The organism is Aminobacter aminovorans, from assembly GCF_900445235.1.
In the GTDB taxonomy this organism is placed as follows: Bacteria; Pseudomonadota; Alphaproteobacteria; order Rhizobiales; family Rhizobiaceae; genus Aminobacter; species Aminobacter aminovorans.
This window is the reverse complement of sequence record NZ_UFSM01000001.1, coordinates 3,150,920-3,206,971: the sequence shown is the minus strand read 5'-3', so window position 1 is coordinate 3,206,971 and position 56,052 is coordinate 3,150,920. Positions and strand designations below refer to the sequence as shown.

General features: G+C 63.9%; 55 protein-coding genes and 1 pseudogene (2 of these 56 only partly in view). 13 read left to right on the top strand and 43 right to left on the bottom strand.

Translation table 11 applies throughout. The features are described 5' to 3' along the window. The 3 genes from DY201_RS15775 to DY201_RS15765 form a co-directional block, all read left to right on the top strand. Positions 1-1,029 carry the 3' portion of a multidrug effflux MFS transporter gene (locus DY201_RS15775; RefSeq protein ID WP_115732015.1) on the top strand. Its footprint begins 222 nt before the window's first position, so the window shows 1,029 of its 1,251 coding nt (coding positions 223-1,251); its start codon lies off the left edge, out of view; the stop codon is at positions 1,027-1,029. 128 nt (positions 1,030-1,157) lie between these two features. Further along, positions 1,158-2,375: an ABC transporter substrate-binding protein gene (locus tag DY201_RS15770; RefSeq protein ID WP_245432014.1), complete on the top strand. Its 1,218-nt coding sequence runs from the start codon at positions 1,158-1,160 to the stop codon at positions 2,373-2,375. 410 nt (positions 2,376-2,785) lie between these two features. Then, positions 2,786-3,853 (top strand): helix-turn-helix transcriptional regulator, encoded by a 1,068-nt coding sequence (locus tag DY201_RS15765; RefSeq protein WP_115732013.1) that lies wholly within the window; start codon positions 2,786-2,788, stop codon positions 3,851-3,853. A 137-nt stretch (positions 3,854-3,990) separates the two neighbouring features. Here DY201_RS15765 and DY201_RS15760 read toward each other — a convergent pair whose 3' ends face one another. The 10 genes from DY201_RS15760 to DY201_RS15715 form a co-directional block, all read right to left on the bottom strand. After that, positions 3,991-5,130: an NADH:flavin oxidoreductase gene (locus DY201_RS15760; protein WP_115732012.1), complete on the bottom strand. Its 1,140-nt coding sequence runs from the start codon at positions 5,128-5,130 to the stop codon at positions 3,991-3,993. Next, positions 5,102-5,737 carry a nuclear transport factor 2 family protein gene (locus DY201_RS15755; protein ID WP_115732011.1) on the bottom strand — a complete coding sequence of 212 codons (636 nt, stop codon included), beginning with the start codon at positions 5,735-5,737 and terminating at the stop codon, positions 5,102-5,104. Before DY201_RS15755 ends, DY201_RS15760 begins: the two co-directional genes overlap by 29 nt. Before the next feature lie 32 nt (positions 5,738-5,769). Then, on the bottom strand, positions 5,770-6,228 hold the full coding sequence (locus DY201_RS15750) for a MaoC family dehydratase (protein WP_115732010.1): 459 nt from the start codon (positions 6,226-6,228) through the stop codon (positions 5,770-5,772). 2 nt (positions 6,229-6,230) lie between these two features. Next, positions 6,231-7,031 (bottom strand): SDR family oxidoreductase, encoded by an 801-nt coding sequence (locus DY201_RS15745; RefSeq protein ID WP_115732009.1) that lies wholly within the window; start codon positions 7,029-7,031, stop codon positions 6,231-6,233. A gap of 20 nt (positions 7,032-7,051) precedes the next feature. Further along, the gene (locus DY201_RS15740) at positions 7,052-7,810 is read right to left on the bottom strand and encodes an enoyl-CoA hydratase family protein (RefSeq protein ID WP_115732008.1); all 759 of its coding nucleotides are present in this window, start codon (positions 7,808-7,810) and stop codon (positions 7,052-7,054) included. Between the two features lie 14 nt (positions 7,811-7,824). Continuing rightward, a complete protein-coding gene (locus DY201_RS15735; RefSeq protein WP_207904329.1) occupies positions 7,825-8,844 on the bottom strand; it encodes an NAD(P)H-dependent flavin oxidoreductase in 1,020 nt (339 codons plus the stop codon). 178 nt (positions 8,845-9,022) lie between these two features. Beyond that, on the bottom strand, positions 9,023-9,787 hold the full coding sequence (locus DY201_RS15730; RefSeq protein WP_115732007.1) for an SDR family NAD(P)-dependent oxidoreductase: 765 nt from the start codon (positions 9,785-9,787) through the stop codon (positions 9,023-9,025). A gap of 45 nt (positions 9,788-9,832) precedes the next feature. Further along, a complete protein-coding gene (locus tag DY201_RS15725) occupies positions 9,833-10,366 on the bottom strand; it encodes a nuclear transport factor 2 family protein (protein ID WP_115732006.1) in 534 nt (177 codons plus the stop codon). Between the two features lie 35 nt (positions 10,367-10,401). Continuing rightward, positions 10,402-11,577, bottom strand: coding sequence for an acyl-CoA dehydrogenase family protein (locus DY201_RS15720; RefSeq protein WP_115732005.1), 1,176 nt, complete (start codon positions 11,575-11,577; stop codon positions 10,402-10,404). Beyond that, positions 11,574-12,710 carry an acyl-CoA dehydrogenase family protein gene (locus DY201_RS15715; protein ID WP_115732004.1) on the bottom strand — a complete coding sequence of 379 codons (1,137 nt, stop codon included), beginning with the start codon at positions 12,708-12,710 and terminating at the stop codon, positions 11,574-11,576. The genes DY201_RS15720 and DY201_RS15715 overlap by 4 nt, the downstream gene beginning before the upstream one ends. 189 nt (positions 12,711-12,899) lie before the next feature. On the opposite strand from DY201_RS15715, the gene DY201_RS15710 reads away from it, so the two are divergent. Next, positions 12,900-13,667 carry an SDR family NAD(P)-dependent oxidoreductase gene (locus DY201_RS15710; RefSeq protein ID WP_115733823.1) on the top strand — a complete coding sequence of 256 codons (768 nt, stop codon included), beginning with the start codon at positions 12,900-12,902 and terminating at the stop codon, positions 13,665-13,667. A 43-nt stretch (positions 13,668-13,710) separates the two neighbouring features. Here DY201_RS15710 and DY201_RS15705 read toward each other — a convergent pair whose 3' ends face one another. Then, the gene (locus tag DY201_RS15705) at positions 13,711-14,571 is read right to left on the bottom strand and encodes an SDR family NAD(P)-dependent oxidoreductase (protein ID WP_245432013.1); all 861 of its coding nucleotides are present in this window, start codon (positions 14,569-14,571) and stop codon (positions 13,711-13,713) included. Positions 14,572-14,607: 36 nt separating this feature from the next. After that, positions 14,608-15,021 (bottom strand): nuclear transport factor 2 family protein, encoded by a 414-nt coding sequence (locus DY201_RS15700; RefSeq protein WP_115732003.1) that lies wholly within the window; start codon positions 15,019-15,021, stop codon positions 14,608-14,610. Between the two features lie 123 nt (positions 15,022-15,144). Between DY201_RS15700 and DY201_RS15695 the strand changes: the two genes are divergently transcribed. The 4 genes from DY201_RS15695 (at position 15,145) to DY201_RS15680 (ending at position 18,420) form a co-directional block, all read left to right on the top strand. Continuing rightward, positions 15,145-15,633 carry a nuclear transport factor 2 family protein gene (locus DY201_RS15695; protein WP_115732002.1) on the top strand — a complete coding sequence of 163 codons (489 nt, stop codon included), beginning with the start codon at positions 15,145-15,147 and terminating at the stop codon, positions 15,631-15,633. Positions 15,634-15,745: 112 nt separating this feature from the next. Next, the gene (locus tag DY201_RS15690) at positions 15,746-16,624 is read left to right on the top strand and encodes an SDR family NAD(P)-dependent oxidoreductase (protein ID WP_115732001.1); all 879 of its coding nucleotides are present in this window, start codon (positions 15,746-15,748) and stop codon (positions 16,622-16,624) included. Between the two features lie 5 nt (positions 16,625-16,629). Then, positions 16,630-17,523 carry an SDR family NAD(P)-dependent oxidoreductase gene (locus DY201_RS15685; protein ID WP_115732000.1) on the top strand — a complete coding sequence of 298 codons (894 nt, stop codon included), beginning with the start codon at positions 16,630-16,632 and terminating at the stop codon, positions 17,521-17,523. A gap of 159 nt (positions 17,524-17,682) precedes the next feature. Continuing rightward, positions 17,683-18,420, top strand: a complete 738-nt coding sequence (locus DY201_RS15680) for a TetR/AcrR family transcriptional regulator (RefSeq protein ID WP_245432012.1) — start codon at positions 17,683-17,685, stop codon at positions 18,418-18,420. Positions 18,421-18,471: 51 nt separating this feature from the next. Here DY201_RS15680 and DY201_RS15675 read toward each other — a convergent pair whose 3' ends face one another. The 9 genes from DY201_RS15675 to DY201_RS15635 form a co-directional block, all read right to left on the bottom strand. Continuing rightward, the gene (locus DY201_RS15675; RefSeq protein ID WP_115731998.1) at positions 18,472-19,077 is read right to left on the bottom strand and encodes a VOC family protein; all 606 of its coding nucleotides are present in this window, start codon (positions 19,075-19,077) and stop codon (positions 18,472-18,474) included. Positions 19,078-19,150: 73 nt separating this feature from the next. Beyond that, on the bottom strand, positions 19,151-20,356 hold the full coding sequence (locus DY201_RS15670; RefSeq protein ID WP_115731997.1) for an acetyl-CoA C-acyltransferase: 1,206 nt from the start codon (positions 20,354-20,356) through the stop codon (positions 19,151-19,153). Positions 20,357-20,588: 232 nt separating this feature from the next. Further along, a complete protein-coding gene (locus tag DY201_RS15665) occupies positions 20,589-21,359 on the bottom strand; it encodes an SDR family NAD(P)-dependent oxidoreductase (protein ID WP_245432011.1) in 771 nt (256 codons plus the stop codon). A gap of 12 nt (positions 21,360-21,371) precedes the next feature. Beyond that, positions 21,372-22,442, bottom strand: coding sequence for a phosphotransferase (locus tag DY201_RS15660; RefSeq protein WP_115731995.1), 1,071 nt, complete (start codon positions 22,440-22,442; stop codon positions 21,372-21,374). Between the two features lie 16 nt (positions 22,443-22,458). After that, entirely contained in the window at positions 22,459-23,661 is a 1,203-nt protein-coding gene (locus DY201_RS15655; RefSeq protein ID WP_115731994.1) for an acyl-CoA dehydrogenase family protein, read from the bottom strand. A 64-nt stretch (positions 23,662-23,725) separates the two neighbouring features. Continuing rightward, complete coding sequence (locus DY201_RS15650; protein WP_115731993.1) at positions 23,726-24,526, bottom strand: CoA-transferase subunit beta; 801 nt, start codon at positions 24,524-24,526, stop codon at positions 23,726-23,728. A gap of 11 nt (positions 24,527-24,537) precedes the next feature. Then, the gene (locus DY201_RS15645) at positions 24,538-25,416 is read right to left on the bottom strand and encodes a CoA transferase subunit A (protein ID WP_115731992.1); all 879 of its coding nucleotides are present in this window, start codon (positions 25,414-25,416) and stop codon (positions 24,538-24,540) included. Between the two features lie 49 nt (positions 25,417-25,465). After that, on the bottom strand, positions 25,466-27,559 hold the full coding sequence (locus tag DY201_RS15640; RefSeq protein ID WP_115731991.1) for a 3-hydroxyacyl-CoA dehydrogenase NAD-binding domain-containing protein: 2,094 nt from the start codon (positions 27,557-27,559) through the stop codon (positions 25,466-25,468). Beyond that, positions 27,556-28,566, bottom strand: a complete 1,011-nt coding sequence (locus tag DY201_RS15635; RefSeq protein ID WP_115731990.1) for an NADPH:quinone oxidoreductase family protein — start codon at positions 28,564-28,566, stop codon at positions 27,556-27,558. Before DY201_RS15635 ends, DY201_RS15640 begins: the two co-directional genes overlap by 4 nt. 226 nt (positions 28,567-28,792) lie before the next feature. Here DY201_RS15635 and DY201_RS15630 point away from each other — a divergent pair, with 226 nt between their 5' ends. Together DY201_RS15630 and DY201_RS15625 are read left to right on the top strand one after the other, a co-directional pair. Continuing rightward, on the top strand, positions 28,793-29,548 hold the full coding sequence (locus tag DY201_RS15630; protein WP_115731989.1) for an SDR family NAD(P)-dependent oxidoreductase: 756 nt from the start codon (positions 28,793-28,795) through the stop codon (positions 29,546-29,548). A 104-nt stretch (positions 29,549-29,652) separates the two neighbouring features. Continuing rightward, positions 29,653-31,191 (top strand): class I adenylate-forming enzyme family protein, encoded by a 1,539-nt coding sequence (locus DY201_RS15625; protein ID WP_115731988.1) that lies wholly within the window; start codon positions 29,653-29,655, stop codon positions 31,189-31,191. 77 nt (positions 31,192-31,268) lie between these two features. Here DY201_RS15625 and DY201_RS15620 read toward each other — a convergent pair whose 3' ends face one another. The 8 genes and pseudogenes from DY201_RS15620 to DY201_RS15590 form a co-directional block, all read right to left on the bottom strand. Then, positions 31,269-32,054 (bottom strand): SDR family NAD(P)-dependent oxidoreductase, encoded by a 786-nt coding sequence (locus DY201_RS15620; RefSeq protein ID WP_115731987.1) that lies wholly within the window; start codon positions 32,052-32,054, stop codon positions 31,269-31,271. Then, positions 32,051-32,806: an SDR family NAD(P)-dependent oxidoreductase gene (locus DY201_RS15615; RefSeq protein WP_245432010.1), complete on the bottom strand. Its 756-nt coding sequence runs from the start codon at positions 32,804-32,806 to the stop codon at positions 32,051-32,053. Before DY201_RS15615 ends, DY201_RS15620 begins: the two co-directional genes overlap by 4 nt. Next, positions 32,803-33,705 carry a branched-chain amino acid ABC transporter permease gene (locus DY201_RS29750; RefSeq protein WP_342635215.1) on the bottom strand — a complete coding sequence of 301 codons (903 nt, stop codon included), beginning with the start codon at positions 33,703-33,705 and terminating at the stop codon, positions 32,803-32,805. The genes DY201_RS15615 and DY201_RS29750 overlap by 4 nt, the downstream gene beginning before the upstream one ends. Positions 33,706-33,837: 132 nt before the next feature. Further along, a pseudogene (locus DY201_RS29745) lies at positions 33,838-34,746 on the bottom strand (branched-chain amino acid ABC transporter permease); the annotation flags it as partial. Positions 34,747-34,751: 5 nt separating this feature from the next. Next, positions 34,752-35,465 (bottom strand): ABC transporter ATP-binding protein, encoded by a 714-nt coding sequence (locus DY201_RS15605; protein ID WP_115731985.1) that lies wholly within the window; start codon positions 35,463-35,465, stop codon positions 34,752-34,754. Beyond that, the gene (locus tag DY201_RS15600; protein WP_245432009.1) at positions 35,458-36,225 is read right to left on the bottom strand and encodes an ABC transporter ATP-binding protein; all 768 of its coding nucleotides are present in this window, start codon (positions 36,223-36,225) and stop codon (positions 35,458-35,460) included. Before DY201_RS15600 ends, DY201_RS15605 begins: the two co-directional genes overlap by 8 nt. 45 nt (positions 36,226-36,270) lie before the next feature. Then, positions 36,271-36,555: a DUF1330 domain-containing protein gene (locus DY201_RS15595; RefSeq protein ID WP_115731983.1), complete on the bottom strand. Its 285-nt coding sequence runs from the start codon at positions 36,553-36,555 to the stop codon at positions 36,271-36,273. Between the two features lie 59 nt (positions 36,556-36,614). Continuing rightward, a complete protein-coding gene (locus DY201_RS15590; protein WP_115731982.1) occupies positions 36,615-37,811 on the bottom strand; it encodes an ABC transporter substrate-binding protein in 1,197 nt (398 codons plus the stop codon). A 242-nt stretch (positions 37,812-38,053) separates the two neighbouring features. Here DY201_RS15590 and DY201_RS15585 point away from each other — a divergent pair, with 242 nt between their 5' ends. Next, complete coding sequence (locus tag DY201_RS15585; protein WP_115731981.1) at positions 38,054-39,658, top strand: GMC family oxidoreductase; 1,605 nt, start codon at positions 38,054-38,056, stop codon at positions 39,656-39,658. Positions 39,659-39,662: 4 nt separating this feature from the next. Here DY201_RS15585 and DY201_RS15580 read toward each other — a convergent pair whose 3' ends face one another. The 3 genes from DY201_RS15580 to DY201_RS15570 form a co-directional block, all read right to left on the bottom strand. Next, positions 39,663-40,118: a nuclear transport factor 2 family protein gene (locus DY201_RS15580; protein ID WP_165915864.1), complete on the bottom strand. Its 456-nt coding sequence runs from the start codon at positions 40,116-40,118 to the stop codon at positions 39,663-39,665. 1 nt (position 40,119) lies between these two features. Continuing rightward, the gene (locus tag DY201_RS15575; RefSeq protein WP_165915865.1) at positions 40,120-41,058 is read right to left on the bottom strand and encodes an alpha/beta hydrolase; all 939 of its coding nucleotides are present in this window, start codon (positions 41,056-41,058) and stop codon (positions 40,120-40,122) included. A gap of 139 nt (positions 41,059-41,197) precedes the next feature. Next, a complete protein-coding gene (locus DY201_RS15570) occupies positions 41,198-42,406 on the bottom strand; it encodes an ABC transporter substrate-binding protein (RefSeq protein ID WP_115731978.1) in 1,209 nt (402 codons plus the stop codon). Between the two features lie 222 nt (positions 42,407-42,628). Here DY201_RS15570 and DY201_RS15565 point away from each other — a divergent pair, with 222 nt between their 5' ends. Continuing rightward, positions 42,629-43,777, top strand: a complete 1,149-nt coding sequence (locus DY201_RS15565; protein WP_115731977.1) for an LLM class flavin-dependent oxidoreductase — start codon at positions 42,629-42,631, stop codon at positions 43,775-43,777. A gap of 111 nt (positions 43,778-43,888) precedes the next feature. Here the strand turns inward: DY201_RS15565 and DY201_RS15560 are convergent, their stop codons facing one another. From DY201_RS15560 to DY201_RS15550, 3 genes are all read right to left on the bottom strand, one after another. Next, positions 43,889-44,422: a flavin reductase family protein gene (locus DY201_RS15560; RefSeq protein ID WP_245432008.1), complete on the bottom strand. Its 534-nt coding sequence runs from the start codon at positions 44,420-44,422 to the stop codon at positions 43,889-43,891. 68 nt (positions 44,423-44,490) lie between these two features. Beyond that, positions 44,491-45,624: a helix-turn-helix transcriptional regulator gene (locus tag DY201_RS15555; RefSeq protein WP_131922284.1), complete on the bottom strand. Its 1,134-nt coding sequence runs from the start codon at positions 45,622-45,624 to the stop codon at positions 44,491-44,493. Between the two features lie 2 nt (positions 45,625-45,626). After that, positions 45,627-46,430, bottom strand: a complete 804-nt coding sequence (locus DY201_RS15550) for an SDR family oxidoreductase (protein WP_115731974.1) — start codon at positions 46,428-46,430, stop codon at positions 45,627-45,629. A gap of 194 nt (positions 46,431-46,624) precedes the next feature. Between DY201_RS15550 and DY201_RS15545 the strand changes: the two genes are divergently transcribed. Next, positions 46,625-48,211, top strand: coding sequence for a FadD3 family acyl-CoA ligase (locus DY201_RS15545; RefSeq protein ID WP_115731973.1), 1,587 nt, complete (start codon positions 46,625-46,627; stop codon positions 48,209-48,211). Between the two features lie 211 nt (positions 48,212-48,422). Here the strand turns inward: DY201_RS15545 and DY201_RS15540 are convergent, their stop codons facing one another. The 8 genes from DY201_RS15540 to DY201_RS15505 all read right to left on the bottom strand — a co-directional run. Continuing rightward, entirely contained in the window at positions 48,423-49,328 is a 906-nt protein-coding gene (locus DY201_RS15540) for an SDR family oxidoreductase (protein WP_115731972.1), read from the bottom strand. Between the two features lie 11 nt (positions 49,329-49,339). Beyond that, on the bottom strand, positions 49,340-49,942 hold the full coding sequence (locus tag DY201_RS15535) for a gamma carbonic anhydrase family protein (RefSeq protein WP_115731971.1): 603 nt from the start codon (positions 49,940-49,942) through the stop codon (positions 49,340-49,342). 2 nt (positions 49,943-49,944) lie between these two features. Further along, positions 49,945-51,096 carry an acetyl-CoA C-acetyltransferase gene (locus tag DY201_RS15530; RefSeq protein ID WP_115731970.1) on the bottom strand — a complete coding sequence of 384 codons (1,152 nt, stop codon included), beginning with the start codon at positions 51,094-51,096 and terminating at the stop codon, positions 49,945-49,947. 1 nt (position 51,097) lies between these two features. Continuing rightward, positions 51,098-52,153 (bottom strand): acyl-CoA dehydrogenase family protein, encoded by a 1,056-nt coding sequence (locus DY201_RS15525; RefSeq protein WP_115731969.1) that lies wholly within the window; start codon positions 52,151-52,153, stop codon positions 51,098-51,100. Between the two features lie 13 nt (positions 52,154-52,166). Next, positions 52,167-53,330: an acyl-CoA dehydrogenase family protein gene (locus tag DY201_RS15520; RefSeq protein WP_115731968.1), complete on the bottom strand. Its 1,164-nt coding sequence runs from the start codon at positions 53,328-53,330 to the stop codon at positions 52,167-52,169. A gap of 33 nt (positions 53,331-53,363) precedes the next feature. Then, positions 53,364-54,260: an enoyl-CoA hydratase gene (locus DY201_RS15515; protein WP_115731967.1), complete on the bottom strand. Its 897-nt coding sequence runs from the start codon at positions 54,258-54,260 to the stop codon at positions 53,364-53,366. A 115-nt stretch (positions 54,261-54,375) separates the two neighbouring features. Next, complete coding sequence (locus DY201_RS15510) at positions 54,376-55,320, bottom strand: aldo/keto reductase (RefSeq protein ID WP_115731966.1); 945 nt, start codon at positions 55,318-55,320, stop codon at positions 54,376-54,378. Positions 55,321-55,375: 55 nt separating this feature from the next. After that, positions 55,376-56,052, bottom strand: partial view of a GMC family oxidoreductase gene (locus tag DY201_RS15505; protein WP_115731965.1) — the end only. The gene runs 937 nt beyond the window's last position; 677 of the gene's 1,614 nt are visible here — the last part of the coding sequence; its start codon lies off the right edge, out of view; it ends in the stop codon at positions 55,376-55,378.

Here is a 56,052-nt window from a genome sequence, read left to right as displayed (position 1 = left end):
CTGTCCGACGGCTACGGCCGCAAACCGGTGACGCTGGCCTTCCTCGGCATCTACCTTGTCGGCAGCCTCGGCGCATTGCTTGCGCCCTCCATCGACGTGCTGATCCTGTCGCGCCTGCTGCAGGGTGCGGGGGCAGCGGTCGGCCTTTCGCTGTCGCGCGCAATCGTGCGTGACCTTTTTGCTCATGAACAGTCGGCGCGCATCCTCAACCTGATCACCCTGATGCTCGCGCTTGCGCCAGCCATTGCGCCGACCGTCGGCGGGCTGGTGATGGAAGTCGCCGGCTGGCATGCGATCTTCTCGATCATGTTCCTGATCGGCGTGGCTTCGCTGCTGACCGTCCATTTCGCGCTGGTCGAGACTGTCGAGCGCGATCCGAGTCGCGTGCGGCCGAAAGCGGTGATCCAGACCTATCGCAAACTGCTCGGCAGCGGCTATTTCCTGTTCTCCAGCCTGGTCATCGCCGGCACGCTGGGCGCCTATTACACCCAGGCCACCGTATTGCCCTTCATCCTGATGGACAGGCTGGGCCTGACACCCGCACAGTTCGGCCTCGCCATGCTGTTCCAGTCGGCCAGCTTCATCTCGGGTTCCCTGGCCATGCGCAGCCTCATTCCGCGCTATGGCGCCTATCGCATGGTGCCGATTGGGTTGGCGATCAGTGGGCTCGGCGCCGTCGCCATGGCGGTCTTGCTCGGGCTGTACGAGCCGACATTCCTCTCGGTGACACTGCCCATGGCGATGTTCGTCTTCGGCAACTCTTTCGTCATGCCGGCGATGTCGGCGGCAACGGTCGCTGCCTTCCCCGACAATGCAGGTGCCGCCGCCTCGTTGAGCGGGTTCCTGCAGATGGGCAGCGGCCTTCTGGGAACTGTCGTTGCCGGTGTTCTCGGCGACGCCATGCTGGGCATGTCAGTCGTCGTGCCGCTGATGGCGCTGGGCGCGATGTTTGCCTGGATGGCCTGGCGCAAGCTACCGGAACCTGCCCTGGCGCGTGCCGTCGTCACCAGGAAGGCCACACCGCACTGAACCTTGCGTCATTTGTTAGCTCACGCTAACGAATTCGTCTGCTCCGCACCCTCCATCGTCCAAGCGGACGATGTTCCGGACACATGGCCGTGACTGTTTGTCGGTCGAAGTAAGCGGAGGAGAAACGCATGAACTTCCAATGGAATAGTTCCATTACTCGTCGCATTGCCATGGGAATGGTTTCGGTAGCAGCCCTTGCCCTGTCGGCGGGCATTTCGCAGGCACAGGAGGTCGTCAAGATCGGCGGCATCATGTCGATGACCGGCGGTGGTGCTTCGATCGGCAAGACCGCTGAAGTGGGCTGGAAGCTGGCCATCGAAGACATCAATGCCGCCGGCGGCATTCTCGGCAAGAAGGCCGAGCTGGTGCTCGGCGACACCATGACCGACCCGACCCATGCGGTTGCCGAAGTGCGCCGCCTGATCGAGAACGAGAAGGTCGAGGCGCTCGTCGGCCCGGCCACCAGCCAGGAGACCATCCCGGTCGTTCCGGTTGCGAGCGAGAAGAAGATTGCCCAAGTCTCTTCGGCTGCCTCGACCCAGCTGACTCCCGAGGCTGGTCCGTTCCATTTCTCGGGTTCGGTCACCGGCCTCAACCAGATGAGGCCGAATATCGACTTCGCCATCGACGTGCTCAAGCTCAAGAAGCTGGCGCTGATTTCGGACAATGGCGGCATGTCGAAGGCTGCCGTGGTCGAAATCGTCGACTACCTGAAGTCGAAGGGCGTCGAGCCGACCGCAGTGCAGGAATTCGCATTCCGCACTGAGGACATGACCCCGCAGCTGTTCCAGATGCGCAGCTCGGGCGCCGAGGCGATCCTTTTGATCAACTCGATCGGTGACGACTCGCGCAAGTTGCTCGAAAATCGTGCCGACATCGGCTGGGACGTGCCGGTTCTGGCCAACCAGACGATGACCAACTACGCCGTTGGCAATGTCGCCGTGGTCGGTGAAGACGCCTTCAAGGACGTCTACAGCGTGCAGTTCGTCGGGATGACCTACTGCCCGAGCGATGCGGTCGGCGAAAATGCCTTCGCCAAATTTGCCAAGCGGGCCAAGGAACAGGTTCCTGATGTCGACCGCATGGGCGGTGCCTCGGCGCTGATCCCCTACTACATCCAGCCTATCGTGCTGGCGGCGGCCATCAACGGCTCGGGCAAGACCGACGGTGAGTCGATCGCTGCCTGGCTTTTGGCCAACGCCTCCAAGGTCGAAATGCTCACCGGCCCGATCCAGGCCAGCGGCAAGAGTCACTTCCTGCCCGCGCCTGAGTCGATCAAGGTGGTGAAGAACCCCTACAAGCCACGCGAAGACGGCCTGGTCGAGCGCGCTGACTGCGGCGCCTGATCTTACTTCAGTCGATTGCCGAACATGTGGGCCGGGTCGTAAGACCCGGCTCATTTCGTTTGCACCTTGCCCAAGACTTATCCACTGCTGACACGGTGTCAAAAATTCCACGCATCGCATTTCGAATTTGACGACGTGTCAATTTAATGACATAACTGTCGACATTATTCATTTCGCATTCGGGAGGAAGCGCGATGACCGGTTCGAGCCTACACAGCCTGACAACTGGATCGTCGTCCGTCCGGCATCTTGCCCGACGAGGTTTCCTCCCTCCGTCCTGATCCGCGGACATAAGGGCCGTCATCGGCCCTCGCCAACACAATCGAACTCATGACCTCCTGGCGTGCACGCTGCGCCGCCGGGCACTGGTTTCGCACGTCCGCGTGCAGCGGAAATAGGGAGCTCCTGCCATGACCTTTCACGCCAGATCGATCGTCGAATTCGGCCACTTTCTCAATCGTGTCTCCGATAGCCTGATGAACGGCAAGCCGCTGCGCACCCCGCTCGAGCTTATCCGCGAGCAATTCGACGCTTATGCCGCGGTGCTGGTGATCGAGGACCGCCTGCGCACCGGCGAGACCTACTACGCCTTTACTGAGATCAACGAGCAGATGAACGATACATCAGGTGCCGCCCTCACCCGCCCGGCACAACTCGCCTATCTCTCCGAGCGCTGCCAGCCGATGTCGGCCACCTATGTCCCCACCGACGACACCGCCCGCTACACGCTCTGGGTCTTCCGCGATCGCGCCGACGGCAAGTTCGACGACGATGCAGCGTCAGTCTGCGAGATCCTGGTTTCGCAGCTGGCGCGCGGTGTCGAGACGTCCTGGCGCATGGGCGCCACCGAGGTCGAGCGTCGGCTCTATTCCGACGTCATGGACAAGCTCTATGTCGGCGTGGTCATCCTCGACCATTCCGGCAAGATCGTCCGCTCTTCCGACGCTGCAGCGCGCCTGCTCGAAACCCGGGACGGCTTGCAGATTCAGGGCAACAAGTTGCGCGCCACCTCGGCCAAGGAGGACCGCGACTTCCAGATTGCTATCAAGGCCGCCATGCAGATGGCAGCCGACGACGCCGGCACCACTTCGCGGGGCCTGTCGCTGACCAAGCAGTCGGGCTCGCGCAATCTCGGCGTCATCGTGCGCCCGATCCGCGGCAGCAAGGACAACGCCGCCGCCGCCAACTCGGCCGTCGCCGTCTACATCCGCGACCCCGAGGCCAACCCCGAGGTTGAGGGCGAGCTCGTGCGTCAGCTGTTCGACCTGACGCCGGCCGAAGCCGCTGTCGCCCGCCGCCTGACGGCTGGCCTGTCGCTCGAGGACGCAGCAACCTCGCTCGACATCAGCCGCAACACTGCGCGTGCCCACCTGCGCTCGATCTTTTCCAAGAGCGGCATCACGCGCCAGACCGAACTCGTTCGCCTTGTGCTGAACAGTGCCGTCATCCTCGGTCACGGGCCGCGCCAGGCGGCCTGACAGACATCCTCCCAGCTCCCTGTCGACCCAAACTGAAAGCGCCGGCGGACAAAGTCCCCGGCGCTTCTTTCTTCTGCGGGAGTTGCAGGAGGGTTGGCGTTGCCGCGCAAAAAGGCGGAAAAGCAACGCCTTCTCGGTCAGAACAGCGACTTCAGCTGCTCCTTGGAGTAGCCCACTCCCTCTTGGACCCGCCCCTCCCTGACCTTCAGCGCCCATGCCGGGTCGGCCAGAAGTGCACGGCCAACGGCCAGGATGTCAAACTCGCCGCGTGCAAGCGGCTTTTCGATCACCTCGAGCGAAGCCGCTTCCGCAGCATTGAGACCCGGCCGGTCGAGGCCGACGCCACCGACGGCGATGACCGGAAGCCCGGTGAGCTTCTTGGTCCAACCGGCGAGCGTCATGTCGCCCTCTGCCGCGAATCCCGGCTCCCATATGCGACGCGTCGAGCAATGCAGGATGCTCACGCCGGCATCGACCAGCGGCTGCAGCACTTCGGCGAGCTCGTCGGGAGTTTCGCCAAGCACGGCCTTGTAGTCCTGCTGCTTCCATTGCGAGTAGCGGAAGGAGATCGGGAAGTCGGGACCGACCCTGTCGCGCATTGCCTCGATCACCTCGACGGCAAAGCGCGTGCGCTCGCGCCGGTTGCCGCCATACCGGTCGGTGCGGCGGTTGGAGGTCGCCCAGAAGAACTCGTCGATCAGGTAGCCATGCGCACCATGGATTTCGACGCCGTCGAAGCCAAGGTGCTGTGCGGCTTCCGCCGCTTGCGCATAGGACTCGATCACCTCGAAGATTTCCTTCTCGGTCATCGCCCGGGCGGGCTCAGGGTGGCCGGTGAAGGCGTTGAGGTTTTCCGACGGGCCGACGCCCGGTACGCCGGGCTGCGGGGCCATGGCGGAGTTGCGGAAGCTACCGGTGTGCCAGAGCTGCGGAAAGATCTTGCCGCCGCCCGCATGCACCGCCGAGCGTACCTTGGCCCAGCCGGCAAGGGCTGCCTCGCCGGCAAAGTAGGGCACGCCCTCGTAGCTCGGTGCCGTCGGGTGGCCGATATAGGTCGCCTCGGTGATGATGAGGCCCACCTGGTTCAGCGCCCGACGCGCGTAATAGGCTTGCACCTTCTCGTGCGGTACGCCGTCGGCGCAGAAATAGCGCGACATGGGCGCCATCGCGATGCGGTTGGACAGCTCAAGGCTGCCGAGCTTGATCGGTTGGAACAGCTTGTCGGTGATCAGCCCTTCGTTGGTGTTCTCAGCGCACACGGTTGCCACGGATTTCATTACCTCTGCGCATGGTTTCGATGAAGGCCTCGAGCGGTGCCGGTTCGGGCAACGCTTCATCCGGACCGGAACGCGCCCAGAACTCCTTCCAGGACGGGAAGAGGTCGTGGAACGAGCCCTCGTAAGGCTCGCGCCCCGGCCAGCGCATCTTGCGCGAGCCGACGGGCGGCTTGTTGAGATCGGAAGCGTACCAGTAGAGCGGCTGGCGGCGGCGGAAGAACCAACGGCCGTCGATGCGCTCGTAGCGGTCGTAATACATCATCTGCATGATGACCCACTCGGCGCCGCACTCATGCTCGTTCTTCGAGTAGACGACACCCACCGCATTGTCGGCGTCGACGAATTCGATGATGGTCGAACCGACATGATGCGACGTGCCGTCGAACTGCTTGCGCATGGTTTCGTCGAGCCAGTCTCGCAAGGCCGCCCTGCCCGACTTGCCACCGCCGACCTTGACGTCGGGCGCAAACAGCGAGGCCATCGCGTTCATGTCGCGCATGTCGAGTGCCAGCGAATATTTGGAAATCAGCTGGCGGATCTCGTCGCGCGACTCGAGCCTGTCCAGTCGCGCCAGGATTCCCGCCTGCGCGTCACCAGTCTTGTCCATTGTCACCTCCGGTGGCCGAAGCGCCGTGCGCCTCAGAAGTAGTAGCGGCCGACCATGTCGGCGACACAGCCGGGCTTGGCCGAGCCTTCGATCTCGACGGTCACGCGCACCGTCGTCTGCACGGCGTTCCCCGGCAGCAAACCGGCGTTGACCAGTTCACCCATGGCCCGAACCCTGGAGTTGACAGGCACGGGGGCAGGAAAACGCAGCCGGTCGCAGCCGTAATTGATCCCCAGCTTCATCCCCTCTGCCTTGAACAGGTCGGGCAGGAAGCCATTGATCAACGAGAACGTCAGGCAGCCATGCGCCACCGTCGAGCCGAACGGACCATCTTTGGCGCGCATGGGGTCGACGTGGATCCACTGGTGATCGCCGGTCGCCTCGGCGAACATGTCGATACGCGCCTGGTCGATGGTGAGCCAGTCGGTCGCGCCGAGGTTCTGGCCGATCGCTGCCACCGCCTCGTCGGGCGAGGAGAAAACCAGGCCCATCCTCAGGCCCTCTGGCTGGAGACGGAAACGATCTCGCCGACCATGTAGCCGGCATAATCGCTGGCGAGGAACATCATGACATTGGCGATTTCCCACACTTCCGCCGCGCGGCCGAAGGCTTCGAGGCTGGTCAGCGCGTCGAGCTGTTCCTGTGGCGCCGACTTCTTGAGGAAGTCGTGCATGGCGATCGACGGAGACACGGCATTGATACGGATGCCGTATTCGGCTGCTTCCACTGCCGAGCAGCGGGTGAAGGCCATTACTCCGGCCTTGGCCGCGGCATAGTGCGACTGGCCTTTCTGAGCGCGCCAGCCGAGCACGGAGGCGTTGTTGACGATGGCCCCCTTGCCGCGCGGCTGCATCTTCTTGAGCGCAGCACGCGTCATGCGCATCGTGCCGGTCAGCGTCACGTCGAGTACCAGGTTCCATTCCTGGTCGGTCATCTCCACGACGGGCTTGAGGCCGCCGAGGCCGGCATTGTTGATCAGAACGTCGATGCCACCGAGCTTGTCTTCAGCCGCATCGACGAGCGACTGCACCTGCTCCTCGTCGGTGACGTTGCAGAGCTGGCTGTAGATCTCGACGGTCGGCGAGAACGCACGCAGCTTGTCGGCCGCTTCCGCCAGGCGCCGCTCGTGGACGTCGGAGATCATGATGGCGCGGCAACCTTCCTCGATCGCCTTGCGGGCGGCGGCAAAGCCGATTCCGACACCGGCAGCCGCAGTGATGAGCACCGAGCGGCCCTTGAGCAGGCCGTGGCCTTCGACATAGGGCGGGGCGGGAAGGATCTTGGTAGCGGTCATGTCGGGGCGTCCTGGTCTGGTTACTTCTTGAAGTCGGCGTCGCGCTTGCCGACGAAGGCGTCGCGCGCCTCTTGCGATTCCTGGGTCAGGTAGGCTTGGGCCGTGAAACCCTGCTCCCAGCGGTACTTCTTCTCGAGGTCACCGTCCTCGATGCCGTTCAGCGCTTCCTTGGCGAGGCGGATCATGATCGCGCTCTTGGCGGCAATGGTCCTGGCAAGCTTGATGGCCGCCTCGCGCAGCTCCTCGCGCGGTACAACCTTCTCGACCGCGCCAAGGCGATAAGCCTCAGCCGCGTCGATCGGCTCGCCGGTGAAGTACATCTGGCGCACCTTCTGCACCGGAAACAGGCGCTGCAGATGCGCGCCGGCGCCGAGTGCGCCGCGATCGACCTCAGGCACGCCGAAGGTCGCGTCAGGCGAGCAGATGATGATGTCGGCCGAACCGCAGATACCGATGCCGCCGCCCAGAATGTAGCCATGGGCGGCCACGATCACCGGCTTCAGGCCGCGATGGATGGCGCGGAACGTCTCCCAGTTGCCGGCATTCACTTCGGGGATGCGCTCGGGATGCCTCTGCAGTTCCTTGATGTCGACGCCGGCGCAGAAACCCCTGCCCTCGGCGCGAATGACGACGACGCGCACGTCCGTGTTGGCGTTGAGCGCGTCGATCTCCTGCGAAAGCTTGCGCCAGCCGATGCTGTCGAGTGCATTCACAGGTGCGTTCTCGATCACCAGCTCGGCTATGCCGTCCTCGATCCTGGTCCAGAATTGGTCACTCATCGAATTCTCTCCAATCAGTTGGGGGCGACGAGCGCCGAGACGGCCTTCAGCCGTGCTTCCGCCTCGCTGACGATGCGGGCGATCAGCTCTTCGCAGCTTTCGAGGTTGTCGATCATGGCAGCGGCCTGGCCGGAAGGCAGCAGGCCGGTTTCGGTATTACCTTCGACCACGCCGCGCTGCACCAGCGTCGGCAGGTTCGGCGCCATCACGGTCTGGGCGAAGCTGTTCTCGCCGCTCGACAGCACCTTGAGGCCAAGCTTGGCCATGGCGATCGGGCCAAGCCCGCTCTCCTTGCCCCACTGGCGAGCGTATTTCATGCTCATGGCGAGGCGCGCCGGCAGGCTCATGTTCTCGAGGCGCCTGATCTCGGCGTTCTCGATGAAGCGCTGCGGCAGGCCGTCGACGGCCGTGGTGGTGCGGATGAGTGTCGGGTCCTTTGTGGCAAGGTAGCGGTCGAGCGCCGAGCGCGGCACGGGCGATTCCTTGGTCATCAGGAAGCGCGTGCCCATGGCGATACCGGCAGCACCATAGCCAAGGGCCGCGGCAAGGCCGCGCCCGTCAAAGAAGCCGCCGGCGGCAACCACCGGAACCTTCACGGCGTCGAGCACCTGCGGCAAAAGGATGGTCGTGGGAACAGCACCGGTATGGCCGCCGCCCTCGCCGCCCTGGACGGTGATGATGTCGGCACCGAGCTCGACAGCCTTGATCGCGTGCTTGACCGCACCGACGGTGGGCATGCACACCACGCCGGCATCCTTGAGCCGCTTGATCGTCTTGGCATCGGGGCCGCGGCCGTAGCTGACGGCCCGCACCTTGTGCTTGATGACCACCGAGATGACTTCCTCGGCATTGGGCTGGAACATGTGGAAATTGACGCCGAACGGACGGTCGGTCTTCGACTTGATCGCGAGGATCTGGTTCTCGACATCGCCCGGCTCGGTGGTCGCACCAGCGAAGAAACCGAAGCCACCGGCATTGCAGGTCGCGGCGGTTAGGTTTGCATCGGCCACCCAGCCCATGGCTGTCTGCACCACCGGATAGCGGCTGCCGAGGCGTTCGCACTAGACGGTATGCAGGCTCATGGGCATTCTCTCTCGCTGGAAGTTCCGGCGACCGCCCATCGGCCAATGGCAGAAGGGCGATCGCACTGTCTCGTTTCAAATGATGCGCCGCACAAAGCGGAACATCGTCTGAATGAACTAACGAAAACGATCAGTAGAAGACGCGTCCGCCGTTGACCATCAAGGTCTGGCCGGTGATGAAGCGCGACTTTTCGCTCGACAGGAAAATAACAGCATTTGCAATGTCTTCCGGCTCGCTGAGTTCACCGAGCGGGATCATGTTCCTGGCACGTTCATAGGCATCCTTGGGGATGCGCTGCATGGCGCGCGTATTGGTCGGGCCGGGGCAGACAGCATTGACGTTGACCTTGAACGGCCCGAGTTCGCGGGCGAGCGCGCGGGTGAAGCCGAGCACGCCGGCCTTGGCCGAGGCATAGTCGACAGTGCCGATATCGCCGTTCATCGCCGAGTCCGACGAGATCGAGACGATCTTGCCCGAGCGGCGCTCACGCATGTCCTCGACCACCTGGCGCGTGCAGGTCAGCGTGGTCATCAGCGACACGCCGACCACGAACTGCAGTGTTTCGGGCTTGGCCTGCCAGAACTCCGAGTAATTCTCACGTGCGGTCTGGCCGATGTTGTTGAGCAGGATGTCGACCGGGCCAAGTTCGCGCTTTATGCGGGCGAAGCTGTCGGTCACCACCTCCTGGTCCATCATATCACCGACCAGGGGCAGCGCCTTGACCTTGTGAGCGCGCACCAGTTCGGCGGTCTCGGCCAACGCTTCAGCCTCGCGGTCGAGGATAGCCACATCGGCGCCCTCCTGGGCGTAGGCGATCGCCGCGGCACGTCCGATGCCGTTGCCGGCGCCGGTCACCACGGCAATCTTGCCGGTGAATTGTCTCTGGTCAGTCATGTTTTCCCTTCCTGCGGAAATGCTGGTCTCGAACGGATGTGGGCCTCAGCCATGTCGGCCGAAAAGCGTCAGGACCTGGTAGGACAGGTCGTCGGATCCTGGCCGGCCGAGCGGACTGCCGGCTGCGAAATCCTTGTAGGCTTCTGCATCAACCGGACGCCTTGTCGACCAGTCGAGCGTGATCGCGCGTCCGAGGAAGCGCCATTCGCCGTCGTCGCGCCTGTAGCGGTCGAGGCTGCGGCTGCCGGTGATCACCTCATGGGCGTCGGGGCCGTGGGTGCGATGATAGTTGATCTTGTAGACCTCGCCCTCGGCGCGATCGCCATCGATCTCGAAGCTGGTGTTGACAACGTAGTGCGCGGTCGCGGCGTAGTTGGACAATGCCTTCTCGACGAAGGCCATGTATTCGTCCGGCCCGCCCACGAACATGTCGCCATGCTCCTCGAAGGCCTCATCGTCATAGAGGCTGCGCAAGAGCTTGAAGTCGCGCCGGTCGACGGCGCGTGAATAGGCTGTCACCAAGCGTCGCAGCGCCTCGCGTGCCGCAACTTCCGCAGGGTCTGCCTCCCGAATGCCCATGCCAAATTCCTCCCTGGCCCAGGCGCGTCCTTGCCTTACAGCTTGCCGCGCGGCTCCCTGGGCATGCCAAGTCCTTGCTCGGCAATGATGTTGAGTTGGATTTCGTTGGTGCCGCCGTAGATTGTGTCGGCGCGCGCAAACAGGAACATCTGCTGCAGGCGTTCGCAGCGCGGATCGTCTGACACGACATTGGCGTCCATCTTCAGCACGTCCATGGCCAGGCGGCCAAGGTCGCGGTGCCAGTTCGACCACTGGTACTTGTAGGTCAGCGCCTCGCGGCGCGTTTCCGGCGACTGGTCATCGCTCAGCACGCGCATGGCGAGATAGCGCATGGCGCGCAGGCCGGTCCAGGCATAGGCGACACGCTGGCGGATGGCGGGCGAGCGGCTGGAACCGTTCTCCCTGGCGATTTCGACGATCAGGTCGAGCTCCTGCTGGAAGCTCATCTGCTGGCCGAGTGTCGAGATGCCGCGCTCGAAGCCGAGCAGGGCCATCGCTATCTTCCAACCGTCGCCAGGCTGTCCGACAACGTCATCAGCCTTGGCGCGCGCGCCATCGAAGAACACCGAATTGAACTCGGCGCCGCCACCGATCTGCTTGATCGGATGAATTTCGACGCCCGGCTGGGAAAGCGGCATCAGCAGGAAGATCAAGCCATTGCGGCCGATCGAGCCCTCCTCGCACCGCGCCACGACGAAAATCCAGTCGGACAGGTGCGCGAGCGAGGTCCAGACCTTCTGCCCCGACACGATCCAGTCGCCTGTTACAGGGTCGAGCTTGGCACGGGTCTTGATGTTGCCGAAGTCGGAGCCGGCGCTCGGCTCGGAATAGCCCTGGCACCAGAATTCGGTGCCGCTGAGGATGCCGGGCAGGAAGCGTTTCTTCTGTTCTTCCGTGCCGAAGGCGATCAGCGTCGGCCCCATCAGGCCTTCGCCGATATGGCCCATCCGGCCGGGTCCGCCGGCGCGGCTGTACTCTTCCTGGAACGCAACCTGTTCGGCGACGGACAGTCCCCGGCCGCCGTATTCGGCAGGCCAGCCCGGGCAGGTCCAGCGGCCGGCGGCGAGTTCGCGCTCCCATTCCTTGCGCAGTTCAGGCAGCGCATCGCCCTCGCCCGAGCCGCCGCGATACTTCAGCTCGGTGAACTTACCGGTAAGATGGCTTGCCATCCACTCGCGCACCTCAGTGCGGAAGGCGTTCAGGTCACTCATTTCGCGCCTCCGTCGCCGAAGACTGATGCGGCGATGCTGTCGAGGTGAGCTTCCCGCGCTCCGAGCAGTGCAGCACTCGCCTGGGCGCGCTTGAAATAGAGATGCGGGTCGTATTCCCAGGTGAAGCCGACGCCGCCATGCAGTTGAATCGCCTCCTCGGCGGCACGAAACTGCAGGTCGGAGGCAAGCACACGTGCTCCCGCAATCTCCAGTGCGCTCTCAGCTGCGTCGGAGGAGCCCAGCCCCATGGCTGCTCCAAAGACCAGCGAGCGTGTCTCGGCAATGTCGACCACCAGCTCGGCGCAACGATGCTTGATCGCCTGGAACGAGGCGATGGTGCGACCGAACTGGACGCGTTCGGCGACATAGGCGAGCGTCGCGTCCAGCGCGCCCTGTGCCGCACCCAGCTGTTCCCCAGCAAGGCCGAGATTGGCGAAGGCCAGGGCCTGCCGGAATTGATCGGCGCTGACGCCGGCATCGTCGATACGGCTGTCGGCGGGAACCTCCAGCGCAAGTTCGAGCGCGGCAGTCGGACGCGTCCCGTCGAGCACCTTGAGCGGCGTGACGGCCTGGCCAGCGTTGCGCGACAGCGCAAACAGCGCCGTAGTGCCGTCTTCCAGTGCAGCCGGTACCAGCACGACATCGGCCACCTCAAGGTCGATGACCTGCGCAACCTTGCCGTCCAGCCTGTAGCCACCGTCGGTCCTGACAGCTTTGACCGCAACCGTCGCCGCCGGATCGGCCACTGAAAGATCGGCATAGGCGACGGTCACGGCCATTTCGCCCGCGGCTATGGCGCCAAGATATTTCGCCTTGGCCGCCACGCTTCCGGCCGACTGCAGGAGCGGTGCCGCCAGGCACACCGTCGACCAGAACGGCACGCAGGCAAGTCGCGCACCTGTGAGTTCCATCAGGATCACCACTTCGATGGCGCCGAGCCCCAACCCGCCCAACTCTTCCGAAATCGCCATCGCGCACCAGCCGAGCTCCCGCGAAATGCTGGCCCACAGCTCGGCGTCATGGCTCGCGCCGGCGTCGACGACCCGCCTGATCGCTTCGGAGGAAGACTTTTCACGCAAGAAGCGCTGGGCCTCCTCGCGGATCATCTGCTGGTCTGATGTGAATTCGAGCATGCGGACCTGTCGGACACGGATTGAGTGGCGCTGTTGCACCTGGGCGCTGACGAAAGCGCTTCATGCCGGATGCCACCGGCCAGCGCCAGCAACATCGTCCAAATGTGGGATGCTGGCGCTTGGCCCGCCCTAGTCTACTCGGCTGAGACGGCCGGCGCGAAGCGGTCGCGCATTGCACTGGAGGCGACTATGGGGCTCAAGCGTTTCGACAACAAGGTGGTGCTGGTCACCGGCGCGGCATCCGGCATCGGTCGCGCCACCGCACTCCGCCTGGGCTCCGAGGGGGCAACACTGATCCTCGCCGACCGCAATTTCGAAGGCGCAAGGCAGGTCTGTGCCACGGCTGTCGAGCAATACGGCGTCCAAGCCGACGCGCTTGCCTATGACGCCGCCGACAAGACCTCGGCGCGCCGGATGGTCGATGAAGCGCTGGCGATGCATGGCCGCCTCGACAGCCTGATCAACAATGCCGGCATCTACCGACGCGATCATTTCGCCAACCAGACCGGCGACGACTGGTCGCTGGTGTTCGGCATAAACCTCGAAAGTGTCTTCCATATCGTGCATCAGGCGCTGCCGGCGCTCATCGCCTCGCGTGGTAATGTCGTATCGACGGCCTCGACCGCCGGCCTGCAGGGCATCGCCTATGCCGCAGCCTATGCCGCCTCCAAGGCCGGCATCATCGCCATGACCAAATCGCTGGCGACGGAATATGCGCCCAAGGGCGTCCGCTTCAACGCCATCTGCCCCGGCCGCATCCGCACCGAAATCGGCACCGGCCTGCAACCGATCGAAGACCAGGACCCCGACATCATGGTCAAGCCGCCCAAGCTCGCCGGCAAGGAAAGCGGCGAGCCCGAGGATGTTGCCAGCGCCTTCGCCTATCTGACCTCCGACGAAGCCTGTTTCGTCACCGGCGCCGTGCTCGTGGTCGACGGCGCCCAGACAGTCGGCTGAACGTCGTGAAGAACGTGCCGGCCGCAATGCCGGCGCGCTGAGATCAACCCTTGTGGGCGTGTCCGGTGATGACGGGACGGTTCGTCCACGTGCCATCCGCTGTCTGTCGCCATCCGCCCGCGGCGAGCGCGCCACCGTCGAGATTGATGGTCGTGCCGGTAATCCAGCTCGACAGTGGCGAGGCCAGGAAGAGGGCGGCACCCGCCGCATCATCAGGCTGGCCGTAACGTCCAAGCGGCATCCAGCGCTTGACCATGTGCTGGTGCTCCTCGGGGATCCAATTCAGGATCTGGATCTGCTCGGTCTCCGTCGTCTCCGGTGCGATCGCGTTGACCCTGATGTTTTCAGGCGCGAGTTCGAGCGCCAGGCTCTTGGTGAAACCGGTGATGGCGGTCTTGAAGGCGCTGTAGACGGCGAAATTGGGAATGCCGCGGAAGGCTTCGATGGTTGAGATGTTGATAATGCTGGCGTTCTCACCCTGGCGCAGCAAAGGCAGCGCCGCATGCGTCACCAGGAAGATGTGTTCGAGGTTGACGCCGTAAAGCGCATTCCATTCGACCCGCGTCGTCTCGGCGAACGGCTTGTGGACGCCGAGGAAGTCGCCGACATTATTGACCAGCACGTCGAGCCGACCAAAACCGTCTCTGACCAGCGCGACCACTTGGTCGACGGCATCCGCATTGGTCACGTCGGCGCAGACGACGATGTTGCAGACACCTGCCGCATCAAGTTCGGCACGCACCTTGTCGGCACGGCCCTTGTCCTTCTCCGCCACCACGATAACGGCCCCGCAGCGCCCCAAGGCCAGCGCGATGGCACGTCCGATGCCGGCACCGCCGCCGCTGATCAGGGTGACCTTGCCGAGCAGGGAGTTGGCCATGCCGGCGAGCGAGGTGTCAGTCATGTCTGTCTCTTCATTTCAATTGAGTCGCGGTCTTTTTCAGCTGGCACGGAAGGTCATGTCGGTGCGCCTGTGGGCGAAGCGCCAGCCATCGGGGGTGCGGACGAAGCGGTCGAAATAGCGCCCGACGACGCGTGGCAACGTCGCTTTTGGATCGTCGCGACTCGTTCCATGATAGGTGAAAGTCGCTACCCCACGCGCATTGTCGGCATCGATCACGTCGATGACGATGTTGTGCGCCATGTGGATGGTGGTGTCGGTCTGCGCCTTGGCGTCGAGATAGGCGCGCATTTTTGCATGGCCCCTGAGTGGCCCCTTCCAGGTTTCCCACAAGCCGTCAGGCGCCCAAAGCGCGACCAGTTCCTCGTGCCTGTAGTCGTCGACAAGCACGCAATAGCGCTGCACCAGCTTGGCGCATTCGTGCTCGGCAGCGATCCGATCTGCAAGGTCCATCCTATCCTCCCCTGATGTCCGGCCACCGTCGCGTCAGATGAAAGCGTCTTCATCCTCCAAACGAACGATGGCGGATGCACTGCATGCGGCAGCTATGGCTTGCTATGACTGAGGAGGAAGGAAATGTCTGAAATCGAGGCGAGATTTGCCGCGCTCGAGGCGCGTATTGCAGGACTGGAGGACCAGCTTGCCATCTACCAGTTGATTGCCACCTACGGCCCATCGGTCGACAGCCGTACCGGCAGCGTCACCACGTCGCTCTGGGCCGAGGACGGCGTCTATGATTTCGGCAGAGACCCGCTCGTTGGCGCCGAAAAGGTCGGGTCGCTGGTCAACATCGAGCCGCACATCCATTACGTCGCCGACGGCTGCGCCCATGTGCTGAGCATGCCGTATGTCACGGTTGACGGAGACACCGCCGTGGCGACGGGCTACTCGCGTGTCTACCTCAACCAGGGCGATCACTGGCGCGTCGAACGCGCCAGCGCCAACCGTTGGGAACTGGTGCGCACGCCTGAGGGCTGGCGCGTCCGCAACCGCATCAACCGCCTGCTCAACGGTCAGCCTGAGGCACGCGAACTGTTGTCGAACGGGGTGAAAGGCAAGGCCTGACGAGGTTGCAGCCGGTCTCAGGCCCAAGAAAGCGCCCCGCGCTGGCATCGTCCGAACGTGGGATGCCAGCCTGTGCCGGTCCATCCATGGTGACCGGCCGGGAGGACACGAAATGAATATACTTCAGGGCAAGTCGGTGGTCATCACCGGCGCCGGATCAGGGCTGGGCTCGGCCTATGCGCGCCATGCAGCCGGCCTTGGCGCCGCGGTCGTCGTCAACGACATCGACGCCGAGGCCGCGCAATCGACGGCCGAATCGATCGTGGCATCTGGCGGCAAGGCTGTCGCGCATGCTGGTGACATCTCGTCCTGGAGCTATGCACAGCAGCTCATCGACGCCTGCATCGACGCTTTCGGTGCCATCACCGGCATCGTCAACAATGCCGGCATCCTCAGGATCGGCAAGATTCTCGATCTCACCGAGGCGGACATGCGCCGCATGGTCGAGATCAATCTCGTCGGCACCGCCGCCTGCGCCAGCCATGCGGCGCGACGCATGCTCGCCGCCGGCAGGGGTGGCTCGATCATCAATGTTGCCTCGGGCTCGCAAGCCGGTGACGTCGCTCTTGGTGGCTATGGCGCGACCAAGGGCGGCGTGGCTTCCCTTACCTATAGCTGGGCCATGGAGCTGCGCGGCACGGGCCTGCGCGTCAACGCGCTGTCGCCGCTGGCCGAAACCGCGATGGCTGCCCAGAACAAGGCGCTGATGGCCGAACAGGCGGCAAGCCGCGAGGTGCATTATGCTGCCCTGCCCGACACCGACGTCAATGCGCCTGTCGTCAGCTTCCTGCTCTCCGACGCTGCCGAAAAGATCAACGGCCAGGTCGTCCGCATTGCCGGCAAGCAACTGTCCTTCGTCACCCATCCGCTGATCGCCGACCCGGTGCTGGAAGGCGACTGGAGCTACGAGGCGGTTGCCGCTGCTTTCGCCGGTACTCTGGCCGCCAACCAGCAGCCGCTCGGCCTCGGCTATCAGAGGAAGCCACATTGAGCAGCATGAAAAACAGGCCGGTCGCCGTCGTCACTGGCGCCAGCCGGGGGCTTGGCCGCGGCATCGCCATAGCACTCGGTGAAGCGGGCTTCACCGTCTATTGCACCGGCCGCAGCGACCGGCAGGCCGTCGGCCCATGGGGCGGAACCGTACGCGACACCGCAGAACTGGTCGACCAGGCCGGGGGCAAGGGCATCGTTGCCATTTGCGATCACCTCGACGATTTCAAGACGGAAGCGCTGTTCAAACGCGTCGACGCCGAGCAAGGTCGTCTCGACCTGCTCGTCAACAACGCCTTCGCCATGCCCGACTGGGCCGTACCTGACGGCAATTTCTGGGAGCGTCCCCTGTCGCTCTGGCGCGACATGATCGATGTCGGCCTGCGCTCGAGTTATGCGGCGAGCCATTTTGCGGCTCCCATCATGGTCCGCCAGCGTTGCGGCCTGATCGCCAACACCTCCGGCCCCGGCGGCAAGATCTACCGCCACGCCTTGCCTTATGGCGTCGGCAAGGCCGGCCAGGACAAGCTGGCCCATGACATGGCGCATGAGTTGCGCCCCTTCGACGTCGCCGCGATTTCACTGTGGCCGGGCCTGATCGGCACTGAGCGCACGCTTGCCGGCATCGCCGCGGGTGGCGTCGTCGGCGACAATGCCGGCAACCTGCCGCATATCGAGACACCGTTCTTCATCGGTCGCGTGCTGGCGGCGATCCATGCTGCCGGTGATGCCATGACGCTCAGCGGCGGCACCTTCTATTCGACCGAACTCGCGAGCCGTTACGGCGTCACCGATGCCGATGGACGTCTGCCCGAATCGCGGCGGCCGCTGTTCGGCGCCCCGCTCTATCAGCCGATCTCCTGCGAGGTCGGCGAAGCAGTCCATGACAGCGGCGTGTGAACACAAAAAACCTGCATCGCGGCGGGCTTACAGAAACGCGAACCGTATTATATTCGATCCCGCCAGTAGCCTGGGCTTTGGGCGATTCGACCCCCGGTTGTCGAGCGCAGCGTCGACTATCCAAAGCGTGGAGTTGCTGACTTGAGCAGGATGGCGCGTATGGCACAGATGGATGGCGGCGCAGGCGCCGAGTATCTCGATCGCGACGGCTCGGCCCGCGCATCGACCAATCCGCGCAAGGAGTTGGTGCGCGAGCAACTGATCGACATTGCCGCCGAGCTGTTCGACAGCAAGGGTTATGTCCAGACCAGCATCAACGACATTGCCCAGGCGCTCGGCCTCGGCCGCTCGGCTGTCTACCACTACTTCCGCAACAAGGAAGAAATGCTTGCGGCACTCGTCGAGTCGGAAGCGCTGACCCCGTCGCACCGTCTGCAGGAGCTGATGGCCGAACCTGGCCTGTCGGCGTCCGAGCGGCTGCGCCGCGCCATCGTCGACGGCATCGTCCGCCGCCTGTCTTCCGGCTCGCGCTTCATCCTGCTGTCGCGGCTCGAAACCCAGATCCCCGAGGCGCTCGGTCCGCTCTACAACCAGGGCCGCCGTCACATCTATGATTTCTACGTGCGCTGCATCTCCGACGGCATCAAGTCAGGCGAGTTCCGCACCGTCGATCCGAAGGTTACCGCCTTTGCGGTGATCGGCATGGCCAACTGGACCTCACGCTGGTATTCGCCTGCGGGCGCCAAGACACCTCAGGAGATCGGCGAGATCATCGCCGACATGGCACTTGCCGGCCTGCGTGCTCATCACGACCAGCCGCGTGATGCCGAAGCCGTGCGCCAGACCATTTCGGGCCTGCGTCAGCAGATCGACGAGCTGGAAAAGCTGGTCAAATAGAAACGGCCGCCTGTCACCGGACAGTCGCGTCTTACAGCAGTTTCCTCGAAATCAGTCGAACTTGACGCCGGCGTGCTGAATGAAGGCGCTATAGGTGTCGAAACGAATGATCGGATCGGCACCGGTGTAGGCGCGGATGTGGTCGAGCACCGCCTTCCGCGAACGGCGCCACATCGGCGGCACGATCTCCAGCATCGGTCCGTAGAGATCAGGCGAGCGATAATAGAGGATCGACTGGTCCTGGCCGGCGACTCGGATCTCGTAGTCGCGCTCATAGCCGGCAGCCTCGACGCGAGAGGTCGCCTCGGCATGGTCGTGCACCCAGAAGCCCAGATGCTGCAGGCCTTCGCGACCGGCCGCCAGGAAATCCGTGTAGGGAGACGAGGCGTCGTTGGTCTGCTCGATCAGCTCGATCTGCACGTCGCCCATGTAGCCGAAGGCGAGCCGCAGCTCGACCTCGACAGGCTGGCCGCGATGCCAGGTTGTGCTGACCGGCTGGCTGACGCCGCGTTCCATGAAGATGAAGGGACCGACGCCGAAGACGTCGATCCAGTGTTGCATTGCCTTCTCGATATCGCGGACGACGAAACCAAGCTGTGTGGCTGGCCCCAGAATGGGCTTCAAGCCTTGTGCAAATCCGAGATGGTCTGCGGTCATCGTCCCCTCCCCAAGCAGCGCTGCGCGTCCATCAGGGCGCGCCAGAATGCTTCTATGCCTCGAAACTGTGCGATCAGTTGAAGATTTCGAAGAGGCCGGCAGCGCCCATGCCGCCGCCAACGCACATCGTGACGACGCCGTATTTCACGCCGCGGCGACGGCCTTCGATCAGCACATGGCCGGCCGTGCGCGCGCCGGTCATTCCGAACGGGTGGCCGACGGCAATGGCGCCACCGTTGACGTTGAGTTTTTCCGGATCGATGCCAAGCGTGTCGCGGCAGTAGACGGCCTGGCTGGCGAAGGCTTCGTTGAGTTCCCACAGACCGATGTCGTCGACCTTGAGGCCGTGCTTCTGAAGAAGTTTCGGTACGGCGAAGATCGGCCCGATGCCCATCTCTTCAGGCGCGCAACCGGCAACCGTCATGCCGCGATAGGCGCCAAGTGGCTTGAGGCCGAGCTGCTCGGCGCGCTTGGCTTCCATGACCACCAATGCGGCCGCGCCGTCCGACAGCTGCGACGAGTTGCCGGCGGTCACGTACTCGCCAGTCTTTATTACCTCGCCATCGGCGAAGACCGGCTTCAACTTGGCCAGACCTTCCAGATTGGTGTCGGCACGGAAACCTTCGTCCTGCTCCAGCGTCACATCCTGGAAGCTGGTCTCATTAGTGTCCTTGTTGACCACCATCTTGCGCGACGCCATCGGCACGATCTCGTCATCGAAGCGGCCGGCCTGGTGGGCAGCAGCGGTGCGCAACTGGCTGGCGAGCGAGAACTCGTCCTGGGCCTCGCGGCTGATGCCGTATTTCCTGGCGACGATCTCGGCGGTCTCGATCATCGTAAGGTACATGTGCGGCCACTGCGAGGTCACCGCCTGAGAACGCGAGCGGTAGCTGTTCTTGTGCTTGTTCTGGGTCAGGCTGATCGATTCGACGCCACCGGCAACGATCGTCTCCATACCGTCGACGATGATCTGCTTGGCCGCGATCGACACAGCCATCAGACCCGACGAGCACATGCGATCGATCGACATGCCCGGCACGCTGTCGGGCAGGCCTGCGGCAGCGGCGGTCAGGCGGCCGATATTGTAGCCTTGTGTGCCCTGCTGGGCCGAGCAACCCATGATGACGTCCTCGACGGCATCGGGGGCGATGCCGGCGCGAATGACCGCCTCGCGCACCGCATGGCCCGACAGCGCCGGCGCCTCGGTGTCGTTGAAGGCGCCACGAAAGGCTTTGCCGATTGGGGTGCGGGCAACGGAAACGATGACGGCTTCACGCAAAGGACTGCTCCAGAACAGTTGTTTTCGGCAGGGAACCAGACGGCCAACGCGCAGGACATTTTCTGCTGCGAAGTGCCTGGAACCGAAGTTTTCCAACTACTTGCTAGGAGCGACGGGGCGGCCGAACATCGTCTGAAAAGACTAACGGCGGGTCCGCGATACGCTTCGTTTGCCAAAGCCCGATGCGCAAGAGGCAACGGCGCAGGCAATGTAGCCCGCGCAGCAGAAGCGGTCAGACGTGATAACCGCCATCGACATTGATGACCTCGCCAGAGATGAAGCCGGCACGGCTGGAGGCCAGGAACGACACGGCCTCGGCAATGTCGATCGCCTTGCCGTTGCGGCGCAGCGGCGTGTTCATGGCCGCCGCCTGCATGTACTTGTCGTCGATGTAGCCGAGTTTGCTGAGCTCGGTGTGCTGGCCGGTCTCGATGATGCCGAGCGCCACGCCATTGGATCGGATGCCGTAGCGCCCCTCTTCCTTGGCGATGCCCTTCATCAGCGCATGCACCGCCGACTTCGGCACGACGGAAAGGCCGTCGGCCGCGGCAAAGCGGTACTGCGCCGAGCTCTGGCAGGCGACGACAGAGCCGCGCGCCTTGCGCAGATGCGGAATGGCGTAATGGACGACGTTGAAGAAGCCGAAGGCGTCCTGCATCAGGTGCTTGCGCATCTGTTCCGGTTCAATCTTGCTGAGGTGGATGAGCGGCACCAGCGGCCCGGCCGCATAGACGACGGTATGGATGCCGCCATTGGCTTCCGCCACGCCGTCGATGAAGGCGCGGGTTGCCTCGACGTCCTCGATGTTGAGCTTGTGGGTGGACGCCTTGCGCCCCTCGGCGCGGACCGATTCCGCAGCAGCTTCCGCCTTGGCCTGGTTGCTGTGATAAGTCAGCGCCACGTCACAGCCGTCGCGCGCCAGAACGCGGCAGATCTCGGCGCCGACGCCACCGCTGCCACCGATGACGATGGCTGCTCCCTCGGCCGGATACAGTCCGCTCATGTCCATCCTCCCTTATGATTTCATTGCCAGTTCGGCGTAGTGCCAGCCGAATTCGGCGACCGGTCGCGCCAGCGCCCCGGCTTCGCGGGCATGCGCGCTCACCGCATTGCCATCGACCACACGTTTCATGATGCCTTGGCGAATGCCTGCGACGCGGAACAGGCTATAGGCTAGATAGGCGTACCAATGGCGGTCCGGAACGCCTTCCTGCCCAGTCGCCTTGAGGTAGGTGTCGCGGTAGCTGCGCTCGTCGGGAATGCCAAGTTCCGTAATGTCGAGGTCGGCCAGGCCGCGATAGGGCTGGTTTGGCAGGCGCCATGTCAGCATGTGATAGGCAAAGTCGGCCATCGGTTCGCCCAGCGTCGACAGCTCCCAGTCGACGACAGCCAGCACGCATGGTTCGGTCGGATGGAAGATCATGTTGTCGATGCGGAAATCGCCATGGATCAGCGATGTCCGTGTTTCAGGCGGAATGTTGCCGGGCAGCCATTCGATAAGCCGGTCCATCGCCTCGATGGTTTCGGTCTCCGACGCCCGATACTGCTTGGACCACCGCGCCACCTGGCGCGCCACATAGTCTCCCGGCTTGCCGAAATCCTCGAGCCCGACAGCGTTGTAGTCCGTGGTGTGGAGAGCGGCTGCGACGCGGTTCATCTCGAGATAGATGGCCTTGCGTTCTGCAGGCGATTGCTCGGGCAAGGCAGGCGCCCAGAACGAACGACCCTCGACGAAATCCATGACGTAGAACATGGCGCCGACGATGCTCTCGTCGCCACAGATCAGCCGTGCCCCGGCGACCGGCACGTCGCTGTCGCGCAGCGCGCTGATGACACGGAACTCACGGTCGACGGCATGTGCCGACGGCAACAGCTTGCCGTCGGGCTTCTTTCGAAGCACTAGCTTGCGCTTGCCGTCGAAGGACAACAACATCGTTGGGTTGGACTGGCCGCCGCGGAAGCGCTCGACAGTCAGCGCACCCCCGCAGCCGTCGATGTTGGCCTTGAGGTAGGCATGCAGCCGCGCGACGTCGATCTTGCTGTCTGCGGCGAGCGGCTCGGTACCGACGAAGCGGCTGGCATCCATGGCGCGCCCTCCCCGGTCAGTCCAAGTATTTGGCGAGTTCGAAGCGCCCGATCTGGTTGCGGTGCACCTCGTCTGGACCGTCGGCGAAGCGCAGCTTGCGGGCATGCGCATAGTAGTTGGCGAGCACGAAGTCCTGCGAAACGCCGGCAGCCCCATGCGCCTGGATCGCCCAGTCGATGACCTTGCAGGCCATGTTCGGCGCCGCCACCTTGATCATGCCGATCTCGGCGCGCGCTGCCTTGTTGCCGACGGTGTCCATCATATAGGCAGCCTTCAGCGTCAGAAGCCTGGCCTGGTCGATCATGATGCGGGATTCGGCGATGCGCTCGAGCGTAACCGACTGTTCGCCGATCGGCCGACCGAAGGCGACGCGGCTCTTGACCCGCCGGCACATCAGTTCCAGGCAGCGCTCGGCCAGGCCGATCAGCCGCATGCAGTGGTGGATGCGGCCAGGCCCGAGGCGGCCTTGCGCGATCTCGAAGCCGCGGCCTTCGCCCAGAAGCATGTTGGTTGCCGGTACCCGAACGTTTTCGAACAGCATGTCCATGTGGCCGTGCGGCGCGTCGTCATAACCGAACACGGTCATCGGCCTCAGCACCTTGATGCCTGGCGTGTCCATCGGCACCAGGATCATCGACTGCTGCTGGTGCTTAGCAGCACCTGGATCGGTCTTACCCATGAAGATCAGCAATTCGCAGTGGCGGTCGCCGACGCCTGATATCCACCACTTGCGACCATTGATGACGTAGTCGTCGCCGTCGCGGACGATCGAACTCTGGATGTTGGTCGCGTCGCTCGATGCGACATCGGGCTCGGTCATGGCGAAAGCAGAGCGGATCGAACCGTCGAGCATAGCAGGCAGCCAGCGCGCCTTCTGCGCCTCGGTGCCGTAGCGCTCGATGGTCTCGATATTGCCGGTGTCGGGCGCCGAACAGTTGAATATCTGCGACGAGAAGTGCACCCGTCCCATGACCTCGCAGAGCGGGGCATATTCTGTGTTGGTCAGGCCTGCGCCGTGGGAGGAGTCCGGCAGAAACAGGTTCCACAGCCCGACTGCCTTGGCCTTGGCCTTCAATTCTTCGAGGACAGGCGGATGGCCCCAGCGGTCGGCTTCGACCTCTTCGTGATAGCGGCGTTCATTGGGATAGACATGCTCGTCCATGAAGGCATTGAGCCGCCCGAGCAGGCTTTTTGTCTTGTCGCTGTATTCGAAGTCCATCTTGCGTCCGCCACTGCCATTCCAGGAAGGAGCCGCCGGCAAACAACTGCCGGCGGCGATGTCGTCACGCCGCGCGGACGCCGGGAGGGTTGCCCTTCAGCACGGTGGCGCGGACATTGTGCGGGTCGAGCTTGGCGATGATCGCCATCTGTTCCTCTGTCGGCGCCGCGGTGGTGGTCATGCCTTCGGCGCGCAGCAGCGGGAAGCCGGTGGCGTCCTGCACCTGCTCGAAGGTGACGCCAGGATGCAGCGACAGCACCTGGGCCGCATGATCAGGACCGTTGAAGTCGAACACGCAGAGGTCGGTGATGACCACGCCGAGCTTGACGTCGGCGGGCTTGGCGCCTTCCGGCCAATTCTTGGCGTTGTAGCCGACGCTCGCCACCACATCGACCTCACCTTCGACGAAAGTGCGCTTGGAGTGGCTGGGCAGGAACATCGAGTTCTTGTGGCAGATCGAGTTGCCGGGGAAGCCGCGGACGCCAAGCATGGCAACCTTCGGCTTCTGGAACTCGCCGCCAAGTGCGGAGATGTTGCCCTGACCGTAGCGGTCGACCTGCACTGGAGTCACCATGGCATGCCGACGGCCGCTCCAGACGCTGTCGAACACACGGCTGTATGGCATCCATCCGGAAAGCTTCGGCTTGTAGTCGCCGCGCGGTCCGAGCGGAATCGGGTCTTCGACGAGGTAAGCCTCGCCGTCCGTCATCATGATGCCGGGCGCGCAGGTGAGCTTGGCAAGGCCGGCGGCGAGGCGCGGAAGCGGGCCGATGCCGGTAGCGAGAACCTCGCCATCGGCTGCCCAGGCCTGTGCACCGACAGCTACGATCAGTTCGGCAAGAGTGAATTCTTTTGCAGTCGTCATGTCGTGTCCGATCAGAAAATGGGGAGCGGCAGGGCGCGGATCTTGGTTTCGCCGCCAACGCTCTTGGCGTAGCTGGCCTCGTCGCCCTTCACATATTGGTCGAAATAGCGCTGCCAGCCGCCCTCTTCGCCCGCCGATGCGGCGTAGTCCTTGAGGTGACCCATATCCCAGCCATAGGCGTCATGCGCAGCCGTCGGATGCGCGCCCATCGGTGCCGGGACCACGCCGGTGACAAGGCAGCGTTCGAACAGCTGCTGCTTGGCCCTGTCCGAATATTCGGCGTCGATGCGGTCGACCAGCACTTCGGTGGTAACGAACACCTTGTCGGCTGCGCGGGCGAACAGGCTATCGAAGAACGGGTCCGGGCCATCGGTCTGGGTGTTGCCCAGTCGGTCGGCGCGGCTGGCATGGATAAGCGCCACGTCGAGCTTGATCGCGGGCATCGCCAGCAGCACTTCGCCATCGTCATAAGGCGACTTGATCGTCTTGAAGTGCGGGTTGTATTTCATGACGTCGGAACCGAGGCCGACGCGGGTCGCCGCAAAGGGCAGATTGTGGCCGGCAGCCTGCAGCCCGAGCAGCAGCAGGCCCTCGTCGAGCTCGGAGACTTCGACCGCACCTGCTTCGCGCGCCTTGCGGAAGTAGGGCTCGATCGGCATCGCATCGAGCGAGACGAAGCCGTAGATCAGTTTCTTGACCTTGCCCGCAGCACACAGCATGCCGATTTCCGGACCGCCATAGGCGACCAGCGTCAGATTCTTGAGGTCCGAGCGCAGAATCTCGCGCACCAGCGCCATCGGCTTACGCCTGGGCCCCCAACCGCCAAAGCCGATCGTCATGCCATCGCGTAGCTGGGCGACGACCGCTTTCAGGTCCATTTCCTTGTTCATAGCATCCTAGTCCGTCTGTTCTTAATTTTGTTTCGGCAGGGATACGGGCTCAGCCGTAGAAGCCCCTGCCCTCGGCAACCAGCCGCTCGATCAGCGCAGCCGGCTTGAAGTATTGGTCGCCCACGAGGCCCGCATATTTGTCGAGCGCCGCCTTGACCTTCGGCAGGCCGACCTGGTCGGCATAGAACATCGGGCCGCCCAGATAGGTCGGGAAGCCGAAGCCATTGGTCCAGATGACGTCGATGTCGCCAGGCCGTGCCGCCGCACCCTCGTCGAGGATCCTGGCCGCCTCGTTCACCATGGCAAACAGGCAGCGTTCGAGGATTTCGTCGTCGGTGATGGCGCGCGCGGTGAAACCACGTTCCTTGCGGTGCGCGTCGAGCAACTCGTCAACGGCGGGGTCGTTCGATGCCTTGCGGTTCTCGTCATAGACGTAGTAGCCCGCGCCCGACTTCTGGCCGAGCCGGCCGGCTGCGACCAGCCTGTCGACGATGTTGCACTGCTGCTCGCGCGGCGACATGCGGGCGACCCGCGCGGCCCGTGCTGCCGCCATGATGTCCATGCCGGCGAGATCGGCCAACGCGAACGGGCCAATTGGGAAGCCGAAGGCGGTTAGCACGCGGTCGACCTGTTGCGGCGTCGCACCGTCCTCGAGCAGAAACTGAGCCTCACGCGTGCGCTTGGAGAGCATGCGATTGGCGACGAAACCTTCGGAGCGCCCGACCATCACAGGCACCTTGCCGAGGCGCTTGCCCAATGCGGTAGTGGTCGCCAGGACATCGGCGGCGGTCCTGGCTGCCCGCACATTCTCAAGCAGCTTCATGACATTGGCCGGATTGAAGAAATGCATGCCGGCGACGCGCGCCGGGTTCACCGACGACCCGGCCAGCTCCTCGATGTCGAGGAAGGACGTGTTGGTGGCGATGATGGCGTCGTTGCGCAGCACGGCATCGAGCTTGGCGAGCACGTCCTTCTTGACCGCCATGTCTTCGGTCACCGCCTCAATCACCAGGTCGACGTCGCCAATGCCGTCATAGGACGTCGTCGGCGTCAGCAGCGCCATGCGGCGCTCCATCTCTTCGGTCGACAGGCTGCCGCGCTTGACGCTGCCTTCATAGATCTTGCCGATGGCCTTGACCGCGGAGGCCAGGCCTTCATCCGTGATGCCGATCAACGTCACCGGAATGCCAATATTGAGGAAGCAGGCGGCGATGCCCCGACCCATGGTACCCGGCCCGACGATAGCGACCTTGCTCACGTCACGCGGCTTCACTTCGGCGTCGACGCCGTCGATCTTCAGCGCCTCGCGCTCAGCGGCGAAGATGTGGCGCAGCGCCTTGGACTGCGGCGAGACCAGCAGCTCTTTGCAGGTCTTGTATTCGAGCGCGATGGCCTCGGCGACCGGCGTTTCGGTGACCATCTTGATCAGATCAACCGCAACAAGAGGTGCCTTGAAGCCTTTGTATTTCTTGGCCAATGCGGCGCGGCTGGTCTCCAGGACGGCAGCGTCGAATGCCGGCACAGGCAGGTCGCTGGTACGGCGCAGCCTGGCGCCGTCGGCAATCACCTTCCCCGTGAAGGCGATTGCTGCAGCCTTGAGGTCACCCGAAACGACTTCGTCGACGATGCCCTTTTCCAGGGCGTCGCGCGCCGAAATCTGGCCACCTTCGCTGATCATCGCCAGCGCCTGCTCGACACCGGCAAGGCGCGGCAGTCGAACCGTGCCGCCCGAACCCGGCAGGATGCCGAGCTTGACTTCCGGCAGGCCGACTTTCGAGCCTTCGAGGGCGATGCGGTAGCTGCAGGCAAGCCCAATTTCAAGGCCGCCGCCGAGTGCGGTGCCATGGATGGCGGCGACTATGGGCTTGGTTGCAGCGTCGAGCGTATCGATAACCTCTCCCAGCAACGGCGCCACCATCGGTTTCTTGAACTCGTGGATATCGGCGCCGGCGATAAAAGTGCGACCTTCGCAGACGATGACCATGGCGCGCGCCTCGGCATCGCTTTCCAGTGCCTTCACTGCCTCGATCAGCCCGGACCGGACCGAATGCGACAGCGCGTTGACGGGAGGGTTGTCGACCGACGCGACCAGAATGTTGCCTTGCTTTGCGACCGAAACGGTCCTTGCGAGCAGCTCGGTCATGCCGGCACTCCTTCCTTGCTATGTCCTGAATTGCCCGTCACCAGCACGACCTTGCCTTTGACGGCGCGGTCCATGACGACGTCGAGCGCTTCGGCGAAGCGATCGAGCGGATATTCGGCCGAGATATGCGGCCTGAGCTTGCCCTTGGCGAACCAGTCCATCAGCTCGGCGATATTCTCGGCATTCTTCTCCGGCGCCGAGCGTGCATAGGCGCCCCAGAACACGCCGATCAAAGCCGACTGCTTGAGCAGCAAAAGGTTGAGCGCAATCTTGGGGATGTCGCCGGCGGCAAAGCCGATCACCAGCAAACGACCGAAAAGTGCCAGACCGCGCACCGCCGTTTCCGTCATGGTGCCACCGACAGGATCATAGACCACGTCGACGCCCTGCCCGTCCGTCAGTTCCTTGAGCCGCTGGCGAAGATCCTCGGTCGAATAGTTGATCGTCTCGTCGGCCCCGTATTCGCGGCATAGCGCCAACTTCTCGTCGCTGGAGGCGGCAGCAATGACCCGCGCCCCCATCTGCTTGCCGAGCTCGACCGCTGTCAGCCCGACGCCGCCGGCAGCGCCGAGAACCAGCAGCGTTTCGCCCGGCTTGATCTGCGCACGATCCTTGAGCGCATGGTGCGATGTGGCATAGGTGATGAGGAAGCCGGCGGCTTCGACGAAGCTCATCTCGGCGGGGATCGGAAACACCTTCCAGGCATCGACCGCGACCTGCTCGCCATAGCCACCGATGCCGGCAAAGGCCAACACGCGCGCCCCAACCTTCAGGCGCTCGACACCATCGCCGACCGCGATGATGACGCCGGCGGCTTCGCTGCCAGGCGTGAAGGGTAGCTCGGGCTTGGTTTGATACTTGCCCTCGACCATCAGACCGTCGAAGAAGTTGATGCCGCATGCCTCGATGCGGATCACCACCTGGCCCGGTTTCACCACCGGTTCAGGGACCTCTTCGATCCTGAGCTGCGCCCTCGGGGCGAACTCCTTGCAGATCACTGCCTTCATTTCGATACGCCGCTTGTTGCTGCCATTTCGGCACTACCAATTTCTTCAATCGAAGCAAGGAATGGGACAGGGGCAGACCGCTAACATCGTCTGATGGGACTAGTCACAAGGCTGCAGGCATTTTGGCCGCCAAGCCGCTGAAATGTCCGGCAATCTTAGTCCCTTCGGACGATGTTGAAGGCGCCCGGGCGCGCAGGTTCGCGGGTACCGTTTCGAGGAGATCATCATGGCCCGTCTTGCAGGCAAAGTGGCATTCATTTCAGGCGCGACCGGCGGCATTGGCGAGGCTGCGGCGCGGCTCTTTGCACGTGAAGGTGCCAAGGTGGCGGTGGCCGGCCGCAGCCGCGACAAAGGCGAGGCCATTGCCTCCTCCATCAATGCATCCGGAGGCACAGCACTCTATGTCGAGACAGACGTCACCGAGCCTGACAGCGTCGAGGCTGCGTTCAGGCTCGTGATGGAAAGCTGGGGTCGGCTCGACGTGCTCTACAACAACGCCGGTGGCTCGAGTTCAGCCGACGGCCCGGTGACGGTTGCGCCGTTCGAGGAGTTCTGGCGCTGCATCAAGCTCGACCTGTTCGGCACCTGGGTCTGCTGCCGCAACGCGATTCCCCTGATGCAGCAGTCTGGCGGCGGCTCGATCATCAATTGCTCGTCGATCGTCGGCGCCATGGGCATCCCCAACCGCGACGCCTATTCGGCGGCCAAGGGTGGCGTCATCTCGCTCACCCGCTCGATGGCGGTGGAATTCGCCAAAGACAACATCCGCGTCAACGTGCTGGTGCCGGGCGCGGTCGCCACTGACCGTGTGCTGGGCTTCTTCGAGCGCGAGCCGCATCTCAAGGCGCAGTTCGACGCCTATCTGCTCGGTATCGCCGAACCCATCGATGTCGCCAACGCAGCGCTGTACCTGGCCTCGGACGAATCGCGGAAGATGACCGGTCACCAGTTGCCTATCGACGGCGGCATCCTGATTTCATGACCGGCGCGCCCGGACTGGCTTAGTCTGTGCAGACGATGCCCGCTTCCGCGGGCAAGTTCTCTAGTCGCCACGGAATCCCAATTTCGACTGCAGGAAATACGAGCATGGAAATCCTGAGCCAGGTGCTGGCGCGGAACGCACGGCTGATCGGCGAGCGAAATTTCATCGTCACCGACAAGGAGACGATCACCTATGCGCGCTTCGCCGAACTGACGGCACAGCTGGCAAATGTGCTCCAGGCGCGCGGCGTGGCCAAGGGTGACCGCGTCGGGCTCTATCTGCCGAGCACGCCGATGATGGCGATCGGCTTCTGGGCCTGTCAGCGCCTCGGCGCGATCCCGGCCCCGCTCAGCGCCATGTTCCGCCACGCCGAGCTGCGCAAGATCGTTGCCCAGACCGGCATGAAGGCGCTCGTCGCTGACAGTTCGACCTGGTCCTATTTTTCCGAGATCAGGGCCGAGTTTGCCGATCTCGCCCATTGCCTTGTCGTCTCGGGCGACGGCAGCACCGACGACCTCACCTCGCTGATGGCCACAGCGCCCGCGACGTTCGAAGACGTTGCCTGCCACATCGACGACATCTGTGCCCTGTTCTTCACCTCCGGCACGACCGGCGCGCCCAAGGGTGCCGCGCAATCGCAGTTCAACCAGTGCTCGACACTGCGCGACATGATGGTGTCGCACCGCACGCGCTTTGCCGAGGAAGTCTATCTCTGCGCCGTGCCGCTGTTCACCAATTTCGGCCTGACCGTGACGCTCAACCTCTGCCTGTACACCGGTGGCACCATCGTCCTGCACGAGCGCTGGGATACCCAGCGTGTGCTTTGCGAAATCGGCGAATACAAGGCGACCTATTTCGGCGGCACGCCGACCATGTATGTCTACATGGTCAACGAGGTCGATCCGGCCAAGCACGATCTGTCGTCGCTGCGCATCTGCACCACGGGCGGCTCGCCGGTGCCCCAGCCGGTCATCCGCCGTTTCGAGGAGTTGTCGGGCGCCCGCGTCACGCAAGTTTACGGCTCGACCGAAACCAGCGGCCAGAACGTCATGGAACCGACTGCGGGTATTCGCAAGCCTGGCTCGGCCGGCCTTCCGGTCGGCAGCTCGCGCATCTCTATCGTCGACGACCAAGGCAGTGTCGTGCCGCAGGGCGAAATCGGCGAGGTCATCATTTCAGGCGATTGCGTCGCCCAGGGCTACTGGATGGACGACAAGGCGTCTGCCGAGGCCTTCGGCAATGGCGGCTGGAAGTCGGGCGACCTCGGTTATGTCGACGAGGACGGCTACCTGTTCATCGTCGACCGCAAGAAGGACGTCATCATCGCCGGCGGCCACAATGTCTATCCGCTGGAGATCGAGGCATTGCTCTACAAACATCCTGCGGTTGCGATGTGCGCGGTGGTCGGCGCGCCAGACGAGAGCAAGGGCGAAATCCCTGTCGCGGTGGTCGTCAAGGCCGAGGGCCAGGATGTGACGGCGGAAGAATTGATCCGCTACTGCCGCGAGAGCCTTGCTGCCTACAAGGCCCCGCGCGCCGTCCACTTCATCGACACCATGCCGGTCGAGGCTGCTAAGATCCGCAAACGCGAGCTGGTGCTGGCGCTGCGCGAAAACCGACTGGACGATTTCAGGAACAAGTAAACGCGGGACACCAGAACGCAAAAGGCCGCGTCAAATGCGCGGCCTTTTGCATTGCAGCTTACACCTGGCCATTGTCCCTAAGCGGACACCACATCACCCGCGCCACCAAAAGCGCTCCAGCCGCCATCGACCGGCAGAACCGTGCCTGTGATGTAGGACGCCCAGTCCGACAACAGGAACACGGCGGCTCGCGCCATTTCTTCCGGCAGGGCCAGTCGGCCGAGCGGCGTACGCCGTTCCAGGATCGTCGGGTCGAATGCCTTGCGCTCGAGCAACGCCTGAACCATCGGCGTCAGCGTATAGGCCGGTGCGATCGCGTTGACCCGGATGCCCGAGGGACCCCATTCGCAGGCCAGCGTGTGCGTCAGATGGTTGATGCCGGCCTTGGCCGCAGCATAGGCCGAGCGGCGCGGGAAGCCGCCGAGCCCGACGATGGACGACACATTGACGATGGCGCCGCGCTTCTGCGCCAGCATCGGTCGTGATGCGGCGCGGCACATCAGGTAAGTGCCCTTGAGGTTGACGTCGATGACGCGCTGCCAGCGTTCCACCGACTGTTCGTGCACCGGCACGAGGTCGTCGCCGATGCCGGCCGAGTTGAAAACGAGATCGAGGCCGCCGAGAGCAGCGATCGCTTCCCTGACCATGCGCTCGGCATCGTCCTCGCTTGCGACGTCGCCCTGGGTGACATCGGCTGCTGCGGTGCGTTGTGCCGCCGGATCGAGTTGTTCGCGGTTCAGGTCGGCAATGACCACGCGTGCGCCTAGATCCGAGAGCAGCCTTGCCACCGTTTCGCCAATGCCGCTGGCGCCGCCGGTCACCAGCACCCGCTTGCCGTCGAACCTGATCGCCGGTACACTCATGCGTCGGGATCCCCGCCGTCTTCGGCGTCCTGCTTGAAGTGGAAGTCCGGCTGCCATTCTGCACGCGGCTGGACATGCAGCCTCCAGTAGGCTGCAGCGACCAGATCGTGGTCGTAAGGCGTTCCGGCCTGCATCGTGCCATGGATGGCGACAGTCGACACATGGATACCCGCAGGCGTGAGTTCCTTCTCCAGCGAGTGTCCGAGGCTGCGCAGCGCCGCCTTGCCGAGCGAGGTCACGCCCCATTCGATCCACGGTCCAAAGGCAAGCACACCACCGGTGAGCAGGATCGTACCGCGACCGCGGTCGATCATTCCTGGCGCAACGGCCTGGGCTGCATGCAGTGCACCGGCCACGTTGGTCCTGAAGGCGTCGACGACGTAATCGACGCTGGCCGCCTCGCCATGCGGCTTCCAGCCGTCGGCTGTGCCGTATCTTATCTCGCCCAGTCGCGACGGCGTGACGAACCGCGCCGGCTCGATGATGGCGGCATTGTAGATCAGCGCCTCGGCATCGCCATGCCGCTCGCGGATCGCCGCATGGACATGGTCCATCTCTTCGGGCTTGCCGGCGTCGCCGACAAATCCGGTAACATCGAGGCCCTCGGCCCTCAGCTCCTGCTCGTAGCGTGCAATCGCTTCTGCGCGGCGGCCGACAAAGGCAACACGATGTCCTTCGCGCGCGAACTTCTTCACCAAAGCCTGGCCAAGTCCGGGCCCCATGCCGATGACCAGAGTCGACGCCGTGCTCATTGCACCGCCGTGATTTTCGTCGTGGCCTCGGTGCGGTCGGCCGTCTGCTGAGCCTTGCGCTCGGCGCGGTTCGCCAGGAATTCCTCCAAAGTGCCGATGATGCCCTTGCGCAGGAACAGTACGCAGAGAACAAAGATGATGCCTTGCACCACCACGACCCAGGCACCGAGGGTGGCCAGCTCGCGTTGCAGCGTCACCAGCACCGCCGCACCGACCACCGGTCCAAGCAGCGTGCCGACGCCACCGATCAGCGTCATCAACAGCACGTCGGCGGAGGTCATGAAGAAGACGTCGGCCAGCGACGCCAGCTGGAAGATAATCGCCTTGAGGCCGCCTGCTACGCCCGACAGCATCGCCGAAAGCGTGAATGCGATCAGCTTGAAGCGGTCGGTCGAATAGCCGAGCGAAATGGCGCGCGGCTCGTTCTCGCGGATCGACTTCAGTGTCTGGCCGAAGGGCGAATGGATGATGCGGTAGACGAAGGCGAAGCCGGAGAGGAACACTGCGAGCGTCACGTAGTACATGTTCAGCGTGTTGGAGAGATCGATGACGCCAAACAGCATGCCGCGCGGCACCGACTGGATGCCGTCCTCGCCATGGGTCCATGGCGCCTGCACTGCGTAGAAATAGATGATCTGCGCCAGCGCAAGCGTGATCATGGCGAAGTAGAGCCCCTGTCGGCGGATCGCCAGCCAGCCGAACAGCGCGCCGATCGTCGTCGCCACCATGACGCCCAGAAGGATGCAGAGCTCGGTCGGCAGGCCCCAGGCGGCAGCGGCATGCGCCGTCACATAAGCCGACGCCCCGTAGAAGGCGGCATGCCCGAAGGCGAGGAGGCCGACGTAACCGAAGATCAGATTGTAGGCGAGTGCAAACAGCGCCAGCACCAGGATCTTCATGCCCATGACGGGATAGAGGAGGAACGGCAACGCCACGCCGCCGACCGTGAAGATCGCGAGCCAAAGGCGACCGTTCTCGAGGAAGCTGCCGGAGCGGCCCGACGAGACGTCGGCGACCGAGTGGCTCGTCGTTTCCTTGCCGAACAGGCCGGCCGGGCGGAAGATCAGCACCAGCGCCATGATGATGAAGATCACGGTTGCCGAGGCCTGCGGATAGAACACCTTGGTCAGGCCCTCGATCACGCCGAGCATCAGGCCGGAAACGATGGCGCCGAAGATCGAGCCCATGCCGCCGATGACCACGACGGCGAAGATGGTGATGATCATGCCCTGCCCCATCTGCGGGCTGACCTGGTAGATCGGGGCTGCCATGACGCCGGCGAAACCGGCAAGACCGACACCGAACGCGTAGGTCAGCATCAACAAGCGCGGCACGTTGATGCCGAAAGCGCGGACGAGATCGGGATTTTCGGTCGCGGCCCGGAGGTAAGAGCCGAGCTTGGTTCGCTCGACCATGTACCAGGTGCCGAAGCAGACGACGATTGCCGCAGCGATAACCCAGGCGCGGTAGATCGGCAGGAACATGAATCCGAGATTGATACCGCCTTTCAGAGACTCCGGCACGCCGTACATCTGGCCGGCGGCACCGTAATAGACGTTGAAGGCCCCCTCGATCGCCATGGCGAGGCCGACGGTCAAAAGCAGGCCGTAGGCATGGTCGAGATCGTAGACGCGGCGGATGAAGATGCGCTCCATCAGTGCGCCGATGACAGCCACCACCAGTGGAACGATGACCAGCGCCCACCAGTAGCCGATGGACGGCAGACCAAGACCCGGGAACAGTTCGGGCAAGCGCATGAGATACCAGGCGCCGAATGCACCCAGCATGTATTGCGCGCCATGGACGAAGTTGCCGATGCGCAACATGCCGAAGATGATCGCCACGCCCAGGCTCATCATGGCGTAGAACGAACCGTTGATGAGGCCGACGAGCAGCTGGCCGAAAAGAAGGGTTGGCGGAACGCCAATCAGGTCCATCATGGCCATCACACCCCGAGATAAGCTTGGATTTTGGCTTCGTTGCCGGCGAGTTCGTCGCGGCTGAAGCGCTCGACCACCTTGCCGTGGTCGACGACGAAATGCCGGTCGGCGAGCTTGGAAGCGAAGCGGAAGTTCTGCTCGACCAGAAGGATGGTGAAACCCCTCGCCTTCAGCTTCTCGAGCACGACGGCGATCTGCTTGACGATGACTGGCGCGAGGCCCTCGGTCGGCTCGTCGAAGATCAAAAGCTTGGCGCCCGTGCGCAGGATGCGACCGATGGCCAGCATCTGCTGCTCGCCACCCGACAGCTTGGTGCCGGGGCTCTGCCAGCGCGCCTTGAGATTGGGAAACAGCTCGAGAATCTCATCCACCGTCATGCCGCCCTTGGCAATGACCGGTGGCAGCTCCAGGTTCTCGGCAACCGACAGGCTCGAGAAGATGCCGCGTTCCTCCGGGCAATAGGCGATGCCGCGCCGGGCGATGAATTCAGGCGCCCGCGTTGCAACGTTCTCACCGCGATAGGTGATAACGCCGGTCTTCTTGCGCACCAGGCCCATGATACAGCGCAGCGCTGTCGTCTTGCCGGCGCCGTTGCGGCCCAGCAGCGTGACGAGTTCGCCTTCGCGGATGTCAAAATTCATGCCGTGGAGCGCCTTGCTCTCGCCGTACCAGGCATGCAGGTCGGCTATGTCGAGCACCACCTTGGAAGTCTCAGTCATCTGCGCCACCGATATAGGCTTCGACAACGCGCGGATCGCGCGACACGGTCTCGTAGTTGCCCTCGGCCAGCACCCGTCCCTGCGCCAGCACGGTGATGGTGTCGGAAAGGGCCGAAACCACCGACAGATTGTGCTCGACCATCAGGACAGTGCGCTCGCTTGCTACCTTACGGATCAGCTCGGCGATGCGGTCTACGTCCTCATGGCCCATGCCCGAGGTCGGCTCGTCGAGCAGCAGCATCTCGGGATCCAGCGCCAGCGTCGTGGCAATCTCCAGCGCCCGCTTGCGTCCATAAGGCAGATTGACCGCGACATGGTTGCGATAGGAAAGCATGCCGACAGCGTCGAGCAGCTCATCGATGCGATCGTTGAGCACGCCGAGCGTGCGTTCGCTTTGCCAGAAGCGATAGGAGGTCCCTGTCGGCCGCTGCAGTGCCATGCGCACGTTTTCACGCACGCTCATGCGCGGAAACACCGCCGAAATCTGGAACGATCGAACAATGCCCTTGCGCGCCACCTCTTCCGGCTTCAGCGCGGTGATGTCCTCGCCGTTGTATCGGATCGTACCTTCGCTCGGCTGCAGGAACTTGGTGATCAGGTTGAAGGTCGTCGTCTTGCCGGCGCCGTTGGGGCCGATCAGGGCGTGGATGGTATTGCGCCGGACCTTGAGGTCAACGTCCTTCACGGCGGCGAAGCCGTAGAAATACCGGCTCAGCCCGGACGCCTCGATGATGTAGTCGCCCGCAGTGCCTTGCTGCACCTTGTCCTCCACGTACTCTAGGAAATATGCGGCACAGGGCGCCCGTCATGCGTTGACGAGAATGCCCTTGCCGCGTGATGCCAGCTGCCTGAGCGCCACCACCTTCTGGTAGTCTTCCGAATGGTAGAATTGGCGCGCGGCGTCAGCGCTCGGGAACTCGACCACCGCGATCGATGCCGGCTGCCAGCCGCCCTCGAGGCTTTCGATGCGATCGCTCGACAAGACGAAACGCCCGCCGCCGGCCGCCATGATCGGCCCGGCGACTTCGCGATAGTGCTGCCAGGCGGCCTCGTCGGTGATTTCGATCTCGAAGATCAGATAGCCGGGCAAGTCGTCACTCCATCGGGTGAATGCGCCGGACGGCGAACGTGCCGCCCGGCGCTGTCAGATCAGCCATTGGCCAGCTTGCAGGCGCTCTTGTCGATCGAGCGGAAGGCGACGTCGGCCGGAACGGTGGTCACGACCTTGAACACGTCCTGTGCATCTGACGCCTCGCCGGGCGCACGCACCTCGAGCAACTGCATGTCATGCACGAGGCGGCCGTTGGGCAGTAGCGTCGCATTCTTTGCGAACAGGTCGTTGATCTTGCCTTCGCGCAGCTTGGCGAGCACTGCGGTCGGCTCGTCGGTACCGGCGGCCTTGACGGCGTTCAGGTAGTTGGTAGCTGCGGAATAGGCGCCGGCCGCAACCCAGCCCGGAGCATTGCCGGTCTTCTTCTGCATCTCTTCCTTGAAATGCTTGGAGGCGTCGTCGGTGTTCCAATACCAGGCGGCCGCAAACTGGATGCCCTTCAGCGCTTCAAGGCCGATGGCGCGCGCATCCGACTGGTGCAGCACGGTCAGCGCCACGCGCATACCCTGGTCGATCAGGCCGAATTCCTGGACCTGCTTGAGCGCATTGACCAGTTCAGGACCATTGACGGTCAACGCCAGAACCTTGGCGCCCGAGGCCTGGGCCTGCAGTATGTAGGACGAGAAGTCGGTGGTGCCGAGCGGCGCCCGCACCGAACCCAGTATCTTGCCGCCTTCTTCCTCGACGGCAGTCTTCACGCCGGCTTCCAGCACCTTGCCGGCTTCATAGTCCGGCGACAGGATGAACCAGGTCTCGCCACCGGCCTTGAGCTGGGCGCTGACCGACGAACGTACCTGTGAATAGGCGTCATATGCCCAGGCCATGCCGTAGCCGTTGCAGTCGGCTTCGGTCATCTTGTCGGTCATCGGCGAGACGAAGAAGCCGAGCTTCTTCTGTTCGCCCAAAAGGTTGTTGACCGAAAGCGCGATTGCCGAATTGGCGACATCGAACAGCGCGTCGACATTGTCGCGCTCCAGCCATTCGCGGGCAATGGACAGTGCGATCTCGGGCTTGTTCTGATGATCGGCCGAGACCAGTTCGATCGGCTTGCCCAGCACTTGACCGCCAAAGTCGGAGATTGCAAGCTTGACCGCCTCGGTCACCTCCGTGCCGCCGAGCGCGGAGAAGGACGAGCTCTGGTCGTTGAGCACGCCGAGCTTGACGCTTGCATCCTGTGCTGCGGCAGTCAGCGCGGTCGACAGCAGCAAAGCTGCCGCGAGAATGGATTTCTTCATGTCATTCCTCCCCAGGAACGTAGGCTTTGGTGCCGGTCTGGATGCGCGCCGGCATTGATGTGCGCGCAAGGCCGCCACGCTGCATGGCGTGACGACTCCTCAAGGAGAAATCACAGGATGCAGGCGAGCCGAACATCGTCCATGCGGACTACCGCATATGTCGGCCTGGACCCGAGCAACGCTTGCCCGGGCTAGTTCGTTTGCAGGATGCGAGCCGGCGCGCACGCGCAAGACATCGCGGCATGAGTGAATTCGATACGATCATCGTTGGCGCCGGCTCGGCCGGCTGCGTGCTGGCCAACCGGCTGAGCGAGGACCCGGGACACAGGGTGCTTGTCCTCGAGGCCGGACCATCGGACCTTCATCCCTTGGTCCGGATGCCCCGGGGATGGGTCAAGCTGACCAAGCATCCGAAACGCTCCTGGAACTTTCCTGTCGAGCATGAAGAGGGCCGGCCGGAGGCCGAGACATGGGCGCGCGGCCGCGGGCTTGGCGGATCTAGCTCGATAAACGGAATGCTCTATTGCCGGGGCGCCCCCGAGGACTACGACAGCTGGGCCGACTTCGGCGTCAAGGGCTGGAGCTGGACCGAGATGGCGCCAGTCTTCCGCAAGATAGAGAACCATCAGCTTGGTGGCGATGCCATCAAGGGCGGCAATGGTCCCTTGCAGGTCAGCGTTCGTCCTCTGGCCAATCCCCTCGGCCAGGCGATCCTCGACGCAGGCGCCTCGCTCGGCCTCGATCATCTCGACGATCTCAACGGCATCAGGCGAGATGGCGTCGGCACCTACACGCATACGATCGACCACAACGGGCGGCGCATGAGCGCGGCCCGCGCCTTCCTCCGGCCGGCGATGCGGCGCAAGAACCTCATCGTCCGCACCGGCGCCCAGGTCCTGCGCATCCTGTTCGAAGGCCGTCGGGCGGTAGGCGTCGAATATGTCGCGGGCGGTCGCAAACGCACCGCGCGGGCGGCAAGCGAGGTCATCGTCGCCTGCGGCGCGATCCAGTCACCACAACTGCTGCAGGTTTCGGGTATCGGCCGCCACGACGTGCTTTTGTCGGCCGGGGTCGACACGATCGCCGACCTGCCGGGCGTCGGCCGCAACTGCGCCGAGCATCTTGTCGTGGCACTGCCCTATCGCCTTGCCGGAATGCATGGCCACAACCCCAGGCTCAGCGGCCTGCGTCTGGTTGGCGAGGTTATGCGCTATTACCTCGCCGGCACGGGCCTGATGAGCTTCGGTGCGTCGGAAATGGGCGGCTTCGTCCGCTCTTCGCCTGAGGTCGCCTATCCCGACCTGCAGCTGTCGTTGTCGCCCTACACCTTTGCCCGCGGGCTGCTGCAGGGCCGGCTGAAGCTCGAAGGCCGGCCCGGCATCACCATCATCGGCTACGCCCTGCGGCCGGAAAGCCGCGGCGAGATAACGATACGATCGGCGGACATGCGCGACATGCCGTTAATACGGCCGAACTGGCTGGCGACAGAATGCGACCGGCGCACGGCGGTCGCGATGATGCGCATCATGCGCGACTTCGTCGGCCAGCCAGCGTTGCGACCCTTTGTGCAGGAAGAGCTGTGGCCGGGTCTGGCAGTGCAATCGGACGACGACATGCTTGCTGCCTTCCGCTCGACCTTCGTGTCGGGACTGCACGCGGTCGGCAGCTGCCGGATGGGCGACGATGCTGGCGCTGTCGTCGACGACCGGCTGCGCGTCCGTGGCGTCGACGGCCTTCGCGTGGTCGATGCGTCGGTCATCCCGGCCCCGATCTCCGGCAATACCAACGGCCCTGTGATGGCGTTGGCCTGGCGCGCAGCTGATATGATACTTGAGGAGCGTCGTTGAACCGTCAGAAATCGAAGAACTCACTGCGCGCGTTACTGAAGGCTTTTTCCAACCTATGGACCATGCGCCATCCCTCATCGGTCCTGCGGTAACGCACGTCATACTGGCCACAGGCCGTTCGGCTCATCGTGTGGTTGGCAGCGAGCCGGCCGACGGCAACGAACTGGAAATGCAGGTGCCCCATAGCTTCGTCGCCGTCGATTTCGAGCAGCGGCAGACCGGGCACATGCACACCCGTGAAATTCGAGGTGAAGTCTTTGCAGAAGGCTGACAGCTGATCTCGGCCCTCTACCTTGAGCGCCGGACGATCGCCAACGGCGGCCATCTCGAACACGCCGTCTGCGGTGAACACCTTCGCCCACTCGATGTGGTTGCCGTAATCCCAGGCACGGGCATAATTTGCCTCGAGCGCAATGATGTCGAGCATCGCCTCGGCACGCGCCAGCCTGACCTCGAGCATCTCACGCGCTCCGGATAAATGCGTCGCGCAGCCTGACGCCGCCATGGTCGATCGCCAGCCGCGCCTTGCCGATCAGCCCGACCATGCTGGCAAAGCCATGCGAGACGCCGTCGTAGCGTCGTGTCTCAAGGTCGACACCCGATTCGGTGAGCGCCAAGCAGAAAGCCTCGACCTCGCTGCGCAGCGGATCGAACTCGGCAATGGCGACGGTCGTCTGCGGCAATCGCGCAAGATCGTGCGACCGCAACAGCGCGACCCGCGGATCTGCCAGATCCGCATTGCTGACATATTGCCGCCAGTACCAGCGCATCATCTCGGAGCTGAGGAACGGAGTCTGCGGGAAGGTGTCGTAGCTCGTGCCGGAAGCCGTGGGATCCAAAGCAGGATAGAACAGCAAAAGGTGTCGCAGTTTCAGGCGGACCTCCGGTGAAGCATGGAGCGCGACCGCGGCCGCCAGATTGCCCCCGGCGCTGTCTCCGGCGAGCGCCAGCCTCCTGCCATCGCAGCCTAGTGCGGCAGCATTACCCGCTGCCCATTCCAGTGCAGCCGATGCATCCTCATAAGCCGCCGGAAACCGGTATTCCGGCGCCAGCCGGTAGTCGATCGACAGCACCGCGCAATCGCCCGCCTTGGCCAGCGCCCGGCAGAAATTGTCATGCGTATCCAGCGAGCACAGCACGAAGCCGCCGCCATGCAGGAAGACCAGCAGCGGCAATGCCTCGCCTTGACGGGGCTTGTAGAGCCGCGCCGGAATATCTCCGACGCCGCCGGCAACGGTCATGTCCTCGACCGCGGCCATCTCGACGCGCTCCGTCGGCCATCCCGCCGCATGCACCGCAGCGCGGAGCGCCGGGATTTCGACATGGTCGAGGTCGAGCGCCGGTCGCCTGGCGATGATCTCCGCCATCGCGGCAATATCCGCATCGAGCGCCAATTCCATAACCAATCTCCCCGGCATTTCGTCGGCTGACATGGAGGCAAACCCAGCGGTTTGCCGCATCGTTCGATCGGGTGAGCCAATGAAAAAAGGCGCCGCCGGAAACCGGCGACGCCTTTCGCACGTTGAATCGTTCTGGTGCTTACCGGGCGCAGTCGGCGCGCTCTACCAGACCGTCTTCGCGCAGCTGGTAGGGGTTCTTGACGACTTTGAGGCTCTCCACCGACGGCAGGAAGTGGTTGTCTGCGCTGGCCGCCAGCTTGCCCGTCAGCGTCTTGATCTCGCCTGCATTGGCCTCGATCCAGGCAGCGACCGACTTGCCGTCGGTCTTGCCCGAGCCGTTCATGGCAGCAGCCAGGATGAAGGGCTGGATGTAATAGGGCACCAATGCCGACGGCCCGCCCATGCGGTCGAGATCAGTAATGTCGGCCTTGGCCTTCTCCGCGAACTTGGCGAACGGCTTCTCGCCCAAGGCATCGCCGGGGCAGAAGGTCATGCCCTCGAACTGCACCGAATAGACGCCCTCAAACGGTTCCGTGCCGATGGTGGCGGCGTTGCCGACGGCGTAGTTGGTCATGGTCAGGCTTGCCAGCACCGGGACGTCCCAGCCGATATCATAGCGGTTTTCCAGCATCTTGCGGGCATCGTCGCCGATCGAGTTGATCAGCAGCACTGCTTCCGCCTCGGAGTTGCGAAGCGAAAACAGCTGCGGGGTCATGTCCTCGGTGCGGAAGGCGAATTCCTGGATGGCGACAGGCTCCACACCCTTGCCCTTCATGTAGTTGACGATGTCGGACACCGCGGCCTTCGACATACCGCCATTGTCGGAGATCAGCGCCAGCTTGGTCAGCTTCAGCATGTCGAGTGCGTAAGCGATGTTGGGGATCATCTGGTTCTCGCCGATCGGCGAGGTCGAGAAATGGTACGGTCCGACCTGAGGTGTCAGCTGCGTCGAAGCCGCGCTCGAAATCTGGGCGATGTTGGCTTCGGTGCCGATCGGCATAAGCGGCGTCGTTTCCTGGCTGGTCGCGGGACCGACCACAGCTGTGACCTTCTCGCTCTCGATCAGGCGGCGCATCTCGCTCACGCCATGCGTCGGGTCGGTCATCGTGTCGGCCAGCACCAGCTCGACCTTTTTGCCAAGGATGCCGCCGGCAGCGTTGATGTCGTCGACCGCGCGCTTCCAGGCCACCTCGGCATTCTTGCCGATCGAGGCGCCGGCGCCGGTCAGCGACATGATACCGCCAATCTTGATCGTCTCTTCGGCTCGGGCCGTGCTGGCACACGTAAGCGCGGTGAACGACACCAAGGCAGCGACAACGGCGCCCCGGCTGCAAATGCTGGAAGTCATATTCTGGTCTCCACGGAAATCGATGCCGCCGTTTCGGCCTAACGCGATTGGCCGGCATCGTCCATAAGGACCATTGAATTGAGCCAGCAGCTGCCTCGCCTGGCCCAATGCCATCGGCCGTGTAACAGCCCTCACCCGATCGAACGATGAATTTCGTGACCTCACACCGGAGACTCCAGCCCATGCCGAAGGGGCAATTGTCTAAAGTGGAGGAGCCTGCCAGTGAAATTTTCCATGATCTACGAGGCACAGATCGCCGAAACCCACCGGGAAGCCGAACAGCAGGTGTTCCGCGAGATGGCGGAGCAGTGCGTGCAGCTCGACAGGAGCGGCTTCGACGGGGTCTGGTGCGTCGAGCACCATGGCCTGACGCAGTATTCGCACATGTCGGCGCCGGAAACCTTCCTCGCCTTCGTCGCCGGCCAGACGAAGAAACTCGAGATCGGCCACGGCGTTGTCTGCCTGCCGCCGGCGATGAACCATCCCATCAAGGTTGCCGAGCGCGTCGCCATGCTCGACATCCTGTCCAATGGCCGCGTCAACTTCGGCGTCGGCAAGGGTGGCAGCCAGCAGGAAGCCGGTGCCTTCGGCTACCAGCTGTCCGAACTGCAGCCGTTGATCGACGAGAGCATGTATCTGATCCCGCGCCTCTTCAGCGAAGAAGTGGTCGAGCATGACGGCCAGTACATCAAGTTCCCTGCCCGCCCCGTCCATCCCAAGCCACTGCAGCAACCGCACCCGCGCATGTTCATGGCCTGCACGCGCTGGGAAGCGGTGGTGACAGCCGGCTCGCGTGGCCTCGGTGCGCTGGTCATGGGTTTCGGCGGCCCCGACGAGATCAAGACCAAGAGCGACGCCTACCGGAAGGCCTTTGCCGAGCGCAAACTGGAAGACCAGGTCGGTTTGCGTCCGACCGAGCATCTTTCCGCCCTGTGCCCGGCCATCGTCCTGCGTGACCGCGACAAGGCCCGCCGCATCGGCTTGCGCGGCCAGCGCTTCTTTGCCGAGGCGCTGTCGCACTGGTACCAGGGCGGCCCCAGGCCTGAGGTTGACGACATGAGCCCGGAGGAGCATCTCGCTGCCCTCGACAAGGTGCGCGAGCACAAGTTCGCCAAGCTCGGGGAAGACAAGATCGCCTACAATCCGCAGGCCTATGGTTATCTCGACGACATCAACGACGCCTATGGAACGCCGGAGGATTGTATCCGCTACGTCGAGCGCCTGTTCGAGGCCGGTGCCGACGAGATCATGTTCCTGTCGCAGATGGGCACCGTGCCGCATGAAGCGATCATGGAGACGATCGAGCTGATTGGCTGCGAGGTGATCCCGCATTTCCGAGGCAAGAAGCTGCGCGTCGCTGCCGCCGAATAGGTTACCAGCGGTCGGTACCACAGGTGCCGGCCGCCTTTTCCCGCACCGGAAATGACAAAGGCCGGCACCACCTTGCCGGCCTTTCCGCTGTCAGGTCGATAAGCGTTTGTATCACATCGCCAGATGCGCGCCGATGTAGCGGGCGTCGGCATAGATCAGCGGCTCGATGCTGCCGAACAGTGCGACGTCGGTAATCCGCCCCACGAACACGCCATGGGTACCATAATAGAATTCTCCGTCGTTGGCGCAGAAGATGTTGGCTTGTGCGTCGCCAAGATAAGGAATGCACTGGCGCTCGCGCCAGTCACCCTCGGCGAAGCGCGCCTCGCCCTTCACCTGGCCGCCACAACGTTGCGCCAATGCTTCATGATTTCGTGCCAATATGTTGACACAGAATGGCAATTTCGCCTGGAACGCGGCGAAGATCGAAGCGCTCCGGTTGACGCAGGCGAGCAGTGACGGCGGCTCCATGCTCAGGCTGTCGACAGCGGTCGCGGCCATGGCCAGCCGCTGGCCTTGATGGCTCGTGCTCAGGATCACCACCGACTTCGCCAGTCGGCGCATCGCCGCTCGCGTGTCCGCCACCAGCTCATTGACCTCAAGGGACATTCCGCGCTCCTCCACGTCCTGCAACGATCGCAGCATCGCGCAGAACAGGGCCCTGAAGCATCGTTCGAACGGGCGATCCCGAGCGATTGCGGAGCGTGAGAGGTCTAGCCCAGTTCGTCGACAGAACGCAGCAACAGGCGCACGAGTTCGCTTTGCCTGTTCACCCCGGTCTTGGAAAACACCATGCGCAAATGCGCCTTGGCGGTATTCTTGGTGATGCCGAGCGCGGCACTGGCATCGTCGAGGTCGAGGCCTTGCCCCATAAGTGTCGCAAGTTCGGCCTCGGCCGGCGTCAGGCCGAACAGCATGACCAGCACCGCCGGCTGCGGCGCTACGCTGTTGCCGGCGTCGGCGATGATGACGAGTGCCGCCCCGCGCAGCGGTGCCTGCAGCTTGGCCGAATGCGGCGCCGGCCTGACGACGAGCCCGAGCGCCTCGCCGCTGGAGCGATGTATCGAGAATGCGCGCGAGCCGACAAGGGAAGCATCACTGGCCTCGGCAAACTCGGCCACCGCCGCGTTGAACGCGCCGCTCGGCCCGGCCTCGTCGAGCAGTCGGAGCCTGCCGCGATCGTTCTTCAGCACGTCCTTTTCAGCCAGGATCGTCTCCGCCTGTCGCGTCGCCTGCAGGATACGGCAGTCGCGGTCGACGATGATGGCCCCCACCGCCAACCGCCCCAGCGCGCCGGCAAACAGCTCGCGCTCTGCCTCCAGCCCGTTCAGCCTGAGAAACAACCCCATCGCCTGCGTCAGATGCGGCAATAGCCGGCGGAATGTCTCGCGCTCGGCGATGCCGAAATTGTCCCGGCCCAACACGCGCGTCGCACGCATCCGTACCCTGGCGCCTGACGGTTCCAGGATGTCGGCGCCCACGACATGCATCCAGCCCGAGCAGGTCATGAAACTCGTCATGAATTCCGAGCGCGAGAACCCGTCCTCGCCGATAAGCTCGGCAAGCGTCGTCACCTTGCCAAGCGGCAGATCAATGAACGGGTCTTGCGTGTAAAGGTCGTTGTAGCGGGCAATGCGCTCTTCCGACGCAGCACCGGAATAGATCGCTCCTGGGCGATCGCGGCGCTGGCGCTCAATGATCAGCGTGCTGCTTTCGGCATCAACTGATGACCGCAACCCCTTGAGAAAACTGTCGAACGGCCTTGCTTGGCTGATTCCGGCATAGAGCAATTCGACCAACCGGTCGTGATCGGGCGTGGCACCTGGAGCTTCCGACCGACCGGCCACGGTCAGTTCGCGTCCGGCGCGTAGCGTTTGATCAGGTCAAGAAACAACGGCGTCTCGCCGCCGCCATGCACCTCCAGCTGCGCGCCTGTGACGAAGGTTGCCGTCGGGCTGGCAAGATAGAGGGCGGCACGGGCAATGTCGTCGCCACGTCCCATCCGCTTCATCGGCACCGAGGCGGCAATCGCCTGCTGGGCTTCGTGCGAGCCATAGGTCTCGTCCGCCTTCTCGGTCTCGATGAGACCGACGATGATGGCGTTGACCCGCACCTTGGGCGCCCACTCCTGTGCAAGGCTGGTGGTCAGGCTGAGCAGGCCGGCCTTGGCCGCGCCATAGACGGAAGTGCCCGGCGACGGACGACGGCCGGACACGCTGGCAATGTTGATGATGTTGCCGCCTTCCGGCAGCCGGGAAATCCAATGGTAGACCGCCTGCGACAGATAGACCGGCGCCATCAGGTTGAGATTGACGATGGCGTCGGAGAAACGCGGTGATACGGTCGCCGCATCGACATGGGGCGAGCCGCCGGCATTGTTGACCAGCACGTCGATGCGGCCATGTTCCTCGCCGACGCGATCGACAAGTTCCTTGCAAGCCTGGGCCGTGCGCACGTCGCATTGCATGAAGATCGCCCTGTTACCGTTCGAATGCGGCAGGCTGTCGGGCTCGGTGCGTGCGCAGACGACCACGGTTGCGCCCGCGCCGAGAAAACCCTCGGCGATTGCCCGACCGATGCCCTTGGTGCCGCCGGTCACGATGACGACCCTGCCATCGAAGGTAGAGGCAGCCGGTTGCGGGGCATTGCTCATGTCGTAACTCCAGGCGTGGTCCAGCGCGCGTCTGCACGCAGTCCTACAGCCTTTATGTCGGTCGCCGGAAGGTTTATTCGTCTCTTCGGACGATGCTGGCCGCTCGCCGACGCCTATGTTCCCGCCACACTAGCCCGGCCACCGCGCCCGCGGCCGCCAACCGTCGAACAGGCCCAGTGCCTCCAGGTAGACAGATGATCTCAGAAGACGCCGACTGGAAGTTCACCACCATTCCTGCCCTCTGCGCACGCGCGGCCGAGCTTTATGGCACACGCACTGCAGTTGAGGACAACGGCGTCGTCTTGAACTTCGTCGAGCTCGACGCGCTGCGCAAGCGGGTCGCCAAGGCGATGATCGCTGCCGGCGTCCAGAAGGGCGACCGCATCATGATCTGGGCGCCCAACACCTGGAAATGGTTTGCCACCGCACTCGGCCTCGTCACCGCTGGAGCCGTGCTCATTCCCGCCTCCACCCGCTTCAAGGGCGCCGAGATCGCCGAACTGGTCAAGCGCAGCGGCACCTCGCTGCTGTTTTCTGTCGGCGACTTCCTCAACTCCTATTATCCCGACCAGTTGCGGGCGGAAACGCGCGAACTGCTGCGCGAAGTGGTCGTCATAGGCGAAGGCAGCAAAGGCGATCGCGACTGGGACAGCTTCGTTGCATCAGGCGCCAGCATCAGCGATGCCGAGCTCGCCGCACGCGAGGCCAATGTGGGCCCCGATGATCTCTGCGACATGCTCTTCACTTCAGGCACCACGGGTTATCCCAAGGGTGTCATGTACGGTCACCAGCAGTGCCTCCAGGCCATCGATGCCTGGGCAACGCGGGTCGGCATCCGAGAGCATGACCGTATCCTGGTCATCCCGCCTTTCTTCCACGCCTTCGGTTATCGCTCCGGCGCCATCGTTTCGCTGATGCGCGGCGCAGTGCTCATGCCGCATCTCACCTACGATGCCGGCGAAATCCTCAAGCGTGTTGCCGAGGAGAAGATCAGCGTCATCCCCGGCCCGCCCGCCATCTTCCAGGGCATGCTCCAGCATCCGGAACTGGCGAGATTCGACACCTCCAGCCTGCGCCTCGGCGTCACCGGCGGCGCGGTCGTGCCGTCGATCCTTATCCGGCGCATGCGCGAGGAGCTCGGTTTCGCCGGCGTGGTCAACGGTTATGGCCTGACCGAATGCGGCGGCTACGGCACCATGTGCCTGGCGACAGATCCGGATGACGTGATCGCCAACACCGCCGGCAAGGCAGCCCCCGGCGTCGAAGTCCGCATCATGGGCGACGACGGCCATTTCCTGCCCGACGGCAAGCCCGGCGAAGTGGTGATCCGCGGCTACATCGTCATGAAGGGCTACTTCAACGATCCCAAGTCGACGGCCAAGACCATCGACCCCGAGGGCTGGCTGCACACCGGCGATATCGGTTACTTCGACAGCGACGGCAACCTGCGCATCGAGGACCGTCTCAAGGACATGTACATCACCGGTGGGTTCAACTGCTATCCGGCCGAGATCGAGCGCATCCTGAGCCAGCACCCGGCCATCGGCATCGTTGCCGTGATCGGTGTGGCAGACGAGCGTCTTGGCGAGGTCGGCAAGGCCTATGTGGTGCTGCGCCCAGGCACCAGCGCCACCGAGAAGGACATCATCGACTGGTCGCGCGCCAACATGGCCAACTACAAATGCCCGCGCAGCGTCGAGATCCGTCCGTCCCTGCCCACCAGCCCGCAAGGCAAGGTGCTCAAGAACATTCTGCGCGAAGAGGTCCCCCAAGACGCCTGATCGCGAGCGCCTGCCCTCCGATGCGGGCTCCGGAGCGGCAGGTGCAGACTTTTCCCCAAGGGCTGGTGCGCAAGCGCCGCCCTTTTTTCTTGGCCGCGTTGGCCAGACTGCGCGTCCCCCGGGATGCGGCATCCCCGGGGATACTGCATTGACCAAAGAAAAGGCGCCGGTAGCCCGACGCCCTTCAGTTCTTCCTGAGGCAGTGGCTCGCCTACGCCCCGTAGACCGCCTTCGGTGCCGGACGCGTGGCCACCAGTTCCTTGATCCGGTCGCCGAGTTCGGCTGCGTCCCATCTGCCACCCTTGTCGAATTCGGGGCCGTCGTTCCAGCCGAGGCAGATGCGGATCTTGCCGCCGATCAGCTCGAAGATCTGGCCGGTGACATCAGCCGACGCCGAACTGCAAAGCCAGGCAACCAGGGGTGCGGTGTTCTCAGGCGCGAAGATATCGAACTCGCCGTCCTTGGCCTGCATGGCCTCGGCAAAGGCGGTCTCTGTCATGCGCGTGCGGGCATTCGGCGCAAGGCCATTGGCGGTGATGCCGTAGCGGCGGAGCTCGGCTGCCTGCACCAAGGTCAGCGAGGCGATGCCGCCCTTGGCCGCCGAGTAGGCGCTCTGGCCGACGCTACCCTGCAGGCCGGCGCCCGAAGAGGTGTTGATGATGCGGGCGTCGACCGTCTTGCCGGCCTTCTGCTGGGCGCGCCAGTAGTCGACGGCATGGCGGCTGACGCAGAAATGGCCGCGCAGATGCACGCGCAGCACCGCGTCCCATTCGTCCGGCGTGCATGACACGAACATGCGGTCGCGCACGAAGCCGGCATTGTTGACGACGGCATGCAGGTCGCCGAAGGCGTCAAGCGCCGCCTTGACGATGCGGCCGCCGGCCTCGAAATCGGTGACGTCGTCATAGTTGGCGACGGCTTGGCCGCCCATGGCCTTGATTTCGTCAACCACCTGCTGCGCCGGCGTCTCCGCCGTCGCGTCGCCATGAGTGCCGACGCCGAGATCGTTGACCACGACCTTCGCGCCTTCCGCCGCGAGGCCCAGCGCGTAGGCACGGCCGAGGCCGCGGCCGGCGCCGGTGACGATCACAACCCTGTCTTCGCAGATCCCTGCCATGTCAGTCCTTCTCACCTTGTCTTGGTCGACAGGCGCACGGCGCGCGCCTTGCCGGCATTACGTTTGCGGTCGGGTTCCGCGACGGGGAGCGGTTCGCATTCCACGAGATCGGCAAGCGACCGGTCGGCCAGCCGCTGGTACTCGCCGTCGCCATTGTTGCGCCAGATGATGGCAGCTTCCGGCATCTCCTTGATCACCTTGGCTGGATTGCCGGCGATCAGGCTACGTCGAGGCGTCACCACCTCGTTCTTCACCAGGCTGAGTGCTGCCACCAGGCTGTCATCGCCAATGACGGCGCCGTCGAGCACCACGGCATTCATGCCGATCAGCGCATTCTCCCCCACCGTGCAGCCATGCAGGATTGCGCCGTGGCCCACGGTCGCCCCGCGGCCGACGATGCAGTCGGAGCCCGAGCCGGTGTGCAGCGTGCAGTTGTCCTGCACACTGGCATCGCCGACAACAGTGATGCGGCCGAAATCGCCCCGCAGCGACGCCCCGGGGCCGATGTAGCAGCGCGGCCCGATCGTCACGTCTCCGATCAGCACCGCCGTCGGGTGCAGGTAAGCGGTGGGGTCGACCACCGGCACGATGCCCTCAAAGGCATAGCACGGCATGGTCAGAGCCTCTCGATGATGGTCACGTTGGCCTGGCCGCCGCCTTCGCACATGGTCTGCAGCGCATAGCGGCCGTTGCGGCGCTCGAGTTCGTTCAGCATCGTCGTCATGATGCGCGCGCCGGTAGCGCCGAGCGGATGGCCGAGTGCGATCGCCCCGCCATTGACGTTGACCTTGTCGCGCGGGATGCCAAGGTCCTTGATCCAGGCGAGCGGGACTGACGCAAAGGCCTCGTTGCACTCGAACAGGTCGATGTCCTCGATCTTCAGGCCGGTCTTCTTAAGCGCATGGCGCGTCGCCGGGATCGGCGCTGTCAACATCCAGACCGGGTCGTCGCCACGTACGCTGATGTGGTGGATGCGGGCGCGCGGCTTGAGATTGTGGTCCTTTACAGCCTGCTCCGAGGCGATCAACAGCGCCGCCGACGCATCCGCGTTCTGGCTGGCGACGCCGGCATGCACGCGACCGCCTTCGACCAAAGTCTTCAACGTCGCCATCTTGTCGAGCGAGGTGTCGCGACGTGGCGTCTCGTCCACGGCAAAGTCGCCGACGGGCACGATCTCGCCGTTGAAGCGGCCGGCATCGATGGCGGCAATCGCGCGCTGGTGGCTCTCAAGCGCGAACTGCTCCATCTCGTCGCGACTGCACTGCCATTTCTCGGCGATCATCTCCGCCGAGCGGAACTGGCTGACCTCCTGGTCGCCATAGCGGGCGCGCCAACCCGGCGAGGTGCTGAACGGATCGGGGAAGCCGAACTGCGGCCCGACCAGCATGGCCGACGCCATCGGGATCATGTTCATGTTCTGCACGCCGCCGGCAATCACGAGGTCCTGAGTACCGCTCATCACTGCCTGGGCGGCGAAATGCACTGCCTGCTGGGCCGAACCGCACTGGCGGTCGACGGTCACGCCAGGGACATGATCGGGCAGACCAGCCACCAGCCAGCAGGTGCGGGCAATATCGCCGGCCTGCGAGCCGATCGTGTCGGTGCAGCCATAGATGACATCGTCGATCGCGCTCGGGTCGATGCCAGTACGGGCGATCAGGCCCTTGATCGGCGCAGCGCCAAGATCGGCGGAATGGAGGCCGGCAAGCGAACCCTTCTTGCGACCGACCGGCGTGCGGATGGCGTCGACGATATAGGCTTCCGGCATATCAGGCCTCTCTGGCAAAGGTGTGTTCGGGTCCAAGCGGGCGCCCAAAGACGCGGCGCGCGACGCGCTCGCGATGAAATGCGGTGCCGCCCCACCAATTGGTCAGCGCGATGCCGCGCTTAAGGAAGAAGTGGACATCCACCTCCCAGGAATAACCCATGGCTCCATGCACCTGGATCGCGGTGCGGGCAGCGACGTCGGCGGCGTCAGCGCAGGCAAGCTTGGCCTGCGAGATGCGGGCGCGACTGTAGAGATCGCCCTGCTCGAGCTGCGCAGCTGCCGCATGCAGCACCGGACGGGCGAACTCGATCTTCACCTGGGCGGTAGCTAGATGGTGCTTGACCGCCTGGTAAGAGCCGATCGGCTTGCCGAACTGCTGGCGTTCCTTGGCATAGGCGACACCAAGGTCGACGCAGCGCTGGGCGAGGCCCTGCATCTGCGCGGCTGCAAACAGCGCGCCACGGTCGAGAGCGGCGGCAAGGGCTGCCTCGGCATCCTTGGCGTCGGCCACCAGCGTCTCGGCGCCCGGCTCGAACTCGACGGTGAACAGCCGGCGGAATGGATCGACGCTTGGCTGGGCCACGATCCTTGCCTTGGAGGTCTCGACCAGATGCACAGCACCATCGCGTACGACGAGCACCGCCTCGGCCGTGTCGGCGTCTGCGACGAACGGATTGGCCGGATGGGCAACTGTGATCGTCACCTCGCCGGCAAGCGCGCGTTCAAGCAGCGCCGCAGCGCGGGGATTGTCGGAGAAGGCAGCAAGCAGCGGCAACGCCACACCGGCATTCTCGACCAGCGGCTCCGGTAGGCCGGCATAACCACAGGCCTCGGCGATCTGCACGAAGTCGATTGCCGACAGGCCGAGCCCGCCCTTGCCTTCGGCCACCAGCGCGCCGGCAAGTCCCATCTCCCCGATCTTGGCCCAGCGGGCCTCGTCGCGGGCCGCGCCCTCGCCCATCAGCCGGCGCAGGTCGGCCGGCTGGCACACGTCGGTAAGCAGTTCACGGACGACGTCAGCCGTCATCGTTTGTTCTTCAGAGAAACGGAAATCCATCTTCTCGCTTCCCTTACGCACGCGGCAGCCCGAGCATGCGCTCGGCGATGATGTTGCGCTGGATCTCGTTCGAGCCGGCGTAGATCGGCCCGGCCAATGAGAAGAAGTAACCGTCCAGCCAGCGGCCGATGTCGCCCGCCTCGGGTGCCGTGCGCAACAGTTCCGCGCGCGCACCCAGGATCGACAATGCCGCCTTGTGCATGGCGATGTCCATTTCCGACCAGAAGATCTTGTTGGTACTGGCCTCGGCGCCGATATGGCCGCCTGCGGCAAGCCGCGATGCGGTGGCGTAGATCGATAGCGCGTAGGCCTCGGCATCCATCCAGGACTGCAGCACCGCAGCGCGCACGGTCGGCTCGACTTCCGCCTCATGCAGCTTGAACAGCTCGACAAGCTTGCGCGCTGCCACCTGGAAACGCGCCGGGCTGCGCAGCATCAGGCCACGCTCGAAGCCGGCTGTCGCCATGCAGATGTTCCAGCCCTCGCCCTCGCCGCCGAGGCGGTTGAAGGCGGGCACGCGTACGTCGTCGAGGAAGATTTCGGCAAAGCCGGTCTCGCCGTCGATCTGCGGGATCGCCTGCACCCGCACGCCGGGGGCGTTGAGCGGAAAGAAGATCAGCGACAGGCCCTTGTGGCGCTGCGAAGCAGGATCGGTGCGAAATAGGCCGAAGGCCCAGTCGGCGAAGACGGCGCGCGACGACCAGATCTTGTGGCCCTTGAGCACATACTCGTCGCCTGCCAGCACCCCTGTCGCGCGCACCGAGGCGAGGTCTGAACCGGCCTGCGGCTCGGACCAGGCCTGTGCCCAGATCTCGTCGCCTGAGGCCATCGAGGTCAGGAAGCGGGCCTTCTGCTCCTGCGTGCCATACTCCATCAGCGTCGGCCCAAGCAGGAAGATGCCGTTCTGGTTGACGCGTAGCGGCGCGCCGGAACGATAGTATTCTTCCTCGAAGATCAGCCACTGGATCAGGTCGAGCCCGCGTCCGCCATAGCTTTCCGGCCAGGTCACCATGCCCCAGCGGCCCTCTGCCAGCACGCGCTCCCAAGCGCGATGCGCCTCAAAGCCCTCGCGGCTGGCGTCGAAAGACGGCAGCGGCTTGCCGGGCACGTGCTTTTCGAGCCAGGAGCGCACTTCCTGGCGGAAGGCCTTCTGCTCGTCGGTGTAATCAAGATCCACGCTTGGAAATTCCCGTTGGTCTAGGCGGCGGGCTCAAGCCTCGCCGGCCTGCTTCTTGTTGGCCGCGGCCATGCTCCTGGCGTCCTGTCCGCCCAGTGTGTTGCCGGTGGTCAGGTCGTTCTGGGCATGGGCGAAATGATGCATGTGGTAATGCGCATCCATGGCGGTGCGCTTGCCGCGCAGGTCCTCGACATGGTTGATCGCCTGCTTCGACAGCCAGAGACCGAGGCGCGGATATTGCGCCAGCTTTTCCGCCATTGTCCGGCCTGCACCGTCGAGTTCGGCGCGGGTCACCACCTTGTTGACCATGCCGAACTGCTCGGCGCGTGACGCCGGCATGCGTTCGCCCATCATCAGGAATTCCTTGGCGATGCGCGGCGGCAGCTCGAAGGCATGCGCGAAATATTCGACGCCGGGAATGCCCATGCGCACCACCGGATCCTGGAAGAAGGCATCGTCGGTGGCGACGATGAAGTCACAGACCCAGGCAAGCATCAACCCGCCGGCGACGCAGGCGCCCTGCACCAGCGCGATCGTCGGTTTGGGGATATCGCGCCAGCGTCGGCACATGCCGAGATAGACCTCGTGCTCCCGGGTGTAGAGCATTTCGGCGGCCGGCTTGTTGGTGTGGTCGGACCACATCAGGCGACGGTCGAAGGTCTTGTTGACGTCGCGGCCCGGCGTGCCGATGTCATGGCCGGCCGAGAAATGCTTGCCCGCGCCGCGCAGGATGATGACCTTAACCGCATCGTCGTCGACGGCACGCTTGAAGGCGTCGTCGAGCGCATAGGTCATCTGCGAGTTCTGGGCGTTGTTGAACGTCGGGCGGTTCATCGTTACCCAGGCGATCGGCCCTTCGGTTTCGTAAAGAACCGGCTCGGCCGTCTCATAGGTTATGTCTGCCGTACGCGGCTCAACCAGATCGCTCATATCAAGGGTTTCCGCTGACAATTCAACTTGGTAGCTCTAAGGAAACTACGTTTCCCGCCATGGGGTGCAATCGTCCAAAGGGACTAAAGCGCCGGCAACTTTGTGCGCCGCACAATCACTTGCAGATCGTGTCGATCTCGGCGAGTTCCGCTGCCGTCAGCTTCCACGAGGCAGCCGCGGCATTGGCCACCACCTGCTCGGGACGGGTGGCACCCGCAATTACGCTGGAAACGATCGGCTGGCAGGCCAGCCAGGAGAACGCCAGCTCGAGGATGGTGCGTCCGCGCGCTTCACTGAAGCCAATCAGCTTCTCGACCTTGTCGAGATTGGCGTCGGTCAGGCCGGATTTGAAATAGGCCATGTTCATGCGCGTGTCCTCGGGCAGCGCCTGACCCTTGCGGTATTTGCCGGTCAGGAGGCCGCTCGCCAGCGGGAAATAGGGCAAAAGCGTCATGCCGGTGCGGCGCATCGCCGGGAACAGCTCTGTCTCGGCCGTGCGCGATATCAGATTGTACTCGGCCTGGGTGGATTGCAGGCTGTGCAGATTGTGATGGCGCGAAGTCCAGCTGGCATCGACCAGCATCCATGCCGGCAGGTTCGAGCAGCCGAGATAGCGGATCTTGCCCTGCTTCACGAGATCGTCGAGCGCCCGCAGCGTCTCCTCGACCGGCGTTTGCGGGTCGGGGAAATGGTACTGGTAGAGATCGATATAGTCGGTCTTGAGCCGGCGCAGACTGTCTTCGACGGCATTCATGATATAGCCACGCGAACCGTTGTAGCGGTTGCTCTTTTCCCGGTTGAGCGGCGACGCAAACTTGGTCGCCAGCACAACATCCTTGCGGCGATCACCAAGCACCTCGCCCAGTGTGGCTTCCGACCCGCCATTGACGCCATAGGAATCCGAGGTGTCGAGCAGCGTTATGCCGGCATCGAGCGCCGCATGCACCACCTTGCGGGCGCCATTGGTGTCGAGACTCTTGATCATGCCGCCGAAGTTATTGCAGCCGAGACCGACCACCGAAACCTCGAGGCCCGTGCGGCCGAGAACGCGCTTTTCCATCTCGTCTACTCCATCACTTTCATTCGCTAACTATCGTATTTCGTTGGTAAACGGCCTAGGCGGCTGCCTTGATCATGTCCGCAGCCTTCTCCGCGATCATCACAGTCGCAGCATAGGTGTTGCCGTTGACCAGCACCGGCATGATCGACGCGTCGGCGACACGCAGCCTTTCGACACCACGCACGCGCAACTGAGGATCGACCACTGAATCTGCGTCCGCGCCCATCCGGCAGGTGCCGGCGGCATGATAGTGGGTCACGGCCGTCGCCAATATGTCCTCGGCGATATCGACAAGCGAACGGATCGGCCGCGCCGGCAGCAGTTCCCTGTCGAGCACGCCGCGAAGCGCTGGCTGGTTGACGATCGCGCGGGCCCGGTCTGCACCTTCCACCAGGATGTGAAGATCACGCGGATCGGAAAAATAGTTGGGCGATATCGCCGCATGTGTCATCGGATCGGCCGACTTCAGCGTCACCTGGCCTCGGCTGTAAGGCGAGCCGTGGTTGAGCAGCAGCGTGAAGCCATGTTCCCGCGGCAGGATGCCGAGCACGCCCAGTCCACGGCGGATGACCGTCGCCGGCGCCATGCAGACCTGGATTTCGCTGCCGGGATCGCCCTCGATGGCGCGGAAATAGCCCGACGTGGGGAACAGCCCGCGGCTCAGCACCCCACGACGCTGGAACACATATTGCGCTCCAGCCTTCAACGCGCCCCATGGTTTGACGTGATTGT

Bases quoted from the DNA above. Each gene is read 5' to 3' on its own strand.
- DY201_RS15770 (WP_245432014.1), top strand. From the start codon at position 1,158: ATGAACTTCCAATGGAATAGTTCCATTACTCGTCGCATTGCCATGGGA.
- DY201_RS15765 (WP_115732013.1), top strand. From the start codon at position 2,786: ATGACCTTTCACGCCAGATCGATCGTCGAATTCGGCCACTTTCTCAAT.
- DY201_RS15760 (WP_115732012.1), bottom strand. From the start codon at position 5,130: ATGAAATCCGTGGCAACCGTGTGCGCTGAGAACACCAACGAAGGGCTG.
- DY201_RS15755 (WP_115732011.1), bottom strand. From the start codon at position 5,737: ATGGACAAGACTGGTGACGCGCAGGCGGGAATCCTGGCGCGACTGGAC.
- DY201_RS15750 (WP_115732010.1), bottom strand. From the start codon at position 6,228: ATGGGCCTGGTTTTCTCCTCGCCCGACGAGGCGGTGGCAGCGATCGGC.
- DY201_RS15745 (WP_115732009.1), bottom strand. From the start codon at position 7,031: ATGACCGCTACCAAGATCCTTCCCGCCCCGCCCTATGTCGAAGGCCAC.
- DY201_RS15740 (WP_115732008.1), bottom strand. From the start codon at position 7,810: ATGAGTGACCAATTCTGGACCAGGATCGAGGACGGCATAGCCGAGCTG.
- DY201_RS15730 (WP_115732007.1), bottom strand. From the start codon at position 9,787: ATGACTGACCAGAGACAATTCACCGGCAAGATTGCCGTGGTGACCGGC.
- DY201_RS15725 (WP_115732006.1), bottom strand. From the start codon at position 10,366: ATGGGCATTCGGGAGGCAGACCCTGCGGAAGTTGCGGCACGCGAGGCG.
- DY201_RS15720 (WP_115732005.1), bottom strand. From the start codon at position 11,577: ATGAGTGACCTGAACGCCTTCCGCACTGAGGTGCGCGAGTGGATGGCA.
- DY201_RS15715 (WP_115732004.1), bottom strand. From the start codon at position 12,710: ATGCTCGAATTCACATCAGACCAGCAGATGATCCGCGAGGAGGCCCAG.
- DY201_RS15710 (WP_115733823.1), top strand. From the start codon at position 12,900: ATGGGGCTCAAGCGTTTCGACAACAAGGTGGTGCTGGTCACCGGCGCG.
- DY201_RS15705 (WP_245432013.1), bottom strand. From the start codon at position 14,571: ATGACTGACACCTCGCTCGCCGGCATGGCCAACTCCCTGCTCGGCAAG.
- DY201_RS15700 (WP_115732003.1), bottom strand. From the start codon at position 15,021: ATGGACCTTGCAGATCGGATCGCTGCCGAGCACGAATGCGCCAAGCTG.
- DY201_RS15695 (WP_115732002.1), top strand. From the start codon at position 15,145: ATGTCTGAAATCGAGGCGAGATTTGCCGCGCTCGAGGCGCGTATTGCA.
- DY201_RS15690 (WP_115732001.1), top strand. From the start codon at position 15,746: ATGAATATACTTCAGGGCAAGTCGGTGGTCATCACCGGCGCCGGATCA.
- DY201_RS15685 (WP_115732000.1), top strand. From the start codon at position 16,630: ATGAAAAACAGGCCGGTCGCCGTCGTCACTGGCGCCAGCCGGGGGCTT.
- DY201_RS15680 (WP_245432012.1), top strand. From the start codon at position 17,683: ATGGCACAGATGGATGGCGGCGCAGGCGCCGAGTATCTCGATCGCGAC.
- DY201_RS15675 (WP_115731998.1), bottom strand. From the start codon at position 19,077: ATGACCGCAGACCATCTCGGATTTGCACAAGGCTTGAAGCCCATTCTG.
- DY201_RS15665 (WP_245432011.1), bottom strand. From the start codon at position 21,359: ATGAGCGGACTGTATCCGGCCGAGGGAGCAGCCATCGTCATCGGTGGC.
- DY201_RS15660 (WP_115731995.1), bottom strand. From the start codon at position 22,442: ATGGATGCCAGCCGCTTCGTCGGTACCGAGCCGCTCGCCGCAGACAGC.
- DY201_RS15655 (WP_115731994.1), bottom strand. From the start codon at position 23,661: ATGGACTTCGAATACAGCGACAAGACAAAAAGCCTGCTCGGGCGGCTC.
- DY201_RS15650 (WP_115731993.1), bottom strand. From the start codon at position 24,526: ATGACGACTGCAAAAGAATTCACTCTTGCCGAACTGATCGTAGCTGTC.
- DY201_RS15645 (WP_115731992.1), bottom strand. From the start codon at position 25,416: ATGAACAAGGAAATGGACCTGAAAGCGGTCGTCGCCCAGCTACGCGAT.
- DY201_RS15640 (WP_115731991.1), bottom strand. From the start codon at position 27,559: ATGACCGAGCTGCTCGCAAGGACCGTTTCGGTCGCAAAGCAAGGCAAC.
- DY201_RS15635 (WP_115731990.1), bottom strand. From the start codon at position 28,566: ATGAAGGCAGTGATCTGCAAGGAGTTCGCCCCGAGGGCGCAGCTCAGG.
- DY201_RS15630 (WP_115731989.1), top strand. From the start codon at position 28,793: ATGGCCCGTCTTGCAGGCAAAGTGGCATTCATTTCAGGCGCGACCGGC.
- DY201_RS15625 (WP_115731988.1), top strand. From the start codon at position 29,653: ATGGAAATCCTGAGCCAGGTGCTGGCGCGGAACGCACGGCTGATCGGC.
- DY201_RS15620 (WP_115731987.1), bottom strand. From the start codon at position 32,054: ATGAGTGTACCGGCGATCAGGTTCGACGGCAAGCGGGTGCTGGTGACC.
- DY201_RS15615 (WP_245432010.1), bottom strand. From the start codon at position 32,806: ATGAGCACGGCGTCGACTCTGGTCATCGGCATGGGGCCCGGACTTGGC.
- DY201_RS29750 (WP_342635215.1), bottom strand. From the start codon at position 33,705: ATGAAGATCCTGGTGCTGGCGCTGTTTGCACTCGCCTACAATCTGATC.
- DY201_RS15605 (WP_115731985.1), bottom strand. From the start codon at position 35,465: ATGACTGAGACTTCCAAGGTGGTGCTCGACATAGCCGACCTGCATGCC.
- DY201_RS15590 (WP_115731982.1), bottom strand. From the start codon at position 37,811: ATGAAGAAATCCATTCTCGCGGCAGCTTTGCTGCTGTCGACCGCGCTG.
- DY201_RS15585 (WP_115731981.1), top strand. From the start codon at position 38,054: ATGAGTGAATTCGATACGATCATCGTTGGCGCCGGCTCGGCCGGCTGC.
- DY201_RS15580 (WP_165915864.1), bottom strand. From the start codon at position 40,118: ATGCTCGAGGTCAGGCTGGCGCGTGCCGAGGCGATGCTCGACATCATT.
- DY201_RS15575 (WP_165915865.1), bottom strand. From the start codon at position 41,058: ATGGAATTGGCGCTCGATGCGGATATTGCCGCGATGGCGGAGATCATC.
- DY201_RS15570 (WP_115731978.1), bottom strand. From the start codon at position 42,406: ATGACTTCCAGCATTTGCAGCCGGGGCGCCGTTGTCGCTGCCTTGGTG.
- DY201_RS15560 (WP_245432008.1), bottom strand. From the start codon at position 44,422: ATGCTGCGATCGTTGCAGGACGTGGAGGAGCGCGGAATGTCCCTTGAG.
- DY201_RS15550 (WP_115731974.1), bottom strand. From the start codon at position 46,430: ATGAGCAATGCCCCGCAACCGGCTGCCTCTACCTTCGATGGCAGGGTC.
- DY201_RS15545 (WP_115731973.1), top strand. From the start codon at position 46,625: ATGATCTCAGAAGACGCCGACTGGAAGTTCACCACCATTCCTGCCCTC.
- DY201_RS15540 (WP_115731972.1), bottom strand. From the start codon at position 49,328: ATGGCAGGGATCTGCGAAGACAGGGTTGTGATCGTCACCGGCGCCGGC.
- DY201_RS15535 (WP_115731971.1), bottom strand. From the start codon at position 49,942: ATGCCGTGCTATGCCTTTGAGGGCATCGTGCCGGTGGTCGACCCCACC.
- DY201_RS15530 (WP_115731970.1), bottom strand. From the start codon at position 51,096: ATGCCGGAAGCCTATATCGTCGACGCCATCCGCACGCCGGTCGGTCGC.
- DY201_RS15525 (WP_115731969.1), bottom strand. From the start codon at position 52,153: ATGGATTTCCGTTTCTCTGAAGAACAAACGATGACGGCTGACGTCGTC.
- DY201_RS15515 (WP_115731967.1), bottom strand. From the start codon at position 54,260: ATGAGCGATCTGGTTGAGCCGCGTACGGCAGACATAACCTATGAGACG.
- DY201_RS15510 (WP_115731966.1), bottom strand. From the start codon at position 55,320: ATGGAAAAGCGCGTTCTCGGCCGCACGGGCCTCGAGGTTTCGGTGGTC.